Origin of the sequence: uncultured Dokdonia sp. (genome assembly GCF_947492815.1) — a bacterium.
GTDB lineage: Bacteria > Bacteroidota > Bacteroidia > Flavobacteriales > Flavobacteriaceae > Dokdonia.
In genome coordinates this window covers 1-57,671 of record NZ_CANLOB010000017.1, presented here as the reverse complement: position 1 = coordinate 57,671, position 57,671 = coordinate 1, and the positions used below count along the sequence as shown (strand labels likewise).

54 protein-coding genes (1 of these 54 running past the window's edge) are annotated in these 57,671 nt (G+C 33.0%); 18 read left to right on the top strand and 36 right to left on the bottom strand.

Annotated elements, in window-relative coordinates; all coding sequences use genetic code 11:
• Together Q1A01_RS15195 and Q1A01_RS15190 are read left to right on the top strand one after the other, a co-directional pair.
• Positions 1–163, top strand: partial view of a helical backbone metal receptor gene (locus Q1A01_RS15195; protein ID WP_299682675.1) — the 3' portion only. Its footprint begins 623 nt before the window's first position; only the last 163 of its 786 coding nucleotides appear in the window; the start codon falls outside the window, past its left edge; it ends in the stop codon at positions 161–163.
• A gap of 29 nt (positions 164–192) precedes the next feature.
• Positions 193–687 (top strand): hypothetical protein, encoded by a 495-nt coding sequence (locus Q1A01_RS15190; protein WP_299682673.1) that lies wholly within the window; start codon positions 193–195, stop codon positions 685–687.
• 31 nt (positions 688–718) lie between these two features.
• On the opposite strand, the gene Q1A01_RS15185 is transcribed toward Q1A01_RS15190, so the two are convergent.
• Together Q1A01_RS15185 and Q1A01_RS15180 are read right to left on the bottom strand one after the other, a co-directional pair.
• Complete coding sequence (locus tag Q1A01_RS15185; RefSeq protein ID WP_299682671.1) at positions 719–886, bottom strand: Lacal_2735 family protein; 168 nt, start codon at positions 884–886, stop codon at positions 719–721.
• 202 nt (positions 887–1,088) lie between these two features.
• A complete protein-coding gene (locus Q1A01_RS15180) occupies positions 1,089–1,796 on the bottom strand; it encodes a DUF4197 domain-containing protein (RefSeq protein WP_299682669.1) in 708 nt (235 codons plus the stop codon).
• Positions 1,797–1,828: 32 nt separating this feature from the next.
• Here Q1A01_RS15180 and Q1A01_RS15175 point away from each other — a divergent pair, with 32 nt between their 5' ends.
• Positions 1,829–2,782 carry an MBL fold metallo-hydrolase gene (locus Q1A01_RS15175; RefSeq protein WP_299682667.1) on the top strand — a complete coding sequence of 318 codons (954 nt, stop codon included), beginning with the start codon at positions 1,829–1,831 and terminating at the stop codon, positions 2,780–2,782.
• A 175-nt stretch (positions 2,783–2,957) separates the two neighbouring features.
• On the opposite strand, the gene Q1A01_RS15170 is transcribed toward Q1A01_RS15175, so the two are convergent.
• The gene (locus Q1A01_RS15170) at positions 2,958–3,815 is read right to left on the bottom strand and encodes a site-2 protease family protein (RefSeq protein WP_299682664.1); all 858 of its coding nucleotides are present in this window, start codon (positions 3,813–3,815) and stop codon (positions 2,958–2,960) included.
• A gap of 189 nt (positions 3,816–4,004) precedes the next feature.
• Here Q1A01_RS15170 and Q1A01_RS15165 point away from each other — a divergent pair, with 189 nt between their 5' ends.
• The gene (locus tag Q1A01_RS15165) at positions 4,005–7,427 is read left to right on the top strand and encodes a methylmalonyl-CoA mutase family protein (RefSeq protein WP_299682661.1); all 3,423 of its coding nucleotides are present in this window, start codon (positions 4,005–4,007) and stop codon (positions 7,425–7,427) included.
• Between the two features lie 442 nt (positions 7,428–7,869).
• Here the strand turns inward: Q1A01_RS15165 and Q1A01_RS15160 are convergent, their stop codons facing one another.
• Together Q1A01_RS15160 and Q1A01_RS15155 are read right to left on the bottom strand one after the other, a co-directional pair.
• Positions 7,870–8,235 carry a hypothetical protein gene (locus tag Q1A01_RS15160; RefSeq protein WP_299682658.1) on the bottom strand — a complete coding sequence of 122 codons (366 nt, stop codon included), beginning with the start codon at positions 8,233–8,235 and terminating at the stop codon, positions 7,870–7,872.
• A gap of 49 nt (positions 8,236–8,284) precedes the next feature.
• A complete protein-coding gene (locus tag Q1A01_RS15155) occupies positions 8,285–10,534 on the bottom strand; it encodes an ATP-binding protein (RefSeq protein ID WP_299682655.1) in 2,250 nt (749 codons plus the stop codon).
• Between the two features lie 137 nt (positions 10,535–10,671).
• Here Q1A01_RS15155 and Q1A01_RS15150 point away from each other — a divergent pair, with 137 nt between their 5' ends.
• From Q1A01_RS15150 to Q1A01_RS15120, 7 genes are all read left to right on the top strand, one after another.
• Positions 10,672–12,627, top strand: a complete 1,956-nt coding sequence (locus tag Q1A01_RS15150; protein WP_299682653.1) for a peptidylprolyl isomerase — start codon at positions 10,672–10,674, stop codon at positions 12,625–12,627.
• On the top strand, positions 12,628–13,488 hold the full coding sequence (locus Q1A01_RS15145) for a peptidyl-prolyl cis-trans isomerase (RefSeq protein WP_299682650.1): 861 nt from the start codon (positions 12,628–12,630) through the stop codon (positions 13,486–13,488).
• A complete protein-coding gene (locus tag Q1A01_RS15140; RefSeq protein ID WP_299682647.1) occupies positions 13,472–14,839 on the top strand; it encodes a peptidylprolyl isomerase in 1,368 nt (455 codons plus the stop codon). Before Q1A01_RS15145 ends, Q1A01_RS15140 begins: the two co-directional genes overlap by 17 nt.
• A gap of 6 nt (positions 14,840–14,845) precedes the next feature.
• Positions 14,846–15,799 (top strand): MoxR family ATPase, encoded by a 954-nt coding sequence (locus Q1A01_RS15135; RefSeq protein ID WP_299682644.1) that lies wholly within the window; start codon positions 14,846–14,848, stop codon positions 15,797–15,799.
• A 285-nt stretch (positions 15,800–16,084) separates the two neighbouring features.
• The gene (locus tag Q1A01_RS15130; protein ID WP_299682641.1) at positions 16,085–18,355 is read left to right on the top strand and encodes an aconitate hydratase; all 2,271 of its coding nucleotides are present in this window, start codon (positions 16,085–16,087) and stop codon (positions 18,353–18,355) included.
• 103 nt (positions 18,356–18,458) lie between these two features.
• Complete coding sequence (locus Q1A01_RS15125) at positions 18,459–19,127, top strand: Crp/Fnr family transcriptional regulator (protein ID WP_299682638.1); 669 nt, start codon at positions 18,459–18,461, stop codon at positions 19,125–19,127.
• 32 nt (positions 19,128–19,159) lie between these two features.
• Positions 19,160–19,729: a TlpA disulfide reductase family protein gene (locus Q1A01_RS15120; protein ID WP_299682635.1), complete on the top strand. Its 570-nt coding sequence runs from the start codon at positions 19,160–19,162 to the stop codon at positions 19,727–19,729.
• A 143-nt stretch (positions 19,730–19,872) separates the two neighbouring features.
• Here the strand turns inward: Q1A01_RS15120 and Q1A01_RS15115 are convergent, their stop codons facing one another.
• The 16 genes from Q1A01_RS15115 to Q1A01_RS15040 form a co-directional block, all read right to left on the bottom strand.
• On the bottom strand, positions 19,873–21,558 hold the full coding sequence (locus tag Q1A01_RS15115; RefSeq protein ID WP_299682632.1) for a T9SS type A sorting domain-containing protein: 1,686 nt from the start codon (positions 21,556–21,558) through the stop codon (positions 19,873–19,875).
• A 365-nt stretch (positions 21,559–21,923) separates the two neighbouring features.
• The gene (locus Q1A01_RS15110) at positions 21,924–23,060 is read right to left on the bottom strand and encodes a helix-turn-helix domain-containing protein (protein ID WP_299682630.1); all 1,137 of its coding nucleotides are present in this window, start codon (positions 23,058–23,060) and stop codon (positions 21,924–21,926) included.
• A 564-nt stretch (positions 23,061–23,624) separates the two neighbouring features.
• Positions 23,625–24,128 carry a hypothetical protein gene (locus tag Q1A01_RS15105; RefSeq protein WP_299682627.1) on the bottom strand — a complete coding sequence of 168 codons (504 nt, stop codon included), beginning with the start codon at positions 24,126–24,128 and terminating at the stop codon, positions 23,625–23,627.
• Positions 24,129–24,193: 65 nt separating this feature from the next.
• Positions 24,194–25,249, bottom strand: coding sequence for a bestrophin family ion channel (locus Q1A01_RS15100; RefSeq protein ID WP_299682624.1), 1,056 nt, complete (start codon positions 25,247–25,249; stop codon positions 24,194–24,196).
• A gap of 71 nt (positions 25,250–25,320) precedes the next feature.
• A complete protein-coding gene (locus Q1A01_RS15095) occupies positions 25,321–25,812 on the bottom strand; it encodes a hypothetical protein (protein ID WP_299682621.1) in 492 nt (163 codons plus the stop codon).
• 2 nt (positions 25,813–25,814) lie between these two features.
• A complete protein-coding gene (locus tag Q1A01_RS15090) occupies positions 25,815–26,261 on the bottom strand; it encodes a hypothetical protein (protein ID WP_299682618.1) in 447 nt (148 codons plus the stop codon).
• A gap of 136 nt (positions 26,262–26,397) precedes the next feature.
• A complete protein-coding gene (locus tag Q1A01_RS15085; protein ID WP_299682615.1) occupies positions 26,398–26,955 on the bottom strand; it encodes a YbhB/YbcL family Raf kinase inhibitor-like protein in 558 nt (185 codons plus the stop codon).
• A gap of 88 nt (positions 26,956–27,043) precedes the next feature.
• Positions 27,044–27,883: an AraC family transcriptional regulator gene (locus Q1A01_RS15080; protein ID WP_299682612.1), complete on the bottom strand. Its 840-nt coding sequence runs from the start codon at positions 27,881–27,883 to the stop codon at positions 27,044–27,046.
• Between the two features lie 10 nt (positions 27,884–27,893).
• The gene (locus Q1A01_RS15075; protein ID WP_299682611.1) at positions 27,894–28,304 is read right to left on the bottom strand and encodes a DUF3052 domain-containing protein; all 411 of its coding nucleotides are present in this window, start codon (positions 28,302–28,304) and stop codon (positions 27,894–27,896) included.
• Positions 28,305–28,361: 57 nt separating this feature from the next.
• Positions 28,362–28,793 (bottom strand): hypothetical protein, encoded by a 432-nt coding sequence (locus Q1A01_RS15070; protein WP_299682609.1) that lies wholly within the window; start codon positions 28,791–28,793, stop codon positions 28,362–28,364.
• A gap of 43 nt (positions 28,794–28,836) precedes the next feature.
• Complete coding sequence (locus tag Q1A01_RS15065) at positions 28,837–29,685, bottom strand: hypothetical protein (protein WP_299682607.1); 849 nt, start codon at positions 29,683–29,685, stop codon at positions 28,837–28,839.
• A gap of 76 nt (positions 29,686–29,761) precedes the next feature.
• Positions 29,762–30,538: a hypothetical protein gene (locus tag Q1A01_RS15060; protein WP_299682605.1), complete on the bottom strand. Its 777-nt coding sequence runs from the start codon at positions 30,536–30,538 to the stop codon at positions 29,762–29,764.
• A 14-nt stretch (positions 30,539–30,552) separates the two neighbouring features.
• The gene (locus tag Q1A01_RS15055; RefSeq protein WP_299682603.1) at positions 30,553–31,209 is read right to left on the bottom strand and encodes a hypothetical protein; all 657 of its coding nucleotides are present in this window, start codon (positions 31,207–31,209) and stop codon (positions 30,553–30,555) included.
• Between the two features lie 72 nt (positions 31,210–31,281).
• A complete protein-coding gene (locus Q1A01_RS15050; protein WP_299682601.1) occupies positions 31,282–32,661 on the bottom strand; it encodes an amidohydrolase family protein in 1,380 nt (459 codons plus the stop codon).
• 48 nt (positions 32,662–32,709) lie between these two features.
• Entirely contained in the window at positions 32,710–33,594 is an 885-nt protein-coding gene (locus tag Q1A01_RS15045) for an endonuclease/exonuclease/phosphatase family protein (RefSeq protein WP_299682599.1), read from the bottom strand.
• A 272-nt stretch (positions 33,595–33,866) separates the two neighbouring features.
• Complete coding sequence (locus tag Q1A01_RS15040) at positions 33,867–34,907, bottom strand: zinc-dependent alcohol dehydrogenase family protein (protein ID WP_299682596.1); 1,041 nt, start codon at positions 34,905–34,907, stop codon at positions 33,867–33,869.
• Positions 34,908–34,960: 53 nt separating this feature from the next.
• On the opposite strand from Q1A01_RS15040, the gene Q1A01_RS15035 reads away from it, so the two are divergent.
• A complete protein-coding gene (locus Q1A01_RS15035; RefSeq protein ID WP_299682594.1) occupies positions 34,961–35,353 on the top strand; it encodes a hypothetical protein in 393 nt (130 codons plus the stop codon).
• On the opposite strand, the gene Q1A01_RS15030 is transcribed toward Q1A01_RS15035, so the two are convergent.
• From Q1A01_RS15030 to Q1A01_RS14985, 10 genes are all read right to left on the bottom strand, one after another.
• Positions 35,346–36,131 (bottom strand): hypothetical protein, encoded by a 786-nt coding sequence (locus tag Q1A01_RS15030; protein WP_299682591.1) that lies wholly within the window; start codon positions 36,129–36,131, stop codon positions 35,346–35,348. The genes Q1A01_RS15035 and Q1A01_RS15030 overlap by 8 nt on opposite strands.
• 65 nt (positions 36,132–36,196) lie before the next feature.
• A complete protein-coding gene (locus Q1A01_RS15025; RefSeq protein WP_299682588.1) occupies positions 36,197–37,684 on the bottom strand; it encodes a S41 family peptidase in 1,488 nt (495 codons plus the stop codon).
• 93 nt (positions 37,685–37,777) lie between these two features.
• Entirely contained in the window at positions 37,778–38,542 is a 765-nt protein-coding gene (locus Q1A01_RS15020) for an AraC family transcriptional regulator (protein WP_299682586.1), read from the bottom strand.
• Positions 38,539–39,345: an arginase family protein gene (locus Q1A01_RS15015; RefSeq protein ID WP_299682584.1), complete on the bottom strand. Its 807-nt coding sequence runs from the start codon at positions 39,343–39,345 to the stop codon at positions 38,539–38,541. Before Q1A01_RS15015 ends, Q1A01_RS15020 begins: the two co-directional genes overlap by 4 nt.
• A gap of 24 nt (positions 39,346–39,369) precedes the next feature.
• Positions 39,370–40,995, bottom strand: a complete 1,626-nt coding sequence (locus Q1A01_RS15010; RefSeq protein WP_299682581.1) for a M1 family metallopeptidase — start codon at positions 40,993–40,995, stop codon at positions 39,370–39,372.
• Between the two features lie 106 nt (positions 40,996–41,101).
• Complete coding sequence (locus Q1A01_RS15005; protein WP_299682578.1) at positions 41,102–42,469, bottom strand: M28 family peptidase; 1,368 nt, start codon at positions 42,467–42,469, stop codon at positions 41,102–41,104.
• An 81-nt stretch (positions 42,470–42,550) separates the two neighbouring features.
• Entirely contained in the window at positions 42,551–43,327 is a 777-nt protein-coding gene (locus tag Q1A01_RS15000) for a sugar-binding protein (RefSeq protein WP_299682576.1), read from the bottom strand.
• Positions 43,328–43,337: 10 nt separating this feature from the next.
• Complete coding sequence (locus Q1A01_RS14995) at positions 43,338–44,513, bottom strand: nuclear transport factor 2 family protein (RefSeq protein WP_299682573.1); 1,176 nt, start codon at positions 44,511–44,513, stop codon at positions 43,338–43,340.
• Between the two features lie 127 nt (positions 44,514–44,640).
• On the bottom strand, positions 44,641–45,537 hold the full coding sequence (locus tag Q1A01_RS14990; RefSeq protein ID WP_299682570.1) for a T9SS type A sorting domain-containing protein: 897 nt from the start codon (positions 45,535–45,537) through the stop codon (positions 44,641–44,643).
• Positions 45,538–45,798: 261 nt separating this feature from the next.
• The gene (locus tag Q1A01_RS14985; RefSeq protein WP_299682567.1) at positions 45,799–46,686 is read right to left on the bottom strand and encodes a T9SS type A sorting domain-containing protein; all 888 of its coding nucleotides are present in this window, start codon (positions 46,684–46,686) and stop codon (positions 45,799–45,801) included.
• Positions 46,687–46,939: 253 nt separating this feature from the next.
• On the opposite strand from Q1A01_RS14985, the gene Q1A01_RS14980 reads away from it, so the two are divergent.
• Positions 46,940–47,110, top strand: coding sequence for a hypothetical protein (locus Q1A01_RS14980; RefSeq protein WP_299682564.1), 171 nt, complete (start codon positions 46,940–46,942; stop codon positions 47,108–47,110).
• Positions 47,111–47,182: 72 nt separating this feature from the next.
• Here the strand turns inward: Q1A01_RS14980 and Q1A01_RS14975 are convergent, their stop codons facing one another.
• Positions 47,183–47,896: a hypothetical protein gene (locus tag Q1A01_RS14975; RefSeq protein ID WP_299682561.1), complete on the bottom strand. Its 714-nt coding sequence runs from the start codon at positions 47,894–47,896 to the stop codon at positions 47,183–47,185.
• Positions 47,897–47,941: 45 nt separating this feature from the next.
• Positions 47,942–50,734, bottom strand: a complete 2,793-nt coding sequence (gene uvrA, locus Q1A01_RS14970; protein ID WP_299682558.1) for an excinuclease ABC subunit UvrA — start codon at positions 50,732–50,734, stop codon at positions 47,942–47,944.
• A 238-nt stretch (positions 50,735–50,972) separates the two neighbouring features.
• Here uvrA and Q1A01_RS14965 point away from each other — a divergent pair, with 238 nt between their 5' ends.
• Positions 50,973–51,557: a sigma-70 family RNA polymerase sigma factor gene (locus Q1A01_RS14965; RefSeq protein ID WP_299682556.1), complete on the top strand. Its 585-nt coding sequence runs from the start codon at positions 50,973–50,975 to the stop codon at positions 51,555–51,557.
• Between the two features lie 260 nt (positions 51,558–51,817).
• On the opposite strand, the gene Q1A01_RS14960 is transcribed toward Q1A01_RS14965, so the two are convergent.
• Positions 51,818–52,738, bottom strand: a complete 921-nt coding sequence (locus tag Q1A01_RS14960) for a leucine-rich repeat domain-containing protein (protein ID WP_299682553.1) — start codon at positions 52,736–52,738, stop codon at positions 51,818–51,820.
• Positions 52,739–52,789: 51 nt separating this feature from the next.
• On the bottom strand, positions 52,790–53,467 hold the full coding sequence (gene nth / locus Q1A01_RS14955; RefSeq protein WP_299682550.1) for an endonuclease III: 678 nt from the start codon (positions 53,465–53,467) through the stop codon (positions 52,790–52,792).
• Between the two features lie 112 nt (positions 53,468–53,579).
• Between nth and bcp the strand changes: the two genes are divergently transcribed.
• The gene (gene bcp, locus Q1A01_RS14950; protein ID WP_299682547.1) at positions 53,580–54,029 is read left to right on the top strand and encodes a thioredoxin-dependent thiol peroxidase; all 450 of its coding nucleotides are present in this window, start codon (positions 53,580–53,582) and stop codon (positions 54,027–54,029) included.
• A 40-nt stretch (positions 54,030–54,069) separates the two neighbouring features.
• Positions 54,070–54,693 (top strand): hypothetical protein, encoded by a 624-nt coding sequence (locus Q1A01_RS14945; RefSeq protein WP_299682544.1) that lies wholly within the window; start codon positions 54,070–54,072, stop codon positions 54,691–54,693.
• Positions 54,694–54,807: 114 nt separating this feature from the next.
• Here the strand turns inward: Q1A01_RS14945 and Q1A01_RS14940 are convergent, their stop codons facing one another.
• Complete coding sequence (locus Q1A01_RS14940) at positions 54,808–56,256, bottom strand: TonB-dependent receptor (RefSeq protein WP_299682541.1); 1,449 nt, start codon at positions 56,254–56,256, stop codon at positions 54,808–54,810.
• Positions 56,257–56,379: 123 nt separating this feature from the next.
• Here Q1A01_RS14940 and Q1A01_RS14935 point away from each other — a divergent pair, with 123 nt between their 5' ends.
• Complete coding sequence (locus Q1A01_RS14935) at positions 56,380–57,174, top strand: MBL fold metallo-hydrolase (RefSeq protein WP_299682538.1); 795 nt, start codon at positions 56,380–56,382, stop codon at positions 57,172–57,174.
• On the top strand, positions 57,174–57,662 hold the full coding sequence (locus tag Q1A01_RS14930) for a hydrolase (protein WP_299682535.1): 489 nt from the start codon (positions 57,174–57,176) through the stop codon (positions 57,660–57,662). The genes Q1A01_RS14935 and Q1A01_RS14930 overlap by 1 nt, the downstream gene beginning before the upstream one ends.
• Positions 57,663–57,671: the final 9 nt, after the last annotated feature.

Here is a 57,671-nt window from a genome sequence, read left to right as displayed (position 1 = left end):
TTTATCTTCAGAGCCATTTCCTTTCGCTGAAAAGCATATAAAAGAATTAGTACCACACACCAGTGCAAAAATAGTGCTGGTAGATGGAGAATATTTTTCTTGGTATGGAAGTAGACTACTAGGAGCGTTTGATTATTTTAAAAGCTTACGTAAACAATTATAATTTTTTTAATTAACTAAACTATGATTTCAATGAAAAAAAATATTTTTTACTTATTACTCTTTAGTAGTTTGATTGTGGCTAGTTGTTCTTCTGATGATGACACTTCAATTACTCCAAATGAATTTGCTGACAATACCATTACAGTAGATGTAAATGGAGAAAATTTCAGTAGTAATAATATTGAAACAGCTTTATTATTAAGCGAAGGTCGTTTTATTAGATTAACAGCAGTAATTGCAACAACATTTGATTTAGTAAGTATTGAAATTGGAAGTATTAACTTTGATGATCCATTACTTACAGAAGGAATTTTTTCAGTTTCTGAAAATAATAACAATATCCAATATAATAATTTTTTATCTGCTATTTCAGAAAACCCTACTGGGACAATAACAATAACAAATCTAGATATAGAAAATCAAATAATTTCTGGAACATTTAATGGAGTAGCGACAAATATAGACGGAGAAATGGTAACATTAACTAATGGAACTTTTACTAATATTTCATTTCTAGTACAGTAATTTTAAGATAATTGGTCGTATATCTCAGAAATTAAAATTGTAAAAATTTTAACTTCTGATCTAGCTTAAGTGCTTCATAGGTAAGAACATCGCTTAAGCTTGAATCTGTATATCTAACATTGTAGGCTTCTTCAATAAGTCGTTTATGCTTTCGTTCCAAATATTCTTTAAACTGAATATGTTTTGAAGTAGTTGTCATTGGTTGGTTTGTCTTTGGTTCGTAATTGAGGTATATTAAAGTTACGTAAAAAATTGACAGTTAGATGTTTAATAGTTTAAAATTAAATACTTGTACATTCTAAAATGTATAAGAAAAGAGACGTATACTGTGGCGTCATCGCAATAAAAAAGGGTTGTACAATCCATTGTACAACCCTTTTTTAGGTGTATAGTATATACTTTTAGTCTTGCAATGCAAAAACACGTTTTAAAAGATCTGTAGTCCTTGAGGTGTATTTTGTGCGTATTTCTTTTTCTTCAACAGCAATCATTTTGTAAACACCTTTTAATGCTTCTTGGGTAACATAATCTGTAAGATCAGGGTTTACATTATTAGTTAGTGGTAAACTATTGTATCTATTGATAAGGTTTTCCCATATTTGATCAGCACCTACTTTCCCAAAAGAATTTTTAATTACAGGATTGAATTTATTGTATAAAGCTTGTTCAGTTCTTGAAGTTAGGTATTGTGTTGCTGCATTGTCATTCCCTAATAAGATATTTTTTGCATCGGCAAATGAGATTCCTTTTACAGCATCTATAAAAATTGGAGTTGCCTCTTTTACAGCATCTTCTGCGGCCCTATTTAACACTTTCAGGCCTTCGTCTGCAAGACTTCCTAATCCTACATCTCTTAATGTCTTATCTACTTTTCGTAACTCTTCAGGAAGTAATATTTTAGTTAATTGATTCTTATAAAAACCGTCTTTGGCTGTAAGTTTTGATACTTGTTTATCAATTCCTAATTGTAATGCTTCTTTTAAACCATTACCTATTTGAGATTGTGATAATACATTACCTCCATCTTGCGGAAGGTTATTGACTACTTGTTGTAACTCTGCACATGAACTTAGGCAGATGACCATACATAGGGCGATAAACTTTTTCATTTGGGTATCTTTGATATAATTTTGGTAAAGATATGAATTTAAGATTTTTGATAATACCTATATCACTTTTCATTTTGAGTTGTGGAGATAGTCATGAAGACAAACAAAAAACGATACCATCTCAAATAGAACATGAGGTATATATAAAAGTATTAGGAATTGCACAAGATGGTGGTATGCCTCATATCAATAATCCAAGTGAGTTTAAAGATGTAGCTACTAATGTACGTACAAAAGAACTCGTAGTAAGTCTTGGACTTATAGATAGAGAACAGCAAAAGAAATATCTATTTGATGCTACACCCGATATGCCACAACAATTACATATGCTAGATGAAGCCATTTCTACAAACACAATAATAGATGGCGTTTTCTTGACACATGCCCATATGGGGCATTATACAGGACTTATGCATTTTGGTAGAGAGGCTATGGGAAGTAAGACAATTCCAGTATATGCGATGCCAAAAATGAAAAAATTCTTAGAAACAAATGGTCCGTGGAGCCAGTTAGTAGACTTAAATAATATAATGATTCATCCTATACAAGGAGATCGTGTTATTACGCTTTCGCGAAAGCTTAAAATAACCCCATTCCTAGTGCCACATAGAGATGAGTTTTCTGAAACTGTCGGGTACCGTATAGAAGGTCCTGAAAAAACAGCATTATTCATTCCAGATATTAATAAATGGTCTGTATGGGAAACGTCTATTGTAGAAGAAGTAAAAAAAGTAGACTATGCATTTATAGATGCAACATTTTTCTCAGAAGGAGAAATCCCAAGGCCCATGAGTGAAGTTCCACATCCCTTCATAGATGAAACAACAGCACTTTTTAGCGAAGAGAACAAGGCAATAAAGTCAAAAGTGATTTTTATACACTTTAATCATTCTAATCCTGCATTATATCCTAAAAATTCCAAACGAGTAGCTTTAGAAGAAGAAGGGTATCGTTTTGCGCATCAAGGGGCCATTTTTGGATTGTAAGTATGTGATGTTTTAAAGGTAGGCCTGTTGTACATTTTGATAAAACAATCGGCATATTATCCTGTCAATCTTTATTATTTACCTCAAATCTTAAAAGAAGTAATGAAGATTTCTTCGATTCACCCTTCTGGGAAGGGGAAAATCAAGAAATCTATTCAAAATACACAAAGGTTTTCTAAATTTTAAAGTAGTCAATAACGAGATTAATAAAAATAATCAGATAGATCACCCAACTCACTAATGAAAAAAACAATCCTCCTCTTTCTAATGCTTTTTCAGAAAACTTTTTATCGGTAATAATAGTGTACAGGTATTCTATCATATAAAAACTATGCGGACCTAAGAATGGAGTCACGACCATTAAGTAGAAAAAAATACTAGTAAATGTAATCATGAATATAAAGAGCTTGTCAGAATAGCCGCTTGTTAGATAAAGCGAGGCATAATCTCCAGACATAGCATTTATAAATATATCTACAAAGGGAAATGTTTTTGGTATAGAAAAGAACATAAACACATAAAAATGAATATATGTGAATAAGATAAAAATGATAAAAGCTTTTTCAGCAAGTATAGGTATATATGCTAAAATGATCTTTTTATATATAACAGAAGCTATGAAAAGTAGTACCCCAGAAACAGCGAGTGTTACGATAACACCAAATATTATTTTTGTTATTATAAGTACTGTATTCGTATATAAAGCATATATAGAAATACCTACGATTAAGCCCGTTATAGGACCTGAAAGCGTTAGTAGTAATTTCTTATAAGGAGATAAAGAGTTAAAATCTTTAGGAGTAGATGGTTCATCAGGAAATGATTGCTTGTAATTTATGTAAGCACCTGTAGGAATCCATCCAATGACAAATTCAGTTTCTTTATACTTAAATTTATAGATACTAAAGCGGTAATCATACCAAATACAAATCTTCTTGATGTGAATGCCAAATGATAGCGCGGTAAGATAACTTCCTATAGTAAATACAATGCTTACGATGGTAAAAGAAATAATGAATAATAGGATAAACATAAATGCTAGAAAATAAAGAATTCTACCACATAGATACAACTACTTTCTTAGTCTTGTAATATTGGACGTGTTTTTAAATTTCAAAACCAATATTTCTTGCTTTGCTACTTTTTTAGTTATTATAAATAAATCAGCATTTTTATTGAATATTACGTAAATTTGCAAGCATAAAACACCCTTTTTTTGAAGATGAAACAAGCTACACCATATACTCCAAAATATAAAGTAAGAATCGTTACTGCAGCCTCCCTCTTTGACGGACATGATGCCGCCATCAATATTATGCGTCGTATTATTCAAAGTACTGGCGTAGAGGTGATTCATTTAGGACATGATAGAAGTGTAGAAGAAGTTGTAAACACGGCTATACAAGAAGATGCCAATGCCATTGCGTTAACATCGTATCAAGGTGGACATAATGAGTACTTTAAATATATGTATGACCTTTTAAAAGAAAAGGGAGCAGAGCATATAAAAATCTTCGGAGGTGGAGGAGGTGTTATTCTTCCAGAAGAAATTAAAGAATTAATGGAGTATGGGATTACTCGTATTTATTCTCCAGATGATGGACGTGAGCTAGGATTACAAGGGATGATTAATGATCTTGTACAACAATCTGATTTTCCAGTAGGAGATCAATTAAATGGAGAAGTAAACCATTTAACAGATAAAAACCCTAGAGCTATAGCAAGAGTGATCTCTGCAGCAGAAAACTTTCCAGAGGTAGCAGCAGAAGCTTTAGATATTATCCATACAAAAAATAAAACATCACTTACACCTGTACTTGGGATTACAGGAACTGGAGGTGCAGGTAAATCTTCATTGGTTGACGAACTTGTACGTAGGTTTTTGATTGATTTTCCAGAAAAAACCATAGGTCTTATTTCTGTAGATCCTTCTAAACGTAAAACAGGAGGCGCTTTATTAGGAGACCGTATTCGTATGAATGCGATTAACTCTCCAAGAGTATATATGCGCTCTTTAGCAACACGCCAAAGTAATCTTGCACTTTCAAAATATGTAGCAGAAGCTATCGAAGTATTAAAGGCAGCAGAGTATGATCTTATTATTTTGGAGACTTCTGGTATTGGACAGTCTGATACTGAAATTCTAGAACATTCAGATACCTCACTCTATGTAATGACACCTGAGTTTGGTGCTGCTACACAGTTAGAGAAGATTGATATGCTTGATTTTGCCGACTTAGTAGCGATCAATAAATTTGATAAACGAGGTTCTTTAGATGCACTTCGTGATGTCAAAAAACAATATATGCGTAACCACAATCTTTGGGACACGCATCAAGATGATTTACCTGTTTTTGGAACCATAGCTTCTCAATTTAATGACCCAGGTATGAATACACTCTATAAGAAGATTATGGAGAAAGTAAATGAGGTGAATGAAGCTAATCTGGAATCTACCTTTACGATTAGTAAAGAGATGAGTGAGAAAATCTTTGTGATTCCACCTGCACGTACACGTTATTTAAGTGAGATTGCAGAAAGTAATAGGGGGTATGACGCTTCCGCGAAAGCACAACAAGAAACAGCACAACGTTTATATGGTATATATAAAACCATTGAGACGCTACTCAACGCAAAACCTGAATTAGATAAATCAGGAGTAACCTTTGAAGCTTCAGAAGAAGTATCTCAAGAAGATAAGGATTTATTAAAATTATTGGTAGCACAGTTTGATCGTGTAAAATTAGATCTTGATCCTTATAACTGGGAAGTTATTACAGGATGGGAAGAAAAAGTAAATCGTTATAAAAGCCCTGTATATACCTTTAAAGTAAGAGATAAAGAGATTAAGATAGATACCCACACAGAATCGCTATCACATACACAGATACCTAAAGTTGCCTTACCTAAATATGAAGCTTGGGGAGATGTATTACGATGGGTATTACAAGAAAATGTACCAGGAGAATTCCCGTATACTTCAGGATTGTATCCATTCAAACGTACAGGAGAAGATCCTACACGTATGTTTGCAGGAGAAGGAGGCCCAGAACGTACCAATAAACGTTTTCACTATGTGAGTTTGGGAATGCCAGCTAAGCGCTTAAGTACAGCTTTTGATAGTGTTACTCTTTACGGAAACGATCCAGGACATAGACCTGATATCTATGGAAAGATTGGAAATGCAGGGGTAAGTATTTGTTGTCTAGACGATGCTAAAAAATTATACTCTGGATTTGATTTAAGTCACCCAATGACGTCGGTAAGTATGACTATTAATGGTCCTGCACCTATGTTATTAGGATTCTTTATGAATGCGGCTATCGATCAGAACTGTGAGAAATATATTAAAGAACACAATCTAGAAGCGGAAGTAAATGCAAAGATTGAGGCTATCTATAAAGGAAAAACAAGACCAAGTTATCAAGGAGATTTACCAGAAGGGAATGACGGATTAGGATTAATGCTTCTTGGTGTTACAGGGGATCAAGTATTACCTGCTGATGTGTATGCTACCATAAAAACAGAAACACTAGCACAAGTACGTGGTACGGTGCAAGCAGATATTCTTAAAGAAGATCAAGCACAAAACACCTGTATTTTCTCTACAGAATTTGCATTACGACTCATGGGGGATGTACAAGAATATTTCATCGAACAGAAAGTGCGTAATTTCTACTCGGTCTCTATTTCTGGATATCATATTGCAGAAGCTGGAGCCAATCCAATTACACAATTAGCACTAACATTGGCTAATGGGTTTACATACGTAGAGTATTACTTAAGTAGAGGGATGGATATCAATAAGTTTGGACCCAACCTTTCATTCTTTTTCTCCAATGGAATTGATCCAGAATATGCAGTAATAGGTCGTGTGGCTCGTAAGATATGGGCAAAGGCAATGAAAAATAAGTATAATGCCAATGCACGTGCACAAATGCTTAAATATCATATTCAGACTTCTGGACGTAGTTTACATGCTCAGGAAATTGATTTTAATGATATTCGTACAACGCTACAAGCATTGTACGCGATTTATGACAACTGTAATTCACTACATACCAATGCCTATGACGAAGCAATTACGACACCTACAGAGGAGAGTGTACGTCGTGCAATGGCCATACAATTGATCATCAATAAAGAGTTAGGACTTGCTAAAAATGAAAACCCTATTCAAGGTTCGTTTATTATTGAAGAACTAACAGATCTTGTAGAAGAAGCGGTACTTATAGAATTTGATCGTATTACAGAACGTGGAGGTGTTTTAGGTGCAATGGAAACCATGTACCAACGTAGTAAAATTCAAGAGGAGAGCTTGTATTATGAGACGTTAAAGCATACAGGAGAGTTTCCTATTATTGGTGTAAACACTTTTTTAAGTAGTAAAGGAAGTCCAACAGTAAGACCTGCAGAGGTAATCAGAGCAACAGAAGAGGAGAAGCAATATCAAATCACGATGCTTGAAAATTTACACAAGGCAAAAGCAGATAAAATTGATAGCGAAATTGCTAAAATTCAAGAAGCAGCTATTGAAAATGATAATATTTTCGAACACCTTATGGAAGCGACTAAAGTATGTTCATTAGGACAGATTACAAGTGCTTTATTTGAAGTAGGAGGACAGTATCGAAGAAATATGTAAGCAGCGAGCATCTTTCTCTAAGTGAAGCGCTAGAGAAAGATTGCGAGTCGCTTATCCCAAACTCGTTTTGGGATCTCATGATTATGTATAAAATTTTTCAAAGTACACTATAGTCGCTCTTTGTGATTAGTGAATGTCTTATCCCAAACTCGTTTTGGGATCTTATGAGAAGAATTCTTGACGTTTTGAAACAGTGAAGCGCTAGAGAAAGATTGCGAGTCGCTTATCTCAAACTCGTTTTGGGATCCCATGCTTATGTATAAAATTTTCAAAGTACACTATAGTTGCTCTTTGTGATTAGTGAATTTACTTTAGTGTTTTCAGAAAAATACTTACTTAATAGAATAAACTGCCTTTTTTGTAGGAATATGGCTTTATATGCTTTCGCGAAAGCGTATAAAAAAGCATCACTATCGCATCATATAAAAGTCACCGTATAAGTCTAGTCTCTTACTAAAACTGCATTTAAAGAACCAAAGTCATTATTTTCAAAATTTGCATTTATTTCATAAGTGTAATCACCACTAGGAACAAATGATTCTCCCACAAAGTCAATAGGTTGTATAACAAGGGTGTCTTGATCAATTACTAGTTGAACATACATATAGCTATACGAAGATTCAAAAACTTGATATTCAGAAATAGCTCCTGCTTCTAAATTTTCATAGGGAACGCCATTTCTTATGGTAATATTTGTGTAATCTAAGTCGCTCACATTGGCGAGTCGTAATCTTACTTCTGAATCTTGATCAGTAGTACAACTAATAGCTAGTATAGCTAATAGGATGATGCATATCTTATATTTCATATCATTATTTTCTTTATAGATGTAGAAATACAAAAAAGGTTGTGTGAAATTATTGAGAATCTTTTGAATCGTTAATATTTAGATATTTTTTTATGATCATTTTTAACGTATCAAAATCGATAGGCTTTCCTAAAAATTCATCAAGACTATTTTCTGAAGTAAAGCTCTCACTTTCTATGGTAGCTCCAGCAGTGACTGCAATAATAGGGGGTGTTTGGGTTTTATATTTTTTAAGTGATTTGATATGCTTAGCCGCTTCAATACCTCCCATAACAGGCATATTGATGTCCATGAGAATTAGATTATAGGTGTTTTTCTTGAATAATGCGACTCCTTCTTTTCCATTTACTGCAATGTCACAAGTAATGTCAAGTTTTGATAATAATCGTTCAAGTACTTTTTGATTGATTTTATTATCCTCAACAATCAATACATGGGTGTTTTCCGGATTATTTGATAGCGCTACTTCAATTTTCTTTGAAACTTCTTTCCCAATTTTTGATTCTGCTTTTTTGAGAGATAAATCAAAATAAAATGTAGTACCGTTACCAAGACTACTTTCTACACATAATTTACTTCCCATTAGTTTTAATAAGTTATTAGATAACGATAACCCTAATCCCGCACCATCAAACTTTCGTGTTTTAGAGTTATCTCCTTGTTCAAAAGACCCCAATAATCTATCAAAGTCTTTTTCATCCATACCAATTCCTGAATCCTCTACAATAAAACGCACGTGTTGAATATCATTTGAAAACTCAAGATCTTCTAGTGTAATTACTATTTTACCTTTTTGTGTAAACTTAATAGCATTCTTCATTAAATTTATAAGTACTTGCTGTATGCGTAGGGAGTCAACATGTACATTATAGTTTGTATCACTATAATTATAATATTCAAAATCTAAATTTTTCTCTTTAGCTTGATACTCAAAAATACGCATCAGTTGTGAGATGTCCTGTTCGAGATTTACGGAGCGTTCTTGTATTTCTAAATTTCCTGTTTCTAGTCTAGAATGATCTAAAATCATTGTTATTAAATCTGATAATTGATGTACAGATCTATCGACGATAGAAATATATTCGTCTCGTTTTTTGGGAGATTCATCAGAAGATTTTAGAAGGTGTAACATCCCTTGAATACCATTAAGTGGTGTCCGCATTTCATGACTCATTTTAGAGAGAAATTGCGTTTTATAGTTGGCATTATCTGTTGCTTTTTTTGCAGTTATTTCAAGTTCTTTGATATTACTTATTAATGTGGTTTTTAATTTTTGATAACTAGCAAACAACGATTCTATTTCTAAAATAGAATGATCTGATTGTATTTCTTGAATTTCTTCAAAGTCACTTTCTATAAATTGGGCAATGTTATCATTAAGTGTTTGTACCCCTTTGGTTAGATTCTTAGAAAGGTAAAAAACAAGTAATACCATTACGAATGCTAATAAAATACTTGTAATGGACGTTGCTGTTATTTGTGTGGTTTTTTTAGTTTCTATCCCCTTGCTAGTTGCCACACTAATGTCAGAAAGATCTTTTTGGATGGTGCTATGTAGATTATTAATTTTTTCATTTAAACCGTTACTAGAATAGTAACCTATTTCATCGTTAAGTACTACCAATGTTCTGAAGTCTTCTTGATATCCTCTTAATAAAATACGAGTAGTATCACTTAAACGTGAATTTTCGAGTAATTGACTGGATAGGTAATTAAAATCACTGTAATAATGCTTTTCTCCTCTTAGTAAAAAATCTTTTTCATAATTACGAAGCTTTAAAATATTCGTTTGATTGATATCATCGCTAGTTGTTAATAATTGCGCTTTTTCCTGCATTTTCCCTTCTATACCGAAATTTTTATAACCTCGACGCTCCATTTTCGCGACAAGCGTAAGAACTTCTTTGCGAAGCGATTTATAATTATAAGTAATGGTTTCAATATCAAGAGGAATACCAATGCTAGAAGCTTGTTCTTTTATCGTTTCTAGTTGTTCAGGGATAGACCGTAAGTTTGCGAGATAGGTATAAAGAGAGCTTGCTTCTGATTTATCATAGAATGCCGCATCTCGATATCCCGTATAAAAAAAGGTGTTATAATTATCAATATTTGCATTAAACTGTTTTGATACGTCTAGTATAGCAATAGAGATTGTATCTGAAAGCGTATCTTTTCTATGGATATAAAAATAGGAGGCTACCCAGATAATTAAAGAAGCTAAAAATGTCAAAAACGAAAGAATAGCTTTTGACCTAAAAGAACGAAAGCGCAGTTTTTCAATAAATGAATAGGTAGACATTGTGCATCATAATTTTGGTTAAAATACAGAAAAAAGAGGACTGTATTCTTTTTGAATAGAAGAAACTCTTTTCATATTCGTTATGAATCTTGTGTACCACTGTAGATTTGTTATTTTTGCACACCCTTATATACGTTATGATAAAGCATTTATATACCTTTTTATTATTGTTTAGTTTTTCTCTGTGTTATGCACAGCACAATAATGATGTCCTTTTGACAATAAATGGACAAGATATTACTGTAGAAGAATTTCAAGCTGTATACCTGAAAAATATTAGTTTAGTTCAGGATGAAGCCCAAAAAGACCCTAGAGCTTATCTGGAACTTTTTAAAGAATATAAACTAAAAGTACAAGAAGCGTACAAAGAAGGATTGCATAAAAATCCTGACTATATAAAAGAACTCAAAGGCTATAGGGCGCAACTTATTAAGAACTATCTCACAGATGTAGATGTTACGGAGGCATTGGTGAGAGAAGCATATGATCGTACAGTTACAGAAGTGAAGGCACGTCATATTCTTGTAAAAAATAATCCAGGCGCTTTACCTCAAGATACATTAAAAGCATACAATAAAATTATAGAGGCTCGCAATCGTATTGTATCAGGAGAAGATTTTGCGGCAATAGCTAAGGAGTATAGTGAAGATCCATCAGCTCAATCTAATGGAGGGGAATTAGGATGGTTTAAAGCTTTTAAAATGGTATATCCATTTGAATCTGCTGCATTTACTACAGAAAAAGGAAAAGTTTCCGAACCTTTTAAAACAAGATTTGGATATCATATTGTACAAACTACGGATAAGCGTCAGGCTAGAGGAGGGATTCAAGTTGCACATATTATGCTTGCTCTCAAACAGAAAGATACTACGTTAAATCCTGCAAAGCGTATTAAAGAGATATACGCGTTACTCGAACAAGGGGAGTCTTTTGAAAAATTAGCGCAGACACATAGTGATGATAAGAGGTCTGCTATAAAAGGGGGAATGCTAGACCGTTTTGAATCTGGACAGTTAAGTAGTAAAATCTTTGAAGAACAAGTTTTTAATATTAAAGAAAAAGGTACCTATACACAACCTTTCAAATCTGAATTTGGTTGGCATATTGCAAAGTTAATTCAACGATTTCCAATAGGTTCTTATGAAGAAGAACGTAATGCTTTAGAAGAAAAACTTAAAAGAGATATCAGAGCTAAACAAATATCAGACTCACTAGATGCTAAATTACGTGTCTTATATGAGGTGAATGAAAATATAGAACTTCAAAAGTACTTTGCATCTATTTTTACGAATGCAGATTTTACATCTAGAAAATGGAAATATACACCTACTGATTTTGATAAAAAAGCAACAGCACTAAAGTTAAATGATACACTATATACCTATGATAGTTTTGGTAAATATCTAGAACGTTTCCAAAGGGGAGGAGCTTATACTAATAAAGAACAACTGATAAAAGAGCAAGCATTTATTTGGACCAATAAAACTATTAAAAAATATCACGAAGATCATCTAGAAGATGTAGATTCCGAATTTAGAGCACTTATTAGAGAATACAGAGAAGGATTACTACTTTTTGAGTTATTAGAAAAAAAGGTGTGGGAAGTAGCAAAAACAGATAGTATTGGTGTTCAAAAGTATTTTACAGAACATAAAGAGTCTTATAGAATTCCTGAAACAGTTAAAATGACAATGATTACTGCTTCCGATAAAAAAACACTTACAGCAGTAAAGAAATTATTAAAAAAAGGAAAGACACAAGAAGAAATTGAGGATACGTTCAATATAAATGAAAAAGTAAATATCTTATTTACAAAACGCGAAGTAGCTACCACCGATAGTACTTATATAGCGCCAGAGTATACTCCAAAAAAAGGGATTAGTAATGTGTATGCCTTAAATACCAATTATGTTGTATACCAGGTAGAAGATGTCTTACCTTCTAGTATACCTTCTTTTGAAGATACGAGAGGCGCAGTTATTAATGATTATCAAAAGCATATAGAAAAGACTTGGTTACAAGAGCTTAAAGAAAATGCAAAAATACAAGTAAACGAAACTGTATTAGATCGTTTTATTAAGACACTTAAGTAAATGAAATTATCATCCTACATAGTACTATTTGTAAGCTGTTTTTTAGTGATTTCGTGTGACTTTTTTAATAAAACAACATCAGATCAAGATGCAGTAGCAAGAGTAAATGATTCTTATTTGTTTTCATCTGAGATAGACGAACTTTTTGAAAACACAGATTTTTCTTTAGATAGTGCTACTGTTGTAAATAGTTACATTAACGATTGGGCTACCAATAGACTGTTGTTAGATGGAGCATTACTCAATCTCTCTAAAGAAGAACAAGATAAATTTGAAAAATTAGTACAGGAGTATCGTACGGACTTATATATAAAGCTATATAAAGATAGATTAATACAACAGCGATTAGATAGTGTTGTATCAGATCAAGAAGCAGCACAGTTTTATGATCAAAATAAAGAAAACTTTAAGCTTAATGAAGAACTGGTAAAACTACGATACATTCATTTAGCTACAGATTATAATAATGGAAATGAAGTAGCTAAACTCTTTATAAATTTTAAAGAAGAAGATAAGGTCGTATTAGATTCTATACGTTTACAGTTTAAGAATTACTTTCTAAATGATTCTACTTGGGTAAGACGTAGTGTTGTACAGAACAGTATTCAACCTATAGATGCTACAAATGCCGATAAATTGTTAAAAAAAACCAATTTCTTACAACTACGAGATTCATTAGGTTTATATTTGATCGCTGTCAAGGAAACTTTATCGCGTAATGATATTGCTCCCTTAACGTATGTAAGACCAACAATTGATCAAATTATTAGAAATAAGCGAAAGCTAACACTTACAAAGCAACTTGAAAAGGAGATTAAAGATGATGCTATTAAAAACAAAAAATTTGAAATTTATAATTAAAACGCTCGTACTATTACTTTTATGTCAGCCATTATTTGCGCAGGATGGTAATACAGATCCAAAAACTAAATTTAAAGTAGATGGTGTTGCAGGTGTCGTGGGTGATTATTTGATTTTAGAGAGTGATATCGATAAGTTTTTATTTGATATTAAAAGTCAAGGACAATCTTCTGTAGACGTTACACCTTGTCAAGTAATGGGAAAATTATTGGAAGATAAATTACTAGCACATCATGCTATTCAAGATAGTATCATTGTAAATGATGCTCAGGTAAATTCTGAAGTAGATCAGATTATAGATCGTTTTGCACAACAGTTAGGGTCTCTTCAAAAAGTAATTGAATACTATAAGAAAGATAATATTGCTGAGTTAAGAGCTGAATTATTTTCAATACGTAGAGATATTCGTCTTTCTGAAAGTATGAATGAGAAAATAATTTCTAGTGTAGATGTAACTCCAGATGAAGTAAAATCTTTCTTTGAAAGTATACCAGAAAATGAACTACCTACTTTTGGAGTAGAACTTGAAATTGCACAAATCGTTGTGCAACCTAAGCCTACAGATCAAGAACGTCAACGCGTTATAGATCGTCTTAATGGATTTAGATCAGATATTATTGATAACGGAAGCAGTTTTGCTACCAAGGCTGTACTCTATACAGATGATGGAGCTTCTCGTGGTGATGGTGGTTTTATGACAATAGATAGAAAAACACCATTAGTAAAAGAATTTAGAGATGTTGTTTTTGGATTACAAGAAGGAGAGGTTAGTGAGCCTTTTGAAACAGAATATGGTTTTCATATTGCAACACTAGAAAAAATTAGAGGCGATAAATTAGAAATTAGACATATCTTATTAATACCTGAAATAGATAAAGCTCAAGAAGAAGATGCAAAAGATAAAATTGAGCGTATTAAACAACGCATTGAGCAAGGAGAACTTACTTTTGATAATGCTGCAAGAGAATTTTCAGATCAAAAAGAAACTAAATTTGATGGAGGTGTACTAACAAATCCTGTAACATTAGATAAACGTTTTGAATTGAACAAGTTAGATCCTACCTTGTACACAAAAGTAAATAACTTAAAAGATGGAGAAGTATCACTCGTGTTTAATGATCCTGATCGTACAGGTAAATCTCAATATAAAATAGTAACTGTAAATAGTAGATTAGAAGAGCATAAAGCAGACTATTCTAAAGACTACATCAAGATTAAAGAATTAGCACTTAGAGAAAAACAAATTAAAGCAATCTCAGAGTGGCAAAAAGAAAAAATAGAAGAGACTTACATCAAAGTAAATGGAGATAATCGTGATTGTGAGTATGTAAATAACTGGTTGAAAAAATAAAAACATATGTCAGACGTAGCTGCTATAAATCAATTAGTAGAAAAACATAAACAACTTAAAGCTGAAATTGCAAAAGTAATTGTAGGACAGGAAAAAGTAATAAATGAAATCTTATTATCTATATTTTCCGGAGGTCACGCTTTATTAATAGGAGTGCCTGGTCTCGCAAAGACCTTAATGGTAAATACCATTGCTACTGCATTAGGATTAGATTTTAAACGTATTCAGTTTACGCCTGATTTAATGCCTAGCGATATTTTGGGATCAGAGATTTTAGATGAATCTCGTCAATTTAAGTTTATTAAAGGACCTGTGTTTTCTAATATTATTCTAGCAGACGAGATCAACCGTACACCTCCAAAAACGCAAGCCGCATTGCTAGAAGCAATGCAAGAACGTATTGTAACGGTAGCAGGTAACAGGTATCCATTAAGTTTACCTTATTTTGTGCTAGCGACACAAAACCCAATTGAACAAGAAGGAACTTATCCGTTACCAGAGGCTCAATTGGACCGTTTTATGTTTGCTATTAATCTTGATTACCCTTCGTTTCAAGAAGAGGTAGATGTTGTAAAGGCTACAACTTCAGACCATAAGCCTACAGTAAATTCGCTTTTTTCTGATCAAGAGATTATTAATTTCCAACAGTTAATACGTCGTATTCCTGTAGCAGATAATGTGATAGAGTATGCAGTGCAATTGGTAAGTAAAACAAGACCTAAAACAGAAGCTGCAGCACAAATTGTAAATGATTATATAGATTGGGGAGCAGGGCCTAGAGCTTCACAAAACTTAATTCTTGGAGCTAAAACCCATGCGGCTGTAAATGGAAAGTATTCGCCAGATGTAGAAGACGTACAAGCGGTAGCTACAGGTATTTTGCGTCATAGATTAATCAAGAACTATAAAGCAGAAGCTGAAGGATTGAGTATTGAAGATATTATTAAAAGCCTTTTTTAACACTTTTTTCTCTGATTTTAGAGTGTTTTCCGAGTACGCTTTCGCGAAAGCGTATAAAACACCTTACCCCATATATGGTATCATAAATTATAAACTCTATAATTTTTCATACCTGTTTTTGTGATTATCACATAAATTAAGGGCTATTTTTCCTAAATAATCTGTTAGCTTCAATTCTTGTAGACGTCCAATTATACTGTTGTCTTTGTCGCTTTGATTTCGTAATTTCGCGAGACTGAAAACAACACTTAGTAATACGAAAATAACTTAATACAACAAAAGCATATGGCATTTGATATTGATATGATCAAGGGAGTCTACGCAAGAATGGCAGAACGTGTAGATACTGCTCGTAACCTTGTAGGAAGACCATTAACACTTTCTGAAAAGATTTTATACTCTCATTTATGGGAAGGCAAACCAACTAAAGCCTTTACGAGAGGAAAGAATTATGTAGATTTTGCTCCTGATAGAATCGCTTGTCAAGATGCTACTGCACAAATGGCTTTGTTACAGTTTATGCAAGCTGGTAAGGACAAAGTAGCTGTACCTACAACGGTACATTGTGATCACTTAATTCAAGCAAAAGAAGGTGCAGCAACAGATTTAAAGCACGCTAATGATGTAAGTAGTGAAGTATTTAATTTCTTAGAATCTGTATCTAATAAGTATGGAATTGGTTTCTGGAAACCAGGAGCAGGAATTATTCACCAAGTAGTTTTAGAAAACTATGCATTTCCAGGCGGAATGATGATTGGAACAGATTCTCATACAGTAAACGCTGGAGGATTAGGAATGATTGCTATTGGAGTGGGAGGAGCAGATGCTGTAGATGTGATGGCAGGAATGGCTTGGGAACTTAAATTTCCAAAACTAATCGGTGTAAAACTTACTGGGAAATTAAGCGGTTGGACTGCACCAAAAGATGTTATCCTTAAAGTAGCTGAGATTCTTACTGTAAAAGGAGGAACAGGAGCTGTGGTTGAATACTTTGGACCTGGAGCTACTGCAATGTCTTGTACAGGAAAAGGGACTATCTGTAACATGGGAGCAGAAATAGGAGCAACAACATCTACATTTGGATACGATGAGTCTATGGAACGTTATCTAAAGGCTACTGAAAGAGCTGATGTAGCTGAGGCAGCAAATCAAGTGAAAGAACACTTAACCGCAGATCCAGAAGTATATGCAAACCCAGAACAATATTTTGATCAAGTCATAGAAATTAACCTTTCTGAGTTAGGTCCATTATTAAATGGTCCGTTTACACCAGATTTATCTACATCTGTAGGCCCTGCAATGACAGAAAAAGCAACGGCTAATGAGTGGCCACTACAGGTAGAATGGGGACTTATAGGATCTTGTACAAATTCTTCCTATGAAGATTTATCAAGAGCATCATCTATCGCACAACAAGCCTTAGATAAAGGGTTAAAAATGAAAGCAGAATTAGGAATTAATCCAGGTTCTGAACAAGTACGTTATACAGCAGAGAGAGATGGTATTTTAGATGTATTTGAAAACTTAGACGCTAAAATATTTACCAATGCATGTGGTCCTTGTATAGGACAATGGGCGCGTTATAGCGATCCGAAAAATGCACCAAAAAATAGTATTGTACACTCTTTTAATAGAAACTTTGCTAAGCGTGCCGATGGAAACCCTAATACGCATGCCTTTGTTGCTTCACCAGAATTAACAGCTGCTATTGCTATTGCTGGACGTTTAGATTTTAATCCGCTTACGGATTCATTAATCAATGAAGAAGGACAAGAAGTGATGTTTGATGAGCCTACAGGATGGGAATTACCTCCAAAAGGTTTTGATGTAAAAGATAACGGATACTTAGCTCCAGAAGAAGATGGAAGTAAGATTAATGTCGTTGTAAATGAAACTTCTGAGCGTTTACAGTTATTGACACCATTTGTACCTCTTGGAGGAACGATCACTGGTGCTAAATTATTAATAAAAGCATTTGGTAAGTGTACTACAGACCATATTTCGATGGCGGGTCCTTGGTTACGTTTTAGAGGGCATTTAGATAATATCGCAAACAATACTCTAATAGGTGCTGTAAATGCATATAATAAGAAAACTAACTTCGTAAAAAATCAACTTACAGGAGAGTATGGTGGTGTGCCAGATACACAACGTGTTTATAAAGCTGAAGGAATCAAAACTGTAGTGGTGGGAGATCATAACTATGGAGAAGGATCTTCTCGTGAGCATGCAGCAATGCAACCACGCCATTTAGGAGTAGCTGCTGTGATTGTAAAAAGTTTTGCACGTATACACGAGACCAACTTGAAAAAACAAGGAATGCTAGGTCTTACATTTGCAAACGAAGCAGACTATGACTTAATCCAAGAAGATGATACATTCAACTTTGTAGATTTACATGAATTTGCTCCAGAAAAACAACTTACAATTGAAGTTGTGCATGCCGATGGAAGTGCAGATACTATCAAAGTAAATCATACCTATAACCAATCTCAAATAGATTGGTATAATGAAGGAAGTGCCTTAAACCTTATCAAAAAGGAAAATGCGGCGTAATCTTTTATCAATAAATTTATTAAAAGAGCTATCCTTATGGATGGCTCTTTTTTTTGTAAGAATTTACTAAACTCATCGACAGAAAGAAAAACTACTCCCCAACATGAAAAAAACCTGGTTTCTTGAAGATGTCAATGTTTTTGGGTTGCTATGCCCTCATAAATTTAAACGCTTTAAAAAATCGCATAAATTCTCTCACTATAAAAAGAGAGATTATATCTACTCAGAAGATGATAATGCCAATAAGGTATACCTTATTGAAAAAGGAAAGGTAAAACTAGGCTATTATGGAGAAAATGGTGAAGAAGTCATCAAAGCGATTTTAACCAAAGGAGAACTTTTCGGAGAAAAAGCGATTCTTGGCGTTGAAAACCGAACCGAATTTGCCCAATCATTAGACCATAATACATCTATTTGTCCAGTGCCTGTAGCAACGATGCAAGACCTAATGAGAGATAATGAAACGTTTAGTCTTAAAATGTATAAATTTTTAGGTATCCGATTCAAGAAATTAGAGAGACGTCTCGAAGTATTACTCTTTAAGGATACAAAGACACGCGTATTAGAATTTATTAAAGAATTAGAAGACGATTACGGTTATTGCTGTCCTGAAACAGGAGATACAGTTATAAACCACCCCTATACGCAAAAAGATATTGCTACATTAATTGGGACCTCAAGACCTACATTAAACACCATTTTAAATGAGTTAAAATCGGTAGATATGCTTGACTTTAGTGGAAAGGAAATCCGTTTAAAACAAACTGATTAATATGTATCTTGGTCTATAAGAATTTACATGATATGAAAAAGAAAAAACTCACTATAAAAAACATACTCTTTCTTGTTATTATCGCATTGCTAATCATTCCGCAAACAAGAACACCTATTCAAGTTGCGATCAATAAATTGAAAGTTCAAATTTTTTCTCCTTCCGCTTTCGCGAAAGCAGACCAAGCACAATTAGAGCCATTTACCTATAAAGTTTCTTCTATAGATGGTCTTTCTCGTAATGCTGAAATAGGGCAGGGAAAAGTAACATTTATAAGTTATTGGGCTACTTGGTGCCCTCCCTGTATTGCTGAGTTGCCGAGTATTGAAAAGTTATATGCCGATTATGGAAATAAAGTAGATTTTGTACTGATTACAAATGAAAAACCAGATAAAGTAAAACGTTTTTTAGAGCGTAAACAACTTAATATTCCAGCAGTTTTCCCAGAAATGGAAACTCCTGAATTACTTTTTGAACGTAGCATACCTACCAATTATATCATTGATAAAACGGGAAAAATCGTTATCAAAGAAAAAGGCGCCGCCGATTGGAATAGCACAGAAGTGCGTGAGACATTGGATAAGTTGATTGCAACTAATTAACAGTACAGCCTAAAGAAATAAGAATATTAGTCTGCATTTACTTACAGAGTAAATTATACAGGACACTTTTATGTATAGTAAAACCCCTATTTATTGCAAATAGGGGTTTCGTTTTAGTGAGATATTAATAGAATGGTTAGTGATTACTTTTTGATTACTTTATATGTACTTGTTATTGCTCCTGATCTTGCTGTCATTAAATAAATTCCAGTAGGTAGCCTTCCTATAGAAAGCTGAGTATTTGTGGCATTTACTTCTTGCTCTACTATTTTTTGCCCTGTAATGTTATATATAACGACCTGTTCTATAGATTGGGTAGCATTTATGTTCAAGATATCTTCTACAGGATTTGGAAAGAAAGAGAACCCTTCTATAGTAGCTTCTTCTGTGCTTAGTAAAGCGTCGCTGTCTATATTTATTGTCTGTATTGAAGTAGATGCTTGTGCAAAAGCATAATAGGTTTGATTTGCATCTGCTTCGAAGGATACCTCTAGGTTAAAACCACAAGTATTGGTGCCACTATTAACATAAGTAAGATCATCTAACGTAGCGTTTTCATCAGCAGCACTATAAAATATAATAGTTTTATTATCATTATTTGTAGGATCTTCAAAATTTGCAGTTATAGTCCCTTCATCAGTTGTTGTAAATTTGTACCATACCGATCTAGTAGTTGTTACGCTACAGCCATTAGTGTTAGTTATTGAATCACCTGTAGCATCTGGAAAATTTACATTGTTATCTGTATATGGGAATCCTAGTTCATCTACATCTATCGCATTTTCAATAAGGTCGTTAGGTGGAGGAGAAAAATCGTAAGCAGATATCATAAATTCTCCAAAACCATTACCTCCAAATTCCCAAACACGTATCAGTACTATTTCTCCAGGCGTACGATCTGTAAGTGAGATTAATGAGAATAATCCCTCACCGTCATCATCATCACAATCTAATACTTCTGTAAGATCTTCTGTATATACAGCAATTCCAGAATCTCCTAGAGCAGAATTTTCAGAAAATTGCGACTCAACTGTTATAGATCCACTTGCAGGTACAGTAGCAGAAAACCAAACATCACCGCCGTTATAACTGGCACAACCTGGTGCCGGAATTGTTGGATCTACAAGCTGAGAATCTGATGCAAAATTATTAATACCATCTATCACATTATCTTCAAAAACATCACCTACGGTAAGCATAGTTGCAGTGGCTGGATCATCATTTACACGACAAGTTCCAAAACGTAGATTTGAAACAAAAAGTGCATCACCATTATCTGCATCTTCCAGTTCAATTCTTCCAATTAGTTCTGAAGAATGAATTCCAAAGAAATCAAAATCTGATACAATGTATGTGATGTCAAAAGTTTCTAGAAGCGTATCATTAGTATCAAAAACTCGAATGATACCATTACCATTGGTATTAGAAACTCCAAAAATATCAAAAGCTACACGCGTCACAGCTTCTGTAAATGTAACTATAGTGAAGTTTCCTGTATTACCTTCTGCTCCTATAGTAGGAACATCTTGATTTGATCCTAGTTGTCCTGGAGGAGCATAAAGTATATTTGCGTCATTTTCTATAGTAATTGTAAAACCATCTTCTAGTTCACCGTCAGGAAAACAATTACTAGAAACGGTGCTTGATAATTCTGGACCACAAAATGCTACTCCACTAGGAGATCCTTCAAAGTCTTCTGTCGTTAATGGTGTTTCTGTATCACATTCAGCGAGCCAGTTTGCTTCTACTTGATAGAGAAAAGGTCCTTGCTGCGCAAATGCGGTAAAACTAAATAGCATAAATACAGTTAATAAAGTAATTTTTTTCATGTGCCTTTTTTAATGTTTAATTAATTACACTGCAATATTACATTGACTTGTAGTTATGGATGTCTCATATCTTTGATAGTCAAAAATATTGGACAACTTTATAGGTGTTGATGCACATTATGAAATAATAGCAAGAAATGTATAGTTATTATTTTATTTAAAGCATTGTTTATTAGAGTTATATACTATTTATGTATAGTAATTAGGATTGATTAATACTTTAGAATTACTTATTTTAAGTATTTATAGATCTTCACTTTATGAATATGAGATTTATAGATTCATTTTATCACTAATTGACGAAGAGATGTCAAATGAATCAAAATAATTAGTTGTAAATGAATTTCAAAATAATTTTTAATAGATTAATTAAGTTGAGATTTTTTATACTGAGTAGGAGTGATTTGGGTTACTTTTTTAAAGGCGTTGTAAAAACTAGATTTAGAGTTAAATCCGGTTTCTAGTGCAATTGAAAGTATTGTATACTTGTCAAATTCAGGATCTACTAATAATTGTTTTGCAAGACCTATACGTTGTTGGTTTATATAATCTGTAAAACTATAGTTAGAATGATTATTTACAATCTGTGATAAATAATTTGCACTTATGTTTAGTTTAGTAGCTGTATAGTCTAGTGATAATTGTGAATTAAGGTATAGTTTTTCTTCTGTAATGAGTTGCTCAAAATCAGCGTATAGTTTACTATTTGTTTTCTTTTTTTCTGATTTCGAATTGACTAAAGATTGTGGTTGTATAAAGGACTTTGGTTCAAGTATAGCTACTTTTTTTCTAATTACCTTTCGCTCTTTGAATAGTTTTGCTTTAAAAATTGCTGCATACGCAATCCAGTATATTAAGAAAGAAATGGTAATCCAAAGTGGGTAATACCTAGTAAAACCAGGTAATGTTATGAAGTGATTTCCTAAAACCCAAAACACTATAGTCCCTAATGCTACAAATAATGTTGTTTTTAGCCATGCGGTTTTAATGATTATTTTATTACCATCTTGAAGTTTTGATTTCTTTTCATAAATAAATATTGCCCTAAAAATGAGAAACAAGAATAGTATATTAAATATTAAGATGACAATTTCTAAATAAGAATTATAAACTCTTTTATAGACTTCTTCTTGAAAAGTAGTATAGGAGATAAATCTAGAGATAGTCGCTATTCCAAATGGTGTAAGTACTAAAGCTACTTTTTTAAAGCAGATTTGTTTTTGTAAATATGCATTCACAAATAAATAGAAAAAAGGTCCAATAAGCATTTCAAATAGAAAATATGCTTTTGTTAATACGGGTGAATTTTTTAATAATTCTACATCATATAACCAGTACTGTAAATTATTAAGTGATAATGCAAGCACAGTAAGTGCTAAAAAAACATGAAGTTTTGTATTGTATTTCTTTCGAAAGAAAATAAAAAAACTAAAAAAAAAACCGTGAATGACACCTACAGCTATAATACTATTGAAAATGTTGAAATGAAATTCTTCTATCAAGGCAAGGGAAATTATTTAGAATAAAATTTTTATTATTAATACAATATAGTGCAAAAGTAGAGGTAATATTATGTTATTTCTTCTTATTTCTATAAGTAACATAAAAACGATATTATCTGTTATTTCATCGAAGAATTAGTTATAAAAACTTCTAGTTTTGAAAATCAATTATTTTAACAAGTAATTAAAACTGCATATGACTTCCAGTTTAGAATCGCTCAGAAATCCCATCTAACGATTCTTCTTGGTTTTGTAGTAAATTAATTTCAATACCTCCAATAATTGTGAATATAGAATCACCATTTGCTATTTCTCAAAATGAAATTTATCTAATTTTTTTATATCATTGATAAAACAGGAAAAATAGTTATCAAAGAAAAAGGCGCCGCCGATTGGATTAGTAAAGAAGTGCGTGAGACATTAGATAAATTAATAGTAGGCTAGGTACTTAATTACTAAATCTAAACAAAATTGATAATTAAATCTACCTATGCTTACAGGCATGCTAATCTCGTTGTTTACGAACTTGTTTCAGTATCTAACGGGATCTTAGTTTAATGACTTTTATTCATCTATAGGAATTACATTTTCATCTTCTAAGTCTACCCATTTCTTTTCAAAATAAAGAGCCATTGTTCTACCCAGACTATCTGTAGCGATAGTTTCTACAAAATGATCATTGTGACTTTGATATTTTATACGAAGCTGTGTATATTCATTTAATTCGTAATATGCTCCTAAATCTAAATTAAAAGGATTGTTTTTTACATCATTGGTAAAGACAGATAAAAGAAATAGGCGTTTGGATATCGTATCAGGTTGTGCATATCCAAATATTCTATGATCTTTTTTAATAGTAGCATTTAAATATAACATACTGTCAGATACATATGCATTTGTAATATGGTCTTCAGCATGAGCAATACTTTTAGCATGTGCTAAGTCCATACTATCTAGTTGAGTTAGCTTTGTATTTACTTTTTTTTCCAAAGCATTAGAACTAGTTTCTTTACAAGCTATGCATATAATAAATACTAAAATCGATAATGCATATGTTATTTTCTTCATAATGAGTCAATATTTGAGGCATACTAATAATAGAATTATGTATTACAATGCGTCGTACTTCTATTTTAAAACTGTGTATCGTTCCTAACTGGGAACTGCTCAGGAATTTCATTTAACGATTCTCCTAGATTCTGTCGTAAATCAATTTCAATACCTCTTGCGATTGTGGAAATAGGAACATCATTTGCTGTTCCTTCAAATGGATTTTCTCCAGTTCTTCCTATACGTTCCATGGTATGGAATATCCAAGCAACAATTACATAAAATGGAATTGTAAGCCATATGAAGTATGTTCCTATAAATGAGTTTTGATTTGTAATCTCTAGGCCTATTTCGGCAAATTGAGGGACTAATGCCAATGGTAATAACAAAACAAAAATCCACATAAAGAAGTGATTAAGCGTTGCAAAATGTCTTGGATATGGAAAGTTTTTGATGCGTTCGCTTTTGCCTTGTAAAGTAAAATGTTCTTCCAAAACGCCTTCTAATTGTAAGAAGGCGAATTCCCAAATAAGACCTTTTTCTTTTAATGCTTTTAAGTGATGTGATTGTAGGTATAATAAAGCTGTTTGTTTATTATTTTTACTCATGGTATAGGCGTGATCACTATCTGAGATATACGATTTTATATCCTCTTCTACAACGCTTTCTTTTTCTGGAGGGTGCATATTCCACTCGCGATTTGTTCTGTGGTTTGAAGTTGTTTCCCAGGGTTTTGATGCCCGCATTGCGTGACGTAAAGCAGTCATCCACGCAATATGTCTATAGGTAAGTGTCTTAATCTCTTTGGATAATTCTTCCTCTTTCAGAGGAGATATTGCATGCTCATTGGTAATCATATCCTGAAGATACATACCTAATGTTCTAGATGTATTTACAATCCCGCCCCATATTTTTCGAGCTTCCCAGATACGGCCATAAGCAGCATTATTTTGAAATCCTATCACAAAAGCAACTGCAGTGCCTATAAGTGCTAAGGGTGTCCAAGGTATTTTTAGCCAAGAAAGGTCCAGAAAGAAATAAGCGGTTACCCAAGCTACTATAATCAATAGAAATAATAATGTTTCAAAACGTGTCCAGACAGCCATTTGAAAGGCTGTGTATCTTTTTTTGGTATGCATAGGTTAAAGATAATAAATCTGAGTTTGCTTTCGCGAAAGCGTATATGAACTTAAATTATAAAGGAAATAAGCTATACATTATAGTCTATATGTACATCTGAATAGATAAGTTGTAAGTGTTTATTTCTTTGATACCAGGTATTTGCTTTGATCTCAGAAATTTTACGATCATGACTATCTTCGTCTTTTAAAAGGTCACTTTTTGATAAACAAGCATAGTGTATGAGATTACCTATACTATTTTCTTCAATTATATGTAGTTTAAAACGAATTTCAATGACTTCATCTGTAACATCAGAAAACTTAAAAGATCTCTTGAAAGAGAGCTCATTTTCATAGATTTTTATATATAGATCATCAAACTGTACGACAAATAATTCTTGATTAAACTGTGCTACATAGAAATTTACCATAGAAATGTCTTTGTAGTGATAAATCATAGCATCTATAGCACTTGCTGTTGTAATAGTATTTTGAGATCCAAATAGGTCAAGGTATTCATATACAGACGCAATCAATAATTTTGTCATCTTTTCAGAATGTATATCTGCATCTCGATACATTATTAGGCTTTTTGTGAGGGAGGTGTGGTGAGTATACCATTATCAATTTTTTCACAGTCATCAGAAAAGGGTGAGTAATGATCTTCTTCCCAAATTCCATCTCTATAAATAAACTCTATTCTATTAAAACCAGTAGATGTATGAATAATTAAATTATCACCTTCTTTAGGATGGTATTCAAAATCAAAGCAATTTCTAGTATTTAATTCTTCAAAGACAAAGTCGGCTGTAAGTCCTTCGTCAAGTTTGGAGGCAGGTAGTCTATAACGCCCCATTTCTTGTTCTTTTCTAATGCCTACATAAGAGAATAATGTCCATTCATATTCAGCAGTAGTTTTTGCTTTAGATTGTTTATTTAACTTTTTACGACGCTTTGATTTTTTATGATGTACAATCACCTTTGGGTCATTGCATTTGCAAAGAATAAAACCTTTTGAAAAATCACACATAGATTACTGATCATACAATTTATATTGTATAAATGTATTAAAAATACATGTGGTTAGTATCGTTATAATACAAATATAGTGTAGCACTCTATTGTAGAGTGTTACACTATATTACATAAAAAAGTATCTATACGGCCTATTGTTTTTCTCTTTGGTAATATGCTACAATGCTAGCTTTAGCAATCGTATTATTCCATAAATAGTATCCAACTACAGCTGGATTTGTATTTTTATTTAAACCTAGTGTGTCTGTCTTTAATGCATATACAGTAATAATGTATTGATGTAGGCCATGTCCTTCTGGTGGACATGGACCTCCATATCCCATAGCACCATAATCTGTGATACTTTGAATGGTTCCTTGAGGAGTTAAATTGAGTTTCACATTTCCTGCATCTGATACTAATTGTGTTGTTTTGGCTGGAATGTCAAATACGACCCAATGCCACCATCCGCTTCCTGTTGGAGCATCTGGATCATACATAGTAATTGCAAAGCTTTTTGTGCCTTCGGGTGCATTTTTCCAAGATAATTGAGGAGATTGATTTTTTCCAGTACAACCAAAACCATTAAACTCTTCTTGAATTGTTGTTTCTCCACCAATTGTATTACTAGACAATGTAAATGTATTTTGTCCAAATAAAGAGGTAGAGACTGCTAATAAGATTCCTAAAATAAGATGTGTGCTTTTCATAAGATTTGTGTTTTAATTACAGTGCAAATCTATAGCTAGAAGAAGCTTTTATGATGTCTTATTTAGCTCAAAAAGTATTTATAAAAGTTCAATTTATTTGATACTGTTTTGGTGTAACACCAAACTTTGTTTTAAAAGCTTGAATAAAATTGGATAAACTTTCATATCCAATCTCTTCAAATATATCTGATGGTCTATTCGTTGTATTTTTTAATAAAAGCGCAGCTTGTTCTAGTCTTTTTTCTTGAAACCACTTACTGGGAGAGGATTTGAAGTGTTTTGTAAACTCTCTTTTAAATGAAGAAACACTCATGTTTGATAAAAAAGATAGTTCCTTAAGTGTAAGTTTATTGAGTTTGTTAGATTCAACTATTTCTATGAAATGCTGAAATTTACTATCAGTATTATGAATAAGAGAAAAAATAAAATCATTGCCTTTGGTCTCTTTTAAATATAGTAGGAGTTCTTCAAATTTTGCAGATAATAAATGTAGTTTTACTTCTGGTTTTAATGTGTTGATATGAACTAAACTACTTACAAATGTTTTTAAGAATGCATCATATTCAAAAGAGTAGATAGATGATTGCTGTATGGTTTTTGGAGTAGGTATATTATGTTTTTGAACAAAACGTAGTAATGATTCATTAGAAAAGAAAAATAGAATACTTCTATAGGAATCATTAATATTCGCTAATTTCTCAGTCATTAAACAATGACCAGATTTCATCAGTAAGAAATTTGCATTTTCAATAGCAATTGTATTTCTGTCTGAAAAGACTTCTTTATAACCTTCTTGTAAAAAACTAAATGTATTTAGTTTTAGGGATACCATTTGTTTACGAGACTCTTCAGAAGTATGGTAATCTATAAGATAAAATGGAAGCTTATTTTCAGTGCTAGAATGATCTGGTAAATGTATTATATTCATAACTATTTTGTTACCTATCTTTTAATCTGTATACAAATTTGAGTGCGCTCCAATCCTTATCTATTGCAGCTACTTTAACGTCTAGAAGACCTATACTAAGAAGGTAATCTCTTATAGGTTCTCGTTTCAGATCTGTTGGAATGGAGGAAGCTCCTTTTGGCCAACTTACCCATAAAAGACCATTTTTTTTTAATGCTTTTTTATAAGTAATTGCATTGTTCTGTAGCTCTTCAAGAGTTGTACAGAATAAATGATTAAAGTCTATGTTTTTGGATATTATCTTTTTTGCTATTTGGAGTTTCTTTGGTAAGTCAGTAAATAAGTCAAAATAGTGTTGAGGGGCATTGAAAAGAAGGATTGTATATCCTTCTTTAATCCCTAATTTTTTGGCTAAAGGTGTTCCTGAATACCCTGAGGTCATTATATGATTTATTCTTAGATCAATACTAGGATATGTAATTTACATATTTTTAACTATTTATTCAAACTCTTCAGTGAAGGAATCATCCCATTTAAATGCATTAACAATCCAACCATAATCATTCTTATAATATGTAAAAATGATACGTATTGCAGTGTTTTCATATCGTACTAAGTAGGTCTCTCTAAGGGCGACGTCAGCTATCGTTTCATTCTTTATTTTTAAAGTGTCAATAGGTTTCCCAAATCGATCTCTAATGATATTTAAGTATTTAATTGTTTTTTCCTCTATAGCATCAAGTTCGTTTTGAGGCATTGGCCAATAGGGTGTTAATTGTTCAAATGATGCTGCAATGTTATTTTCTTTAAATAACGAAACAACATCTTTAGAAAGTTCTTGTGTTTCTGCAATACTTCGTAAATACTTAGTCTGAGCAGCTAATTGAAGTCCCATGAATAAGAAGATGATAGCAATACTTGTTTTTTTCATATATGTAAGGTTAGTATACGTGTATTCGTAAAGTTATTATAAATTAAAATGGATCCATATCAAAATCAGCACCTGAATCCCAGTCTCCAGAGCTATCTACACTAAAATAATCATCAAAAGAATCAAACATATCAGAGATATCACTGAATAGATCAGATATAGAGATGTCTGTACTTGTTATAAAATCAAACCAAAGCCAATCATCAATAGCGTCTTTATTTTCTGGTGATGTGTTTATTGAGGCTAATTTTAATTTCTCTAAAAGTTCAAAGGTTACATTTTTGAGCAGAAAAATATTTCCTTTGAGAAATAAAATAACTTCTAATGCTTCCTTTGGTTTATTCTCAATCAAGTTGACAATATTATTATCAACCATTTGTAAATAATCAGCAATAGTAACTTTTAACTTCTTACCTTTTTGATTGGTCGTAACCGATGAGAAAATAGCTGAGAAGAAACCATTTTTAAAATGAGAGGTAAGTTTTAAATCTTTAATGATTTCTCTTTTGTATTTGTATTGAGATGTTATTTCTTTAGTGATTTCTCTCAAATATACTTTTAACTGAAAATAAGTATCCTCATCAATTCTCTCTGTAAAGTAAGTTTCAAAACCGTTTGGACTGTATTTTGCAAAGTTTTTTCCTGTTTCAACAATTATATATTCTCTTAGATAGGGATCTCTAGGATGCAACCTTTTTAAAGTCTTTTTTATAATGAGTACTTGTTTTAAAGTTAAATCAAATAGCGTCAACTTTATTAACTCAATATAATCAATACGGGGTTCTAATAGAAGTTGCGTTCCAGCAGGTTTTAGTGTTGATAATTGATGAATAATAGTGTTTTCAAATGCGGTGTCTAAATTAAATGGAACTGTACTTGTTGTATTTTTCAATAGTGATGGTTAATGATGTTACATCATGTAAGTATAGCATAAAACATAAATGTTACAGAAAAATAACTTTTACACACTAGATAGGCTTTGTCATTTTTAGTTCAAAGAAGTAAGATGTTGTAGTTTTATAGTTTTCGTCATCAATCTTTTTTACCTGAATCAATGCCGTATTTTGATCCACCCATAGTGTTTCGAAAATACCATATATCTGATTTGAAAAATAGTATATGGGAGTCACATAGTGTTCTTCTAGTTCATAGATGAAAAATTCATTCTTTTCATAAATAGGGTGATCTATATAATTTGAAAATGTAATCAATCTTCTATTATTTGGTGAAACCTCATATTCAGGGCATAAAATCCAATATCTATCTTGATTTAAATTGATAAGTAAGCTATGAGCTTCTTCCCAATTATTCCAATCAAATAGTACTGTATTTGTTTTTTTTGAAAAACCCTTAAAGATGTAGTTTTCATAATATTCTCCATCATTAAAACTACAAAGCGTATCCTTTTTTCTAGTATGAATATTTAAATAAAAACAAGAATCTTTTTTAGTCAAAAAATTTCTGGTATCGTCTTGTTCAAAATTTGTTGTTATTGTTTTGCTTTTTAAAGATTTATACAGAGACACACCTATTTGTTTAAAATGAAAGTTCCATTGATTTACGATAGTGTCTTTAGGAAAAACATGTAATGTGTCAAATACTGCTGCTTCTTTGCTTGTCTCTACTTTTTTGATTTGTTTTTTTAAGGAATTTCCTTTCAGTTTAACAGGTTTAACCTGTCTTACTTCCTTTTTTTGGCAAGCAAAACATAAAAGTATCAGTAAAAAATATAGATATAACCTCATTTCCAATGGTAATACTAATAATAGACTAATTTTCTCTCCTCTATAATGACTTCTCCATCTTGATGATGAAAACTTCTCTTTATCCAATCGCCTTGTTTATTAAACGTATAATCATAAAACTTAGATGTTCTAGATGATTTTACAGGAGCAAATGGCATCCAAATAGTTTCTACAAGGACATCATTTTTAGCAATTAATTGATATTGATGTATTGTATCTCCGCTTTTATGTAATAATGTATGTAGTTCTATGTTACAACCTTCATACTGAATTAGTAGGGTAGTGTTATCCTCTGCAGTCATTTTTGTAGGACGTCCAGAAGCATCATATTGTAATACGGTAGACGTATCGATCACTGCTTTTTTACTCTTAGGATTTTCTCCTTCGGTATAAAAATCCTTTAGTTTATTTTTAGTGATGATTCGTATTATTTTACCATTCTTGTATTCACGATTCGTAATGTTTTCATCTCCATTTGTTTTAATACGTATAACATTGCCACTTTTATCGTATTTTATTTCTTTCGTACTGATCTTTTCAGAACTAAGTTTAAATTTTGTAGTGATTTTTGCTTTTTTTATTCCTTTATCTGGATAACAACCTTCATCTTGATGTCCTTTTGAGGTAAAGGGAGTTGACAGGATAATAATTATTAGATATATAAATCTCATTGTTTATGGAACTAAATTAGTGTGTAAAGTAATAAAGACTTATGTAATGTTAATACACCTGATTACATAAGATTATCTTTTCGCTCTATTATCTGCAATTTCGTTCAATCGTTTATCGATCGCTTCTTTAGATAACCATTCTCCTTTTACAAAGACGCCTGCAAGATTCTTAAGGTGTTTTGCATTTTTCAGAGGATTACTATTTAATAAAACGAGATCGGCGCTTAAACCTTCTTTAATTACCCCATATTCATCTTGAGCGGTAAAGAATTTAGCAGGGTTGATGGTACCGGCTTGTAAGATTTGTAAAGGGGTTAGCCCTGCACGTGTCATTCCATCAATCTCATGATGTATCGAAAACCCAGGGACATTAAATAACTGTGGCGCATCAGAACCTAATAACATACCATGTCCATCGTCTTGTAATGCTTTAATAAGCTTTCTACGTATATTATTAAATTGTTGCCATTGTGGTTCGTTAAAATTAGGATTATCTGTAGTATATTGTCCTTTGCGAGCTTTCCAATTTGCAAGGGTAGAAGCAGGCATGTATTTCATTTCAGGATCTTTAAGTAGCTCGTCAGCTGTGATAGGAGCAAACCAACGTTCATACAAACTTTGTGTCGGTACGATCCAAATGGTATGCTTTCGCGAAAGCGCAACTAGTTCATTTATCTTCGTAGTATCTGCAATGGTTGTAAAGTTATATCCAAAAAAACCGTTGTCTTCTGCATGGTAATTTGCATACTCAGAGGCAAGCCCTTCTAAAAAACCATCTACGTGATCAATAGCAGCGTAGTTACTTTCAATAGCATGACGAATCCCTACATCTACAGGAACATGCCCAGCAAATGGAATGCCTACTTCGTTAGCAGTAGCGACTATTTGATCAAAGACGTCTCGTTGTATACCTGGATGAATTTTTAAAAAATCAAATCCTTCTTTTTGATATGCTGTTACCTTATCAATAGCTTCTTGTTTGGTCGTTACTGAATTTCCATTGAGCGACGGACTGGCCGTATAGATACGCGGACTTAAGAGATCGCCACTTGCTGCTCTTTCGCGTAAGCGTAAATGTTCAGAATGTCCTAGCATACCACGTATGGTTGTAATTCCATTTGAAAGGTATAGAAATAGAGTTTCTTCTATGTGTATTGCGCTTGAAGTAGGAGGAGGGATGTGTGCATGCATTTCGGCTAATCCGGGAATGAGATATTTCCCTTTTCCATCAATAACAACAGGGTACATGGTAAGATCTTTTTCATTACTCGTGATCATTTTTATTTTCCCAGAGTCTATTACTACGTGTTGTGACGGGATTTCTTTGCCTGATTGTACATCAATGATTGTAACATTAGTAATTACAGTGGCTGTTGGAGAGACTGATTTTTGTGGTTGTGCACAGGAAATGCAAAGTATATAAGTAACTAATAATGCATATAATGTTTTCATAGTCATAATTTTTTGCATAAAAGTCTAGATAAGTTTATCATATATTTATTAAAAATCTCGATTTGCACTTTTTTCTTTTATGCCTTCTTTGATTAATTTTACAGTTTCTTTTTTTTCTTCTTTAGTAATGATTTCTACATCTTTTTCTTGGCTGCGATTAGATATGTCGACAGAAAAAATAGTGCTTATAGGAAAATGATCAGACCCAATATATTCTAAAACTTTTAATTCATTTAAAAAAATTGTAGGGCTATGAAAAACCAAATCTAATGGAGCTCTAAAAAACCAATATTTTGCATGATAAGATGCGAGTATACCTCGTCCACTTCTTCCATCAATCAAACCACTGTTTTTAATAAATAACTTGGCAATTCGAGACCAGGCTACGGTATTGAAATCTCCAATGACAAGAACAGGGCTTTTGATTTCTTTTGCCCGTTTTGCAATACTCATTAAGTCACCATCACGTTCTTTTGAGGTTACTTCTTCTGTAGGGCTTGGTGGCGGTGGGTGTACACTAAAAACTACAAAATCATTTTTATCGTCACTTGTAAAATGAGCTTCAATACTCGGTATGTCATCAGAAACAAAATAATGTGTTGTAACTTTTTGAAAGGGAATTTTAGCATAAAGATGCATTCCATATGTATTTTCTAGGGTTACTTTTTCTGTGTATGGGTAATCAATTTCTAAATCACGCATCGCAATTTCCCAATCTTTATTACTTTCAATTGTTATAAAAATATCAGGTTTTTCTTTGTTAATAAGGTCTTTAAAACGTTTAAATTTTTGATTATATTGATAAATATTTGCAGATATTACCTTAACTTTTTTAAGATTGCTTTTTGGGACTAAATTTTTCTTTTTATAAAACTTTGTAAACCTACTTAATAAATAGGTGTGGTATATAATGAAGAATATGTGAGACGCCATTAGCAACCAAAACCAAGAATTTCTTTCCAAAAAAATCAAAAGACCAATGCAAACAATGATTTGAAGAAAAAGTAATTGTATTTTGAAAAATTCAGTAACTCTGAAAACCCAATGTTGATTTCTAACAAATGGTAATAGACTTAAAAAAATAAGAAGTATTGATAATATTAGAAAAAAAAAATTCACTTTTAAGAATGTTTATATAGGTATTAAAATAGTATTTTTTTGTGATGATTCCTTATACAGTGCTTTTTTGTTTTATATAAGGCACTTTAAAAAGTATCAATAACCAAGACACCTTTGTTTCTAAATTGATTCATAGCAGGAAGCTCTGTAATAGCGTCTTCCAATGTGATGGTTCGTTCAATAAGTTGTTCGGGATGTAATTGTCCATTTCTAATCATAGTAAGCATTTCTGGATAGCGATGTGCTTGCATCCCATGACTTCCTATAATTTCAAGTTCATCAGCAAGTACACGATCCATAGGTACTTTAGCATGATGATGATCACCTGTCATGAGGCCTACCTGAATGTGTTTTCCACGTTTACGTAAACAAGAAACGGAGTTAAAGCAAGTCACGGCACTCCCTAATGCATCTACCGATACGTGTGCACCTCCTTGTGATACTTCTTTGATATGTGATACGACATCTGGAGATTGACTAGCATTAATAGTATATGTTGCTCCTACCGCTTTCGCGAAAGCTAACGAAGCCTCATTAATATCTATCGCAATGACTTGTGCGCCTAAAGCATGTGCAATCATAATCGCTGAAAGCCCAACACCACCACACCCATGAATAGCCACATATTGGCCTCCTTGCACTTTTCCTTGATCTACAATCGCTCTAAATGAGGTAATAAAACGGCATCCTAGTGTAGCAGCAGTTTCATTACTAATCTCTTCGGGAAGTTTGACAAGATTTGTCGTAGCATAATCGATGGTCGTATATTCTGCAAAAGAACCCCAATGCGTAAATCCAGGTTGTGATTGGGTATCGCAAATTTGATGATTTCCTGAAATACATTGGCCACAGCTTCCACAACCACACACAAAAGGCATTGTGACGCGATCACCAATGGTAAATCCTTGTACATTTTTACCCATCGCTTCAATAGTTCCTGCCAGTTCATGCCCTGGAATATGTGGTAACTGTATGTCTGGATCATGTCCCATCCATCCATGCCAATCACTTCTACAAAGCCCTGTAGCCGCTACTTTAATCACTACACCATCGGGTGTAGGCGTAGGGTCAGGAACTTGCTGAATATTTAATGGCGCTTGGAAATTTTCATATACTAATGCTTTCATAGGTTATTTCTACTGTTTTTAGTATCTTTAAATACACTAAATAACTAATTTGTATGCAATTTAGAATTTTATTCTTGTTTTTATTTCTTTCAGGAACTATGCTTCAAGCACAAGTACAAACACCCACTATTAATGGTATTTTAGATATAGATGCGAGTAACTTTTTTATACAGACTAAAAGAGTTCAAAACATGGATATTAATTTTTCATTTCGTTTTAATAGACTTCCCAATATAGATGGTATCAATTCGTTTTCTCGTTTTAACCGTGTAACGGGTCTTAATGATACTTATGTCAGATATAAAGAAAAGTATGAGTATACAAGTTCTTCTATTCTATTAGAAAATCAATTTCGAATTTCTAAAATAGATTCCTTTAATCCTAATGGGTCTACCAGTTTTGGTAATGCGGTCGTAAATGGTGTTTTGAATCTTATTTTTAATTAACAGCATCTAAAAAAGGTTTCATCTTTAGTAACTTTATATCATCTCTCTTTCTGAGTTCTCTTAAGAACCATCCTTTATGTCCTGCGCCATAAATAATTAAAAAACGCTTCCCTTTGTAACGATGTTTTTCCAATGCTTTTTCGATATGCCAATAATGAGCAATATTTATATTGTCCCAACCCCCAAGACCTAGCTCAATATTAAATAAGCGATTATAGGTTTGCAATGCCACATCTTGTATGTCATCATACTCATCTGTATGGATAAAATAAGGGTCATTTACTTTTCCTGTTGCTGTATATAAAGAATCAGAAAGTCTATTTGCTTGGATATAGGCTTTCCAATCATTTACACGGGTACTGTCTTTACTAATAGCTTTTAATTTTGCGCTACGTTCTTCTGCCATAGGTTTGGTCCAACCTGCAGTAGGGATGATTTCAAAATCTAATTCTTTTGTAAGTGGAAATACCACATCTACATACTCAGGAAAACGCATCACACGTGGTTCCGAAATACTATCATCTCTCAGAAACCCTTTCATGGCTGATTCCATACGATCAGGCGGAATTTCTGCTAGGATATAATCAGGTTTGATTTCTCTGATTAATTTATCTAAATACGCTGTATTATATACAGAATCTGTTGTATGACCTCCATGAATAGCGCCTAATACTAAGACTTCATTTGGTAATCTTTTAGGAGCATCTACATGATGCTGTTTTTCTATACAACTTACTATTGCTAGAAATGGTAATAAAAGAAGTGATTTTAGTTTCATAGTAAGCTTTGTCGTATCTGTGATGTGTGCTTTACAAGGTATAAAATTACTAGGGTATTTGTAGATTAATGAGTAGCTTTTCCTTCTAAAATATAGTGTAAAGGAGAAGCAATACCACTCATATACTCATCTATTGTTGGGATTACTTTATGATGCGGTATGACACCTCGTCCAAATGGAGATCCAGATACATTCATGTCAAATTTTAAAGCGGGTACTATAATGGTAATGTTACTGTATTTAAGAGGGATTCCAACACTATAACCACTCGTGTTTCCATAGTATCCACCTCCAGTTTCTTCTCCTACAAAAGTGGCTCTTTTGTTGGTATATACCATATTAGAAAACTCACTCCCTCCTGAATAGGTGACAGGACTTATAAGTACATAAAGCTTTCCGTTATATGTATAGCGAGGTTCTTTTTTATAAGCCATTAATCCAAAACCAATTCCTTCTGTTCTACAGTAACTGCCATTTTCCATTTTCTTATTGCTAAAAACACGTTCTAAAAATCCAAAGGTTTTGAAAGAGATAGGTGTGTCTACACCATTGTCTAAAGTAGTATGCTGACTTTTTGCACATACACTATTATACTTTTGGTAATTAGGCCCAATATAGGAATAGAGCAGATTTTCATTTCCTTCATTCCCTCCGCCATTTTCACTCACGTCTATAATGACATTAGAGATGTTTTTTTCTTGAATGGTTTTAAAACTATTCTTTAAAAAACGTTTATAGTTTTTATGTATAGTATTATCTCGATATACATCAGTACTAAAAGTGTGTACCGCTAAGTAGGCTGTGGTATCATTTACAATTTTAAACACGAGACTCTCGTCAGTTACTGGTTTCTTTTTAGTCTGATATTTTTTAAAATTCTCTTGTATATTTTTTAATAAAGCAGCAGATAATTGTACATCCTGTATGTTACCGTTGTTATCTTTTACTTTAAGATCAAATGTATCTACAAAACCATATTGAAGAAAGTAATGCTTAGAGAACGAAAACCCATATAAATCTGAATATTTCACAGCTTTTATAAATCCATCTGAAGCAAATAAATTACCTAACTTTTCTACGAGTTCAATAGGAGATTCCCCATTAATACTGATAATCTCTTTTTTAACTAGATGTCTATATTCATCTGAAACACCTTGATTAATGATGTACATTTTTTTGTCTAGAAAAACAACACTCAATGGTAGGTATGTTGCTTCATTTTCTAAATAGTTATTTGTTGCGTCACTTAATCTTATATCTGTATGATCTTCTCTTGTAAGCGCTACAATAGGTGCAATAATTTTAAAGAATTCGATTTCATTTAAGTCACTATTTATTTGATCATATCCTTTTGTAAAGGCAACATCCACACTATCTTTTGGTGTATACCAATACATGCCAGTATGTTGTTTCTCAAGTGCTTGTTTAAAGATATTAAAGTCTAGTTGTAATTTTTCTTTAGAAATCTTAGGTAAACTACCGTATTGTTGTGCTATTGATTGCGATAGACTTATAAATACGATACTTAAAAATATAAGATGCTGTTTTTTCATTGATCACGTTTTTTGTTGATTGTGATACAAAAAGAATCTATTTAGAAAAAAAAGCGTTGTATTATATTGACAATTTAGAAATGTAATAGATTTTTAAGTAAAATTCTCGCAGTACATTTTTGGTGAAATCCCTACAAACCGTTTAAAGAATTTTGAGAAATGTGCTATATCTACAAAGTTGTAATCATAAGCGATATCTTTTAAAATGGAATGCTTTGTCATATGTGATTTTGCATCAAACACTTTTTTCATCAACACATAATTGATAGGAGTAAGCCCTGTTGATTTTTTAAAATTACGAGCAAAACTATACTTGTTTATCGTTGCGACAGAAGCTAGATCTTCTAGACGCAAAGGACTCTTGATATGGTCTTGTATATAGTTTTCTATCGCATCCCAATGCTGTAAAGGAACTGCTGGAATATATCCTTGCGTACAATCTGTTGATTTGATAAGTGTTGTAATAAACGTATGTGTAGCTTGTTGAATCGTTTGTTTATTTCCAGATACGAATTCATTTTTAAGTGTCAGAAAGTCGTTGGTTACTTCTTGATTTTTTATAAGCCTATTGGTAAAATATATTAAGGTCTTGAAAGGCGTATTTTTTTCAAATAGTATAGAAGATATATAGAATGTATCAAATGTTAATGAATTAGTAGCAGAGTACAACGGATTTGCGTGTAATTCATAAGGATGTGTTATGGTAATATCATTGGGATGTCCATAACAGGTTTCATCTTTTGTTTCTATGACCTCAACACCATCTCGTATTAAGGAGATACAGTATTCTGTATGAAAATGCAACGGAAAAGGTTTTTTCTGATTTTCAAAAGAAATGAGTTTTAGGCCTTCTATCATTTCATTAATAAGTCTATAATAGGCGTGATAGGTTGTAACTCATCTTGCGATAAAGTAGTAGATTCTAAAACGCTACTTCCAACTATTGTAAAATGTGCTTGTAATGCCTCTATACACGCTACTGATTCTTTAATAGTCACGCCATCTGGTACGCGATAATAGGTCTTGTCATAATCTGTTGGTTCTAGACAATCAAAATCAAAATGAAGGTAAAGGTGTGTTATACGCTTTCGCGAAAGCGTACCCAGTAATTCTTGAATATTTAATTTCTTGGGATGATAAATATTCCCTTTATCTAAACGTATTTTTTCAGTAGCATCAATATCTCGTAAGCCTACATAATGTATTTGATGCTGTTCAATAGTACTAGAGAGTAACGAATTCATTTCAGGCGCGCCTTCTCCTAAAAGGGTACGTAATGGCATTCCATGAAAGTTACAGCTTGCCGAGTCACAAGGCTTATTAATATCTGCATGCGCATCAAACCAAATCACACCAAGGTTTGGGTATTTTTGGTTGAGGTAGGAGACAGGTACTATCTCTAAACCACAATCTCCTCCAATGGTTTGTAGTGTTTTAGGTTGTGTTATCTCTAGCTGCTTTTTAAATCGCGTTAATTGCTCTGTAATTGCATCGTAATTATTGATTTGATGCTTTTGCACACCATTTACTCCAGCAGGGACTGTAGATAAAGGAATAGCAGTAAATGTTGGATTGTTTAAATAGTCTAACACTGTTTTTGCTCCAGCTTCTATGCCTTCACCAATACCAGCGCCTTGCCATTGTGGAAAATATATTTTCACACGTTTACGTTTTTAGGATTTATCTTATGGGTTTATCTTTTTTAACGCTACATAGAAATCGTCTGCTATTTTTAAGCTTTTGATTTTAGTATCTGCTTTATAGGTACGCCATTGTTTAGAAGGATATACCCATTGTTTTTCTCCGTTAATCACAAGTTGTATAGGCATATCAAAGCCATTTACAGCATTACTATATCGGAAAGTTATTTTATTACGGTTTTTTTGATATTCCAGTACAGGAATTTTTGTGGTACGTAGATACTGATTAAAAAATGCGTTGAGATCTTTTTTGAGTGTTCTACTTAAATAGTTTTCTACTTGTTTGGTGGTGACCGTTTGATGGCAGAATTTGGTGTTGAGTCCTCGTAGGGTAGTACGCCAAAGTTCATCATCTTCTACTAAGGTTCTAAGCATATGTAGCATGTTTCCGCCTTTGTAATACATATCAGTACCACTTCCAGTTTTTCGTACGTCATAGATGCCAATTATAGGTCTGTCATTTTGAATAAGCTTTCGGGTACCTATGACATATTCTGAAGCGGCTTGTTTTCCAAAATGATAGTCTAAATATAAACTCTCTGAATAATTGGTGAAGCTTTCATGTATCCACATATCAGCAACATCTTTTGAGGTAATGTTATTTGCAAACCACTCATGTCCAGACTCATGTATGATAATAAAATCGAATTTTAATCCCCAATCTGTTTTAGAAAGGTCCCGACCTAAATATCCATTTTGATACTTGTTTCCATAGGTGACAGAACTTTGGTGTTCCATTCCTAAATAGGGTGCTTCTACAAGCTTATAGCTATCTTCATAAAAAGGATAGGGGCCAAACCAATGCTCAAACGCCTTCATCATCATAGGGGCTTGTTTAAATTGTTCTTTGGCTTTTTCTTCATTTCCTTCAATCACCCAGTAGTCCATATCTAATGCACCATTTTCACCTTGGTATACTTCTTTAAAGTGTGTGTATGTCCCAATGTTAAGATTAACGCCATAGCTGTTAATAGGATTTTTAACAGTCCAGTGATACGTTTTTGTAGTAGTGGTAGAGTCAATACCTACCAAACGACCATTTGATACATCTACTAAGTCTTTAGGTACGGTAACATGTATATCTAAGCTATCTACTTCGTCATAGTTATGATCTTTATTTGGCCACCATACACTGGCGCCGATTGCTTGATTTGAAGTTGCAATAAATGGACGTCCTTTTGTATCTTTTTTCCACGAAAAACCACCATCCCAAGGCGCATTTTTTGCTTTACGAGGCTGCCCCTCAAAACCTAGAACCAATGTGTTAATAGCTCCTTTTTGTTGTTGTTTTTTTAGTTGTATAAAATGCGCATTTCCGTCATGACGTACATGTAAAGCAATCCCATCTTGAACAATAGAAGTAAGTTCCATAGGTGCTTGTAAATCTATTTGTAGCTCGTCTTTCCCTTCTTCAAGTACCGTATAGGTGATCTCATTTGTTCCTAGGATAAGTTGTGTATCTGGATGTACATCTACTGATAAGTCATAATGATTAAGATCCCACCATGCGCGTTCTGGTGTTATAGAACCACGTAGGGTATCTTCTCTCGTGAGTTTTTGGCTCGATGCACTCGTGGATATACATAGGAATAGAATGATGATGTATTTCATTAGGATGCTTTTATATATTTAAAATGGTAAAGTTAATAGTTACTGGTTAATTGTTATATGTTAACGAATAACATATAACGGATAACAGACATTAAGATTTTACACTTTAATTCCTAATAATATTATTCGGAAACGTTACGATGCTCTCATGTCCATCTTTTCCTATAGCTGCGACGCCAAAAAAGAAGTTATCTACTACAATTCCTTCTAATGTATATTTAGTGACGTTTCCTACAAGGCGTGCATTATCCCATGTAGGAGAGGTAGTATCTCTCCAGTAAATCTTATACGCTACGGCTCCTTCTACAGGACTCCATTCAAATTTAGCACTTGGTTGTACAATTCCACCAATACCTACAATTCCTGGAGATGGTGGTGCCCAAGCAATACTAGCGAGATTAATTGCATTTACCGCTGTAAGTTTTGCTGCATAGTCAAAATTTACATGTTCAAAAGTATCTCCATAATTGATTCCATTTTCGGTACGGATATCTTGGTGTTGTTGTGTATAATTTTCATGTGCTTCCATGATTCGAATACCTGCAAAACCAGCATCATTAAAAGGGCGGTGGTGACCACCACGACCAAAACGATCTAAACGATAAATCATCATAGGATTCATTTCGGGCATATATGTTTTTACATTTTTATGGATATAACGTGCTAATTGGCGTGAGATACCGTCTACTTCACCTCCATAAAAACGACGTGCGCGACGTTGTCTTTCTGTTTCGGTAGGAGGTACAGGTTCTGAAAAGATTCGGAAGCTTCGGTTATCGATAACACCATCTACGCCTGTAATATTTCCGATCATATCATTATTTAATATACCGATGATGTCCCAATTATTTGCTTTCGCGAAAGCGGCCAAACCTTGACCTCCAAATAACCCTTGTTCTTCTCCCGAAAGGCCTACATAAATAATACTATTTTCAAATGTATATTTTGAAAGCACACGTGCAGCTTCTATGGTTCCTGCCATTCCGCTGGCATTATCATTAGCGCCTGGCGAGTCTGAAGTATAATCTGTAGGATCAGATACGCGACTATCTATATCACCACTCATGATAATATAACGGTTAGGGTATTTTGTACCACGTTGTATGGCAACCACATTTACAACTTCTACATCTTTTACTATACGTCCGTTACGACCTTTTTCTACCAAATCTTTTTGATAAAAAACTTCTAAGCAACCATTGCATTCTTTAGAAGTGGCTTCAAATTGCCCTTTAATCCACCTGCGAGCGGCTCCAATGCCTCGTGTTTGCGATATGGTATCACTTAAGGTATGACGTGTCCCAAAATCGGCTAATGTCTTTACATCGTCTTTAATTCTATCTGCAGAGACAGCATCTATAATATCATAGATACGAGTATCTGTTTGTGCTGTTAAGCTCAAAGACGCTAGAAGGAAAAATAGAAAAGTAAATGAAAGTATTGTTTTGAAGGGATGTACTGGTTTTTGTTGCATGGTGATGAGTTTATAATAAAATACCTCCCTAAAATAAGCGTTAGAGAGGTATTTATAAGTTTTGTAACAAAATTTTAAGAATTATTCTGCCACTTTTTCGGTGAGTTGAATAGTGCCAAAAATACCTGCATCTATCCATCCTCTATTTTTATCTTCTCCTTGAACAGCTACAGATCCTATAAAGTTCTCACGTTGTTCACTGGTATCATTATCACAATAGGCGAGTGCAAATCCTATTTTTTGATTTGGTGCTAATATTTTTGCTTCATTAGCAGTATGATCTACATAGGTATCTTCATACACAAGAATCTTACATTCCCATAGTGTTGTTGTTCCATTTACTTTTCGGGCAGAATTGACATGACTGTTATATAAGGTAGGCACTTCTCCAGGAGCCATATCTACTACATTGCCATCTAATGCTACGTGGTAAGCAAATGCATTGTGCGTGTATTGATGTCCGCCACCAGAATTATCGGCATCTACAAATATTTCTAAGCAGTCATCATCCCACCATAAGGTAAGTGGGTCTTCATGTTGATCATATATAATATCATCTTTTATTTCTGCAATAAGATAAAGTGCTTCGGGTGTCCAAGTGAGTTTATAACGTCCTGAGAAGTCTTCTTTATTGTATGCTTCTCCTAGCCATCGTTGGTCTAATGGATTCCAAGGAATACTTTCCCATGCAGGGTCATCAGCAATACCATCAATAGTAGGCGTAATAATAGCTTTGGTTACTTGTCTGAGTTGATGATCTGTTTTCGGTAAGAATACTTCTTTCTCAGGTGTTTTTTTGTCTGTTTTACAGCTTAGTAGTATTGTAATACTTATTAAGAGTATAAGTGTTTTTTTCATTGGGTATTGGTTATCTAATAAAAGTTACTTTAGTAATTTTTCCATTTTGCACTTCGTATATAGCGACTGCGTTAAAATTGTTTCCGTTGGCAGTAACATATTCTTCGTCTATTACTTTATTGCCTATGATAATTCTATTTTTTATTTCGACGTGTAAATCAGGGGTTCTTTTAAAGAATGCATCAAATATAGTACGTAGTTCTTGTTTTCCTTCATTCGTTTTTTTATCAGGAAAATCAAAGAGTTGTGCGTTATTGCTATAGGTTGCTAAGAATGCTTCAATGTCTCTTGCATTATAAGCGTCTAGTTGTTTTTTGATAATAACTTCTGGGGATATATCAGAAACTACAGCGAGTAGGGTAGATGTTGGATTTGTAGCAACTCTTGTAATATTATAGAGGTTTGGATCTTGAAAACTTGTAAGTATTTTCCATCGCGTATCTGTTGTGGGATTAAATGCATAAAGTATATTTCCTTTAGGCATTAGAATAGTTCCGTTATTGAGCCAGCACATATCTTCTGCTTCAGGAACTGTTTCAATAATTTTTTGGGTTGCACCCGTTATTGGGTTTAATGATTTAATTTCCCATTTTTCGTTTTCTTTACTGATATAACTGATTAGATTAGAATTTGGAATTTTATGTAGCGAACGACCAATTTTCTTTTGTTGCGTATAGTTTGTACCATCTTTTAGATTAGAAACGACTAGATCTAAACCGCCATCGGCAAGTACAGAAGAGATAAGAATATCTTTAGAATACCATGTGTGATACCCTATCACTAGGCCTTTTATAATTTCTTTGTTTTTGCCTGTTTTAAAATCATAACTGTACAAACGTTGTAAGCCTGTTGTGTCTAACCGAATGGATGAAACTGCTTTTTGGTTAGGAATTTTGGTAGGGGAGTACTCACTTCCAAATCCTGTATCATTGATCCATCGTACTTTTCCATCTTTTATAGAATAACTAGCTATATCTGTTTGACCATTACGGGTACTGGCAAATAAGACTTGGTTATCATTATAAAATGAGGGTTGGTTATCGTATCCATCATTATTGGATATATTCTGTTGGTTGGTAAGGGTAACTGTATTTTCTTCAGGAATGATGTTAAATAAGTAGACTTCTGTATTTGATTGTGCTATAGCAAAAAACGAACAGAAGAGTAGTGGTGCTAAAATGCGCATATCGTTGGTTTTGCTCTAAAGATAAGGTATCATACGCTTTCGCGAAACAAAGAGACGAAGAAGTTTATGCTAAGCAATGTCGAAGTATGAAAGCAGACTAGCATCTGTACCTAAAAGTGAACAGCAGTTATTTCACCATAAACTTTTGAGTATCTATAATCACATTATTTTGCGTTATTTGATAGAAATAAATACCAGAAGATGGAAAATCAGTACGATTGATATTCATCGTACTATTTGTGATTTCTTTTTGAGTTATAAATTGTCCTAAAATGTTATAAAATGAGATCGTGGTGTTACTTTGGAAGTTATTGATGGTTACCGTAGATTGCTCTGTGATAGGGTTAGGGGTTAGTGAGGTCGTTACTTTAGAAACTTCAGGAATATTTAATAACTCTGAACATTCTCCATTAATTTCAAAAAAAGAGAAAATTTCTTCTTCTCCATTATTAAAACAACTAATAGTTTCTCCAAAATCACAGTATACCTGAAAATGAGAAAAGAAACTTACATTAGACCCAATGCCTTCTATCCATTGTTCATTTTGAACATCAAAAGTAATTACTTTTCGGTTTTGACCAGCAATAAATTGTGTTGATACATCAATGACATCTGCATATCCATTTCCATTGTCATCATAAAAACAATCCCCTCCATAGCCAACATCTAGAAAATCTCCAACTTCTAAATTAAAGTTGTATAAGATCATTTCCCCATTAGCTTCTGAGTATGTATAGACAACCCCTTCCTCTTCTCTAATGAAAGTTGAAAATGTCCATGTTGGATTTATAGCAGAAGCGCGTTCCATTATTTTATAAGCAATACCATTAATTTCTGTTTCTCCATTAATTCGATATATATCTAAAAAGAATTGAATACAATCTCCATTATATGGGTCAGTTGGATCACATAACGGATCTTCAGATAAATACCCCCATTTATTTCCCTGATCTGTTATTGATAGCTCTTGTGAAATACTTATTGTAAACGAAAACAATACAATGATGCGTAGTAGTTTTTTCATGATCAAGTAATTATATGATTTTAAAAGTACTAAAAAAATGAAAACAAGTTATTAGTGAAACACTATTTTGTGAAGTCTGTAAGACGCATACAAAACAGATAGTTGAACCTGACTCTACCATCAGGCAGGCTAATCTCGCTTTTATTGAACTCGTTTGAGTATCAGTATCTAGCGAGATCTTGGTTTAATACCTTTTATTTTACGGATATATACGCTTTCGCGAAAGCGTACCAAGAATATGTACTTAAAAGCGACCAACAATTATTTCACCATAAACTTTTGAGTATCTACAATCATATTGTCTTGTATTATTTGATAGAGATAAATACCAGAAGATGGAAAATCAATGTGATTGATATTCATCGTACTATTTGTGATTTCTTTTTGAGCTATAAATTGTCCTAGCAGATTATAAAATGTTATAGATGTGTTATTTTTAAAATTACTGATTGTGAGTTGAGATTGCTCAGTAACAGGATTAGGAGTTAATAAAGTTGTGATATTGGTAGTTTCCGGGATGTTTAGTAAACTGCAATCTCCCTCTTCACTGAAAGTAAAAAAAGAGGCTCCATTACCAAAACAGCCTAAATTATAACCAGCATCTATTACACTCTGAAACGGAAGTATCAAATTAGTAGTAGATCCTATACCTTCAATCCATTGCTCAAAATCAGAAATAGAAGAATCAGGAGCTGGAACATCAAATGTGATTACTTTACGCATTTCTCCTGCTATAAATTCTGTGGTGACTGCTGTGACATCTGCAACTCCATTCTGATTTGTATCTTCTACTATAATTAAAGTTGAAGCATCACCAACTTCCAGTGTAAAATCATATAGTACCGATTCTTCATCCTGATTTGGTCGTAAGATATAAATCATAGGTCCTTCTTCTCTTAAATAACTAGAAAGCTGCCATTGATCAGAGAAAGTATTATAAAACTCTATAATAGTATATGTGATTCCATTTACAACTTCTTCACCATTGGTTCTATATCCTGAAATTTCAAAATCATTACAATCAGGAAGATCTCCACAAAACTGATTGATTTCTACCGTCCACCTATTCCCTTGATCTATCATAGAGAAATTTTGAGCAATAGTTGTCGTAAAGAATAGTAGTAGGATGATGTGTAGTAGTTTTCTCATAAAGACATAATAGTTTGATTTTAAAGATACTAAAAATCTTGCAAGTTTTTGAGTAGTTTATTTTGTAGTATGGCTAAGTACGCTTTCATGAAAGCGTACTTATTAGTAGCTTTTGCATGAAATTATTTTTGTAAAATGTTAATTAACAGCGTTTAAGTAGCACCTTAAATTATTTGAAATAGGGTATTGTTTATTTTTTATACAAGACTCAAATACTACCTTTTTAGAAAATTAACCATAAATATTTTATACAATGTTAAAAAACATTTCAGCTCTAGGAGCTACATTAAGCAAGAAGGAACAAGAACAAATTCAAGGAGGGTTTAATAATGGGTATTGCTGGAGAAATTCAGACTGTTATTGTGAATTTTTAGGTCCTGGTGACACATATTGCGGAAGCAATAATTATTGCCAGTTTTGGTAGACTATTAACCTTTATAAAAGAGAAAAATAAGAAACAGGGGCACTATTATGTAGTTGTTCCTGTTTTTAGTTTTTACATATCTCGATATCGTTTTGTTGAGTCATATCCTGCAGAATCGTAGGGAGTATCTGTATCTATGCTTTTTTTCCTGTGAGTAGGATGGTAGGTTTGTAGATTTGTGGCATCCCACAAAGGAACTCCTAAAAATTCAGCAATTATAACGGCTTCTTTTTGTATCGATTCATATTTAGCGTGATCTATGACGTTATAACGTTCACCATCTTCAAAGACAAAATTCAACTCATAACTTGTATAACTACTGTTCTTTGATCTTATATATTCAGAAATAATTTGTAATGCAGCAATCGTATCTAATTCTATTTGATTTTTTTTGTTTGTACGCTGAAAACTATTTACAGGTTTTTTAAAGCTTTTGTAAAAATATCCTATACGTTTATCAAAAATAACAGGGCGTAGATGTATATACATTAGATAAAACCCTACTGCTGGAAAAACTAAAATAAATAAGAAGAAATATTTAGTCTCTCCTTCTGTTTCAAAAAAACCTCCACTAAAAAAGAATACAACAAAGATAGAGGGCATTATAGTGAAGACTAAAGCAAATAATAATCCACCTACAGAACCTTTATAATGTAATTCTGATGATGAAATTTCTTTTAGTTTACGCGTTTTAAAATTTGCGCCTCCTCTTGCTTGTGGGTGCCAAGCGGTTTTATCTGCTAACGGATCTTGAAACGCTGAAGCATCAAAAGGTGCTGGCTTCATACTTTCTTTAATTTTTTCGATAAAACTTTTAAAACCCATTTGTTGTTATACTTTTTCTTTTAAATAGTGTCCCGTATATGATTTTTTAGATTTAGCAACTTCTTCTGGAGTGCCTTGCGCGATAATATTTCCACCATGTTTTCCTCCCGTAAGACCAAGATCAATCACATAATCAGCACATTTTACGAGATCCATATTATGTTCTACAACAATGATGCTATGACCTTTTTCTATGAGTGCTTCAAAAGATGCTACTAATTTATTAATATCATGAAAATGTAAGCCTGTAGTAGGTTCATCAAAAATAAATAATGCTTTATCTTTTGTATTTCCTTTTACTAGGAAAGAAGCTAGTTTAATACGCTGCGCTTCTCCACCAGATAGGGTAGAAGAGCTCTGTCCTAATGTTACATATCCTAAACCTACATCTTGGAGCGGTTTTAATTTACGAGTAATTTTTGCTTCATTATGTTCAGAAAAGAAGGCAACGGCATCATCTATGGTCATGGTGAGGATATCATCAATATTTTTATCATTGAATGTTACTTCTAAGACCTCTTTTTTAAATCGTTTTCCTTTGCAGTTTTCACATTCTAAATGAACATCTGCCATAAATTGCATTTCAATAGTTACTTCACCTTCGCCTTTACACGTCTCGCAACGTCCCCCATCTACATTAAAAGAAAAATGCTTTGATTTATAACCCCGTATTTTACTTAATTTCTGATTCTCGTATAGTTTTCTGATATCATCATAAGCTTTGATATAGGTAACAGGATTAGAACGAGAAGACCTTCCAATTGGATTTTGATCAACAAACTCTACTGTTTTTACGGTATCAAACTTCCCTTTGATCTCTGTAAACTGTCCTGCTTTTTGTCCGTAACCGCCTATTTCTTTTAGTAATGCAGGATATAATAGTTTACGTACAAGGGTACTTTTTCCACTACCAGAGACACCCGTTACTGCGGTAAACATTCCAAGTGGAAAACGCGCATCAATATTTTTTAAATTGTTTTCTCTTGCACCTATAATCTCTACATAGAAATCGGTTGTTCTACGTTTTGAGGGAACTGTAATTTCCTTAGTGCCATTTAAGTACTGTGCTGTTAATGAGTCGCTATCTAGGATATCTTGATAGGTACCCGTAGCAACTACGTGACCTCCAAAAGTTCCTGCTTCTGGTCCTATATCTATGATTTCATCAGCAGCTTTCATGATATCTTCATCATGCTCTACTACAATAACCGTATTTCCTAAATCACGTAAAGATTTGAGAACTTCTATTAATTTTTCAGTGTCTTTAGGGTGTAGGCCAATACTTGGCTCATCTAATATATACATAGACCCTACAAGACTACTTCCTAAAGATGTAGCAAGATTAATACGTTGCGACTCTCCTCCAGAAAGGGTGTTTGATTTACGATTTAAGGTTAAGTAATCGAGTCCTACCTTAGATAAGAATTCTAATCTACTATTGATTTCTTTTAAAAGTCGTTTAGCAATAGTCGCATCGTATTCATTTAATTCTAATGCTTTAAAGTAGTCAGCTACTTCATTAAGCGGTAATGTAACTAGATCAATAATATTTTTATCACCTACTTGTACATAGGTAGCTTCTGGTCGTAAGCGTTTTCCTTTACAGGTATTACATTTTGTTTTTCCGCGATAGCGAGATAACATTACTCGATTTTGAATTTTATAGGCTTTAGATTCTAGAAATTCAAAGAAAGTATGAATACCTTCAAAATGCTCATTACCTTCCCATAATACTTGTTTTTGATCTTCAGAAAGCTCAAAATAAGGTTTGTGTATAGGGAAGTCAAATTTATACGCACTATTTACTAATTGATCTCTATAATAACTCATGCTTTCTCCTCTCCAAGGAAATACACAGTTTTCAAAAACAGAAAGCCCTGTATTTGGTATTACAAGATCTTCATCTATTCCAATAACATCACCATACCCTTCACATGTAGGACAAGCACCATAAGGATTATTAAAACTAAATAAATGTACATTAGGCTCTAAGAATGTCATTCCATCCAACTCAAATTTATTAGAAAAATGACGTATTGTTTTGTCACTAAGTGTTTCTATAAACAATTCTCCTTTTCCTTCAAAAAAGGCAGTTTGAACAGCATCCGCCAATCTATTTTTAAAATCTTCATCGTCAGGATTTGTAACAATTCTGTCTACAACTAATTGAATATCTGATGCTTTTAATTTCTTTATATTTTCTAATGCATCAATACGTTTTACCTCGTCTTTTACTTTTACTCTGGCATATCCTTGTTGTTGAAGTGCTTTTAGTTTGTCTTGTAATTTGCGTCCATCTTCCAGATAAATAGGAGAGAGGAGGAGGAGTTTTTCCGCTTTCGCGAAAGCGTTTACATACACCACCACATCGGTAACTGTATCTTTTTTTACTTGATTGCCAGAAATAGGAGAGATCGTTTTACCAATACGAGCATATAGTAACTTTAGGTAATCATAGATCTCTGTAGAAGTACCCACCGTCGATCTTGGGTTTGTAGAATTTACTTTTTGCTCTATCGCTATAGCAGGAGCAATCCCTTTAATATAATCTACTTTCGGTTTATCCAAACGTCCTAAAAACTGTCTTGCATAGGAAGAAAGACTTTCTACGTAACGACGTTGTCCTTCTGCATATAGCGTGTCAAACGCAAGACTGGATTTCCCAGAACCTGATAGTCCTGTAATAACTACTAGTTTATTACGCGGAATAACGGCATTTATATTCTTAAGATTATGAAGTTTTGCGCCTTTGATAATAATATTATCCTTAGGATTTACAAGAGAAATGTCTACTGGCATAGTAATTTTTTACAACTAGAAACAAAGATACTACTTCTGTTTCATACCGAAAACACTAGTGTTTTGGTATTTTTTTTAAAGAAATCATAAAAAAATTTTGTATTTGTCAAAAGAATACTAGTATATTTACAATTCTTAACACAATAAAACAATTTTCTGCCTATAGCATATTATTACTTTTTTTAAAATGATGATTGTAAGGAATTTTTCCTTCATAGTTAACCTACAAAAGTGTAATATGAAAACAGTGTTAATAGACGACGCCCTGCTCGTTAGTAATTACATCAAAGGAGATGAAAATTCATTAACGACCCTCATAACGAGGCACAAACAACGTATTTATAGTTTTATATATTCTAAAGTATATGATAGAGACGTATCTGAAGATATTTTTCAGGATACATTTATTAAAGTCATTAATACACTTAAGAGAGGTCGCTATAATGAAGAAGGTAAGTTTCTTCCTTGGGTAATGCGTATCGCTCATAATTTGGTTATTGATCACTTTAGACGTAATAATCGTATGCCTAAGTTTGATAACGATGGGGAGTTTAGCATCTTTTCTGTATTGAGCGACAACTGCTTAAACGCTGAAAAACAGTTAATTAAAGATCAAGTGGAATGTGATGTAAGACGTTTGATAGAAGAGCTTCCAGATGATCAGAAAGAAGTACTTTACATGAGAGTATATCAAGAGATGAGTTTCAAAGATATCTCAGAAAAAACAGGTGTAAGTATCAATACTGCGTTAGGTAGAATGCGTTATGCACTCATTAACCTTCGTAAGGTAATAGATAAACATAACATTATTTTAACAAATTAATATAATAATAGGGTATATTTTGCGTTATTGACATAACTATAAACCAAAAATAGCTATATGTCAAAAATTTACTCTGAACCATCGCCGGGTAAACAGGCTGAAAATTTACAACCTAAGTTAGAGACAATTAAGTTTCTACTTAACTATTCTAAGGCTTTAAGTGTTATACATTATAAATCGATGAATTTTGAAGCAGTCATCAACTAAACTTTGTAAAAATCCCAATCGTTCAGATTGGGCTTTTTCTATATATCAAACTATCAGAATACCAAATTGGTAGTAGGTAACTGACTTTTTATTCTCTCTTGTTCGGCTTTAGGAAAATGATTGCCACTTAATTCTAAAACCTCCAATCTTTTAAATCCTTTTAAGTCAGTTGGAAGTTTACTCAAGTTATTTTCTCTTAATAACAGTACTTTTAAATGCTCTAAGTGAGCAGTGTTTACTAGTAGTTCTGTTATATTAATAGCTGGATTATTGTCTAATACCAATCCGTTTATTTGTTGCATTAGGCTTAATTCTTGAGGGATTTGTGTAATATCATTATTAGATAACACTACTATTTTTAAATTAGGCACTTGCGCTAAATTTTTAAAAGCGCTACTTAGTTTTAATTGTGGATTTTCAGATAGATGTATTTCTTCTAAGGCATGTAATTTATTAATGTCTGATGGTATTTGTATTAGATTATTCCCATCTAGATATAAGAAGTCTAACTTTTTTACTTTTATACAAGTTGTTATCACTGATTTTATATCTAGTTGCGGATTATAGGATATATCAACTTCTCTTAACTTTGGTAATGCTGTAATGACTTCAGGAAGTTTTTTAAAAGCATTATTTCTAAGATTTAGAACAGTGATATTTTCTAATTGATTCAGATATTCTGGTAAATCAGCGATTGTATTTCCTTGAATATTTAGTAAACTTAAATTTCGCACCTCCTTAATTGCTTTTGGTAAAACGCTTAACTCACAGTTTGTTATGTAAAGCGATTGTAGGTTTGGAAGTTTATGTATTTGTGTATTAATTAAAGAGACTTCAGCGCAATCAAGATCAAGCCAAGTAACTTGATGAGTTTCTTGTAGGGCATGTCTAAACGTAGTATATTTTGTGTTGTTTTGAGCAATTACTACCCATTGAAACATTAGTATGTAGAGTAGAAGTAGTCTCTTTTTCATTAGATACAAAGTTTAAAATAGTCTGTAATAGTTGACTTTCTGTAAGAGTACTTATTTCTTCTTTTTTGCTCTTTTTTCTAAGGTTTTATAATATTCGTTAATAACGGTTTTGCGACCTATTGTTTTGGTGATAATGTCTTTTTCAAGATCCCATCCTCGTGCAGGAGAGAATTGACGCCCGTACCAAATAATTTGTAAATGTAAATCATTCCAAACATGCTCAGGAAATAAACGTTTGGCATCTTTTTCTGTTTGTACTACATTTTTTCCATTGGTAAATCCCCAACGATACATTAATCTATGTATGTGCGTATCTACAGGAAATGCGGGTGTGCCAAATGCTTGGGATACAACAACACTTGCCGTTTTATGACCTACTGCCGGTAATTCTTCTAGTAATGCGATATCATTAGGCACTTCACCATTATATTTATCGATTAGGATATGTGAGAGCCCGTGGATTCCTTTTGATTTCATAGGAGAGAGGCCAACAGGTTTTATGATTTCTCTAATTTCTTCTACCGTAAGTTTGATCATGTCATACGGATTATCAGCAACTTCAAATAGTAATGGAGTAATTTGGTTGACACGTACATCGGTACTTTGAGCACTCATTAATACTGCAATCAATAAGGTATATGGGTCTTTATGATCTAATGGAATAGGTATTTGAGGGTATAATTCTTTTAACGTATCTATAACGAAATCTACTTTTTCTTGCTTGGTCATTTTGTTTATCTTAGCAGGGTGAATTATTAAACAAAACACGTATTGAATATATTCAAGTGTTTTTTTAATGATGAGTTCTATAAAAAGTCAAACCATATTTAAAACGAAGATAATGAATACACTTAAAGTAGGGGATAAAGTACCTGATTTTACAACAACAGATCAAGATGGAAACACAGTATCACTTTCTGATTTTAAAGGAAAGAAACTAATTGTTTTCTTTTACCCTAAGGCATCAACACCTGGTTGTACTGCCGAAGCATGTAACCTAAGAGATAATTATCAAGCATTACAAGACCAAGGATATACATTATTAGGGGTAAGCGCCGATTCTGAGAAGCGTCAGAAAAATTTTGCAACTAAATATGAATTTCCATTTCAACTTCTTGCAGATGAAGATCATAGTGTGATCAATGCTTTTGGAGTATGGGGATTAAAGAAGTTTATGGGGAAAGAATATGATGGTATTCACCGTAAAACATTCAAGGTAGATGAACAAGGAGTGGTTACTGAGGTTATAGATAAAGTAAAAACTAAAGATCACGCGGCTCAATTGTTATAGTACATTACTACTGCATCTAAAACAAATAACACTTATGGCAATGCCTAAGAAAGGATCTAGAAAAATTATTGTAGATCATGAACCATATTTTTGGAAAGTTATTGCAGATGAAGATTTGTATTTCAAACAATTAATTATTGAAAATACTAAGTATCAAGATTATCAGATAGAAGCACTATTTGATTACAGAGAATCTCTTACTATTTCACCTAACATGGTAAGTCAGATTATACATTTAGCAATGCATAATGGTTGGAGTCCTGGGAAAAGTCAAGAAAAAAAGTATATATTTAAAGACTTTTCTAAATTAAAAATTAAGACTACTGCTATCTGGAAACCAGCTGTTTTTAATGGTAAGCAAGTATTAAAGAAAGGAGTAACTGATTTATTTTACTTTACTAATTTTAAAGGCTTAAGTTTTTCGTGGGGTGAATTTGATATCGGTAATGATTTTAAAGCTTCTTGTAAAATAGACGAGATGATTCATGATGTATATGGTGAAATCTATTCTGTTGAATCTGTTGGAGAACAATTTATAATTTCTGGAGCGCAAATCAATGAAAAAATCGACATGACACATGTAAATGATGTAGAAAAATGGACATTGAAAGTAACGCTAAGTGAATTCATTAAATTACCAAAACGTAATTATGAAAACACATAGTTTATGATTATCAATTGTCATTTTTCAAGACAAATAGATTACTTCATATAATAAGCATTCATAAAAAAAGCTCCTATTAGGAGCTTTTTTTATACGTTATATAGTAATGATTGTTTACTCGCCGTAAGCAACACTCTCGTATCCAAATTGTTCTCTTGATTTGATCATTTCGGCAATACCTTCAGGGAGTAATTCTTCCCAGCCTTCTTCGCCATCATGTATCATACGTAGTACTTCTCTAGAGAAAATACCAGAAATTGTTGGATCATAGTTTTCTATATCTACTACTTTACCATTGTACTTAAAGAACTTATAAAGCTCTTTCATACGTGGATGTACTTTCAAGTTTTCACTTGTAGTAAGTTCTCCAGTCTTAGGATTCTTCATTGGATATAAGTACACTTTAAGGTCTTTAAAGAATAACTTACCAAAAGCTTCTAAGATACCACCACTTAAATGACGATAATAACCTGCATCAAAGACATCAATAAGATTATTAACACCCATCACAAGTCCCATACGCTCTTTTGTATAGTTAGAGAAGTATTCTACTACTTTGTAATATTCTTTAAAGTTGGAGATCATCACCGTTTGTCCTAGCGAACATAACAGGCGCGCTCTTGCCATAAAGTCTTCTTCATCAATTTCTCCTTCAGCACGTAGATTGGAAAGTGTAATTTCAAAGATCACTTCTGTTTTCTTTTCATTTACACGATTGGCTTCTAAAAACATGGCAAGTGATTTCTCATACATATCCATGTTTACTTTTGTTACAGGTCTAAAACTACCACGTAATGCAAGTACATTCTTTTTATATAGAATAGCAGCTGGTAATACATTATTACCGCTAGGATCAAACATAACGGCTTCTGTCATTCCGTTTCTTACAAGTTGTAGACTCATTAAACGGTTATCTACACCTTCAAACTGAGGTCCAGAGAAGTTGATCGTATCTATTTCTATCTGATCTTTATCAATATGATCGTATAAGTATTGTAATAAATGTCTAGGATTGTCATGCTTATAAAAAGCACCATAAATTAGGTTGACACCTAAAGTTCCTAAGGTAAGTTGCTGTAATCTGGCGTCATTTTCGTGAAAACGAACGTGTAATATAATTTCATTAAAATCACCTTCTGGTGTAATTTGAAATTTAATACCTACCCAACCATGACCTTTATACTTTTTTGCAAAATCTATAGTAGCCACTGTATTGGCATAGGTAAAGAAAATTTTATTAGGCTCTTTATAGCGTGAGATACGATCTTCTATAAGTTGCATCTCATGCGTAAGCATTTTTTTAAGACGCTTTTCGGTCACATAACGACCGTCATCTTCTATACCATAAATTGCATCACTAAAGTCTTTATCATAAGCACTCATTGCTTTTGCAATGGTACCGCTGGCTCCACCAGCTCTAAAGAAGTGACGTACGGTTTCTTGTCCAGCACCTATTTCTGCAAATGTACCGTAGATGTTTTCATTAAGATTTACTCTTAATACTTTGTTCTTTATCGAAGGGACTTTTTCAAATTCCTTATCTCCAAGAATTGTAATTGCCATAGCTAATTATTTACCTTTTAAGTAGGTTTTTCAAATATACTAAATAGCTACAGTACCCAAAAAAAATAACTGTATTTTTGCATCATAATTTTATACATAAACTCCTTGTAATAATTCACAGATTTGACAATTACATTTTTAGGTACTGGTACATCTCAAGGAATTCCTGTTATAGGGAGTGATCACCCTGTATGTTTAAGTGAAGATCCTAGAGATACACGTTTACGGGTATCTGTTCTTATCGAATGGGATACGTATCATTATGTTATAGATTGTGGTCCTGATTTTAGGGCACAGATGCTACATACGCTTTCGCGAAAGCGTACTCCAGAGGGAACCCTCGTACCATTGAGTGGTATTTTATTTACACATGAACATGCAGATCACGTAGCGGGACTTGATGACATTCGTCCTTTTGTATTTAAACAAGGAGATGTTCCTATTTATGCACATAAACGTGTGCTCACAACCTTAAAAGAACGGTTTGATTATGTTTTTGCTACAGAAAATCGATATCCAGGAGCACCCAGTGTAAGTTCATTTGAGGTCATTAATAATCAATCACTATCATTAGGAGGTATACCTGTTATTCCTATAGAGGGGTATCACGGAAACTTACAGGTTTTTGGATATCGTTTTGATAAAATTGCTTATTTGACGGATATCAAAACCATCGCTCCTGAAGAATTAAAAAAATTACAAGGACTTGATATACTAGTGATCAATGCATTGCGTTATGAAGAGCATCAAACACACTTAAATGTAGATGAAGCACTGGAATTGATAGCGAAAATTCAACCAAAACAAACCTATTTTACACATATAAGCCATCATATGGGATTTCATGCGCAAGTAGAAGCTCAGCTTCCTGATAATGTACATCTCGCTTATGATGGATTAATACTAACAACACCCTAATGAAACGTAATATCTTCTTATACCTTTTTCTATTTGCTGCTTTATGGATTGTATATCAATATGTACACAACAAAAAGTTTTATGAAAATCAGCAACAAAAAATGACAAAGTTGGAAACGAAGCATCAAAAGGCTATAGATAGTATCGATGCTTTGCAACAGCGTATTGCTGAAACAGAATACTTTGGATTGAAAACAAATGCAAATGCGTATGAATATTATGAAAATGATAATATCAATATCGATTTTGTAACACAACAAGTAACCGATGGTATTATAGGAAAGAATACGATAAAAGGTAATGTATTTATTCCTTACGAAGGGGATGGACGTCCGTTTCAGGTAAATCAAATTCATTTGTTAAATCACCGTTGGATCATCGCAGACTTCTCTGATGGCAACACATGGGGAGAACTTTTGATTGAGTACTTTGTCAATGAAGATAATAGTATTGACTACCGTGTTATAGGGGATTTACTATATCCTTGATTTCTCTTA

Coding starts and splice junctions, on each gene's coding strand:
- Q1A01_RS15190 (WP_299682673.1), top strand. CDS start 193: ATGAAAAAAAATATTTTTTACTTATTACTCTTTAGTAGTTTGATTGTG.
- Q1A01_RS15185 (WP_299682671.1), bottom strand. CDS start 886: ATGACAACTACTTCAAAACATATTCAGTTTAAAGAATATTTGGAACGA.
- Q1A01_RS15180 (WP_299682669.1), bottom strand. CDS start 1,796: ATGAAAAAGTTTATCGCCCTATGTATGGTCATCTGCCTAAGTTCATGT.
- Q1A01_RS15175 (WP_299682667.1), top strand. CDS start 1,829: ATGAATTTAAGATTTTTGATAATACCTATATCACTTTTCATTTTGAGT.
- Q1A01_RS15170 (WP_299682664.1), bottom strand. CDS start 3,815: ATGTTTATCCTATTATTCATTATTTCTTTTACCATCGTAAGCATTGTA.
- Q1A01_RS15165 (WP_299682661.1), top strand. CDS start 4,005: ATGAAACAAGCTACACCATATACTCCAAAATATAAAGTAAGAATCGTT.
- Q1A01_RS15160 (WP_299682658.1), bottom strand. CDS start 8,235: ATGAAATATAAGATATGCATCATCCTATTAGCTATACTAGCTATTAGT.
- Q1A01_RS15155 (WP_299682655.1), bottom strand. CDS start 10,534: ATGTCTACCTATTCATTTATTGAAAAACTGCGCTTTCGTTCTTTTAGG.
- Q1A01_RS15150 (WP_299682653.1), top strand. CDS start 10,672: ATGATAAAGCATTTATATACCTTTTTATTATTGTTTAGTTTTTCTCTG.
- Q1A01_RS15145 (WP_299682650.1), top strand. CDS start 12,628: ATGAAATTATCATCCTACATAGTACTATTTGTAAGCTGTTTTTTAGTG.
- Q1A01_RS15135 (WP_299682644.1), top strand. CDS start 14,846: ATGTCAGACGTAGCTGCTATAAATCAATTAGTAGAAAAACATAAACAA.
- Q1A01_RS15130 (WP_299682641.1), top strand. CDS start 16,085: ATGGCATTTGATATTGATATGATCAAGGGAGTCTACGCAAGAATGGCA.
- Q1A01_RS15125 (WP_299682638.1), top strand. CDS start 18,459: ATGAAAAAAACCTGGTTTCTTGAAGATGTCAATGTTTTTGGGTTGCTA.
- Q1A01_RS15120 (WP_299682635.1), top strand. CDS start 19,160: ATGAAAAAGAAAAAACTCACTATAAAAAACATACTCTTTCTTGTTATT.
- Q1A01_RS15115 (WP_299682632.1), bottom strand. CDS start 21,558: ATGAAAAAAATTACTTTATTAACTGTATTTATGCTATTTAGTTTTACC.
- Q1A01_RS15105 (WP_299682627.1), bottom strand. CDS start 24,128: ATGAAGAAAATAACATATGCATTATCGATTTTAGTATTTATTATATGC.
- Q1A01_RS15100 (WP_299682624.1), bottom strand. CDS start 25,249: ATGCATACCAAAAAAAGATACACAGCCTTTCAAATGGCTGTCTGGACA.
- Q1A01_RS15095 (WP_299682621.1), bottom strand. CDS start 25,812: ATGTATCGAGATGCAGATATACATTCTGAAAAGATGACAAAATTATTG.
- Q1A01_RS15090 (WP_299682618.1), bottom strand. CDS start 26,261: ATGTGTGATTTTTCAAAAGGTTTTATTCTTTGCAAATGCAATGACCCA.
- Q1A01_RS15085 (WP_299682615.1), bottom strand. CDS start 26,955: ATGAAAAGCACACATCTTATTTTAGGAATCTTATTAGCAGTCTCTACC.
- Q1A01_RS15080 (WP_299682612.1), bottom strand. CDS start 27,883: ATGAATATAATACATTTACCAGATCATTCTAGCACTGAAAATAAGCTT.
- Q1A01_RS15075 (WP_299682611.1), bottom strand. CDS start 28,304: ATGACCTCAGGGTATTCAGGAACACCTTTAGCCAAAAAATTAGGGATT.
- Q1A01_RS15070 (WP_299682609.1), bottom strand. CDS start 28,793: ATGAAAAAAACAAGTATTGCTATCATCTTCTTATTCATGGGACTTCAA.
- Q1A01_RS15060 (WP_299682605.1), bottom strand. CDS start 30,538: ATGAGGTTATATCTATATTTTTTACTGATACTTTTATGTTTTGCTTGC.
- Q1A01_RS15055 (WP_299682603.1), bottom strand. CDS start 31,209: ATGAGATTTATATATCTAATAATTATTATCCTGTCAACTCCCTTTACC.
- Q1A01_RS15050 (WP_299682601.1), bottom strand. CDS start 32,661: ATGAAAACATTATATGCATTATTAGTTACTTATATACTTTGCATTTCC.
- Q1A01_RS15045 (WP_299682599.1), bottom strand. CDS start 33,594: ATGGCGTCTCACATATTCTTCATTATATACCACACCTATTTATTAAGT.
- Q1A01_RS15040 (WP_299682596.1), bottom strand. CDS start 34,907: ATGAAAGCATTAGTATATGAAAATTTCCAAGCGCCATTAAATATTCAG.
- Q1A01_RS15035 (WP_299682594.1), top strand. CDS start 34,961: ATGCAATTTAGAATTTTATTCTTGTTTTTATTTCTTTCAGGAACTATG.
- Q1A01_RS15030 (WP_299682591.1), bottom strand. CDS start 36,131: ATGAAACTAAAATCACTTCTTTTATTACCATTTCTAGCAATAGTAAGT.
- Q1A01_RS15025 (WP_299682588.1), bottom strand. CDS start 37,684: ATGAAAAAACAGCATCTTATATTTTTAAGTATCGTATTTATAAGTCTA.
- Q1A01_RS15020 (WP_299682586.1), bottom strand. CDS start 38,542: ATGATAGAAGGCCTAAAACTCATTTCTTTTGAAAATCAGAAAAAACCT.
- Q1A01_RS15010 (WP_299682581.1), bottom strand. CDS start 40,995: ATGAAATACATCATCATTCTATTCCTATGTATATCCACGAGTGCATCG.
- Q1A01_RS15005 (WP_299682578.1), bottom strand. CDS start 42,469: ATGCAACAAAAACCAGTACATCCCTTCAAAACAATACTTTCATTTACT.
- Q1A01_RS15000 (WP_299682576.1), bottom strand. CDS start 43,327: ATGAAAAAAACACTTATACTCTTAATAAGTATTACAATACTACTAAGC.
- Q1A01_RS14995 (WP_299682573.1), bottom strand. CDS start 44,513: ATGCGCATTTTAGCACCACTACTCTTCTGTTCGTTTTTTGCTATAGCA.
- Q1A01_RS14990 (WP_299682570.1), bottom strand. CDS start 45,537: ATGAAAAAACTACTACGCATCATTGTATTGTTTTCGTTTACAATAAGT.
- Q1A01_RS14985 (WP_299682567.1), bottom strand. CDS start 46,686: ATGAGAAAACTACTACACATCATCCTACTACTATTCTTTACGACAACT.
- Q1A01_RS14980 (WP_299682564.1), top strand. CDS start 46,940: ATGTTAAAAAACATTTCAGCTCTAGGAGCTACATTAAGCAAGAAGGAA.
- Q1A01_RS14975 (WP_299682561.1), bottom strand. CDS start 47,896: ATGAAGCCAGCACCTTTTGATGCTTCAGCGTTTCAAGATCCGTTAGCA.
- uvrA (WP_299682558.1), bottom strand. CDS start 50,734: ATGCCAGTAGACATTTCTCTTGTAAATCCTAAGGATAATATTATTATC.
- Q1A01_RS14965 (WP_299682556.1), top strand. CDS start 50,973: ATGAAAACAGTGTTAATAGACGACGCCCTGCTCGTTAGTAATTACATC.
- Q1A01_RS14960 (WP_299682553.1), bottom strand. CDS start 52,738: ATGAAAAAGAGACTACTTCTACTCTACATACTAATGTTTCAATGGGTA.
- nth (WP_299682550.1), bottom strand. CDS start 53,467: ATGACCAAGCAAGAAAAAGTAGATTTCGTTATAGATACGTTAAAAGAA.
- bcp (WP_299682547.1), top strand. CDS start 53,580: ATGAATACACTTAAAGTAGGGGATAAAGTACCTGATTTTACAACAACA.
- Q1A01_RS14945 (WP_299682544.1), top strand. CDS start 54,070: ATGCCTAAGAAAGGATCTAGAAAAATTATTGTAGATCATGAACCATAT.
- Q1A01_RS14940 (WP_299682541.1), bottom strand. CDS start 56,256: ATGGCAATTACAATTCTTGGAGATAAGGAATTTGAAAAAGTCCCTTCG.
- Q1A01_RS14930 (WP_299682535.1), top strand. CDS start 57,174: ATGAAACGTAATATCTTCTTATACCTTTTTCTATTTGCTGCTTTATGG.